The following is a 55,988-nucleotide window of genomic DNA, read 5'->3' on the forward strand; positions in this document are numbered from 1 at the left end:
GTCCCAGAGTGTTCATGGTGGCAAACAGCCGAAAACAGGGATGCGGCTGGATCACCCGCTTCTGATCGAGCAGGGTAAAGCTGCCTTCACGCTCCAGAACCCGCTGGATGACGAACATCACATCGGGGCGTCCGGCGTCGTACTCGTCAAACACCATGGCCACGGGCCGCTGCAGCGCCCAGGGCAGAATGCCTTCCTGGAACTGGGTCACCTGCTTGCCATCCTGCAGCACGATGCTGTCCTTGCCCACCAGATCCAGGCGGCTGATATGACCGTCCAGATTCACTCGCACGCAGGGCCAGTTCAACCTGGCGGCCACCTGCTCTATATGCGTGGATTTGCCCGTGCCGTGCAGGCCCTGAATGACGACGCGCCGGTTGTGCGAGAAGCCCGCCAAAATGGCTTGCGTCACCTGCGGATTCAGGCGGTAGGCCTTGTCAATGGCGGGAACATGTTCGCCCGGCTCGGCAAAAGCCGGCACGCTCATGTCCGTGTCGATGCCAAATACATCGCGCACGCTGACGGTACGGGTGGGCTGCAGCAGGCTCAGGTCAGTCATCATCGGCTTCCGGTGGAACGTCATCGTTAATGCGGGCGATCGCCGCGACGGCCGCCTGCAGCTTGGGAAGAAAGGACAAGGCCTTCTCCTTGGAAAAGCGCATGATGGGCGCCTGCACCGCAAGCCCCATATTGGAGTTGCCATGGGGTGCGGGCACCAGCACGCCAAGGCACAGCAGCCCGGGCAGGAACTCCTCGTTGTCGAAGGCATAGCCCTGGGCGCGCACCTGATCGAGCTCCTGGTCCAGCGCCTCGAAGGTCGTCAGCGTATTGCCGGTGAACGCTTCCAGCGGCACATTGGCCAGCAGCCGGCGGCGCTGGGCTGGCGACATCTGGCTCAGGAACAGCTTGCCCGTGGCCGAACAGTGCGCGGGCACGCGCGAGCCAGGATGCAGATAAAAGCGCAGCGGCGCCGGCGTCTCCACGCGGTCCAGATACAGCACCTCGCTACCTGAAAAAGCCGTGATGTTGCAGCTCTCGCCGAGCTCGCGCACCAGTTGGGTCAGCACCGCATGCCGCGCGCCATGCGTGGTGTTGTTGAGCAACACGTTCTCCGCCAGCCGCATCAGCCGCTGGCCCGTGCCGTAGTGGCGACCGTTGCCATCTCTTTGCAGGATTCCGGCGCCCTCCAGCTGCGCAAGCATGCGGTGCATGGTCGGCTTGGGCAAGCCTGTCTCTTCCACCATGGTTTGCAAGGTGAAGGGCTGGCTCTTCTGGGCCACGGCCTCCAGCAGCGCGAACAAACGCAGATTGGGCGTGTCTCCGTCCAGGCGAGCCGAGGGGGTGTCTTCGCTGTGCTTCATATCGTTGTCGATCATATTAATTTCCATTTTTCGAGTCAATTTATTCCATAAAAAGAAATTTATTTGCACGAAAACAAAAAAATGCCATAGACTGACATCGTTATTTCTTTTTTCGGAACCATAGGTTTCAAATTTTCAAGGAGACAGAGATGGCTGCAACGGACAATCGTAAAGTGGTTGAAGGCGTTCACAAGATGACCCCTTCGGAAGCATTCGTGGAAACCTGCGTCGCCAATGGCGTCAGCGAGATGTTCGGCATCATGGGTTCCGCCTTCATGGATGCCATGGACATCTTCGCCCCCGCAGGCATTCGCCTGATCCCGGTGGTGCATGAGCAAGGTGCGGCCCATATGGCCGACGGCTATGCCCGCGTCTCGGGTCGCCACGGCGTGGTGATCGGCCAGAACGGCCCCGGCATCAGCAACTGCGTGACCGGGATTGCAGCAGCCTACTGGGCGCACAGCCCGGTGGTGATCGTGACTCCCGAGACCGGCACCATGGGCATGGGCCTGGGCGGCTTCCAGGAAGCCAATCAGCTGCCCATGTTCCAGGAGTTCACCAAATACCAGGGCCATGTCTGCAACCCCAAGCGCATGGCCGAGTTCACGGGCCGCGTCTTCGACCGCGCCATGTCCGAGATGGGCCCGACCCAGCTCAATATTCCGCGTGACTACTTCTACGGCGAGATCGAGTGCGAGATCCCCAAGCCCATGCGCGTGGACCGCGGCCATGGCGGCGAAGCCAGCCTGCAGGCCGCCGTGGAGCTGCTCAAGACTGCCAAGTTCCCGGTGATCCTGGCCGGCGGTGGCGTGGTCATGGGCGATGCCGTGGAGGAAGCGAAGCAACTGGCCGAGCGCCTGGGCGCACCCGTGGCCACAGGCTATCTGCGCAACGACGCCTTCCCTGCCAAGCACCCGCTGTGGGCCGGCCCTCTGGGCTACCAGGGCTCCAAGGCCGCCATGAAGCTGATCGCCCAGGCCGACGTGGTGATTGCGCTGGGCTCGCGCATGGGTCCCTTCGGCACCCTGCCCCAGCATGGCATGGACTACTGGCCCAAGACCGCCAAGATCATCCAGATCGAGGCCGATCACACCAATCTGGGCCTGGTCAAGAAGATCGCCGTGGGTATCAACGGCGATGCCAAGGCCGTGGCGGCCGAACTGAGCAGGCGCCTGGCCGATGTGACACTGGGCTGCGATGCCACCAAGGCAGCGCGCGCCGACACCATCGCCACGGAAAAAGCCGCCTGGGAGAAGGAGCTCGACGGCTGGACCCACGAACGCGACCCCTACAGCCTGGACATGATCGAAGAGGCCAAGGGCGAACGCACGCCGACCGGCGGCAGCTATCTGCATCCCCGCCAGGTGCTGCGCGAACTCGAAAAAGCCATGCCGGCGCGCGTCATGGTGTCCACCGACATCGGCAATATCAACTCGGTGGCCAACAGCTATCTGCGCTTCGACGAACCGCGCAGCTTCTTCGCTCCCATGAGCTTCGGCAACTGCGGCTATGCCCTGCCCACCATCATCGGCGCCAAGTGCGCAGCACCCGATCGCCCGGCCATTGCCTACGCGGGTGACGGCGCCTGGGGCATGAGCATGATGGAAATCATGACCGCCGTGCGCCACGACATTCCCGTGACCGCCGTGGTGTTCCACAACCGCCAGTGGGGTGCGGAAAAGAAGAACCAGGTGGACTTCTACAACCGCCGCTTCGTGGCCGGCGAGCTGGAGAGCGAAAGCTTCTCCGACATCGCCAAGGCCATGGGCGCCGAAGGCATCGTGGTGGATCACATCGAGGACGTGGGCCCGGCACTGCAAAAAGCCATCGACATGCAGATGAAGGAAGGCAAGACCTGCGTGATCGAGATCATGTGCACCCGCGAGCTCGGCGATCCCTTCCGCCGCGACGCCTTGTCCAAGCCCGTGCGCATGCTGGACAAGTACAAGGACTTTGTCTGACGCCGTCTGACACCCCCTGAGGCGCTGCGCGCCTTCCCCCTCGTTGCACGGCGCCTCTCTACCCGCTGCGCGGGGGAGGGGGACGACACCCTCGGTGCGGGGCGGCCCTTCCTCGGTGTCCCTTGGTCGGGCCGCGCCGGGTTCATGCGCCTGGGTAAAGCGCAAGGCCCTCGAAAACCGACTCCCAGCCCCCCCTGCGTTGCTCGCGCCGGGCCCTGTACTTCCTTCCCGCAGGAGCATTCATGACTCCCCCACTCTCTCTTGCCGTGGCCACCGACGATGCGCCCGCCACGCCTCGCCCTCATCTGCAACATCTGCAGGAGCTCGCCCGCGCCAAAGGTCCGGTCGCCGTGGCCGTGGCCTACCCCTGCGATAGCGGCTCTGTGCAGGCGGCCCTGCAAGCGGCGGAGGCAGGCCTAATCAGGCCACTGCTGGTAGGTCCACAGCAGCGCATCGAAGCCGCAGCCCGCTCTGCGGGTCTCGATCTGTCTGCCGCCGAGATCCACTCCACGGCGGACGACCCCCGCATCGCCGCGGCCCAGGCCGCAGCCCTGTGCCGCGATGGCCAGGCCCGGTCCCTGATGAAGGGCAGCCTGCACAGCGACGATCTGCTGGGCGCGGCCGTGGCGCGCGAAGCCGGTCTGCGCGGCAGCCGCCGGGCAAGCCACGTCTTCATCATGGACATCCCGGGCTACGACCGCCCTCTGTTGATGACCGACTGCGTGGTCAACATCTTCCCCAGCCTGATGGAAAAGCGCGACATCGCCCAGAACGCGGTCGATCTGGCCCATGCCATCGGCATAGTCCAGCCGCGCGTGGCCCTGCTGTCGGCGGTGGAGACCGTCAACCCGGCCATTCCCGGCACCATCGATGCGGCAGCCCTGTGCAAGATGGCCGACCGCGGCCAGATTACGGGCGGCATCTTTGATGGTCCGCTGGCCTACGACAACGCCATCTCCCTGCATTCGGCACACAACAAGGGCATAGTCTCCGATGTCGCCGGTCGCCCCGATATCTTGCTGGCCCCCAATCTGGAAGCCGGCAACATGATCTACAAGCAGCTGGTCTATATGGCCGACGCCGAATGCGCGGGCCTGGTTCTGGGCATGCGCGTGCCCATCGTGCTGACCAGCCGCTCAGACTCCGTGGCCAGCCGCATCGCTTCCTGCGCGCTGGCCGTGCTGGCCAGCGCAGGAATGCAGGCATAGAGCAAGACCTGATCAAGGCCCGGCCGGACACTGCGCTCGCCGGGCCTTTCTTCAATCGCCTATATCGAGCAGACGCCAGAAACGAAAAAGCCTCAGAGTATTTCTACTCTGAGGCTTAACGTTTGGTGCGGCTGGCAGGAATCGAACCCACGACCCCTTGGTTCGTAGCCAAGTACTCTATCCAGCTGAGCTACAGCCGCATTGGCGGAGAGGGTGGGATTCGAACCCACGGTACGTTTGCACGTACGCCTGATTTCGAGTCAGGTACATTCGACCACTCTGCCACCTCTCCTGTGTCGAAGCATCTATTGTAGCCTAAAAAATCAGGCCTTCAGCAAAGTTTTGCCACCCATGTACGAAACCAGTGCTTCGGGCACGGTGATCGAGCCGTCGGCGTTCTGATAGTTCTCCAGCACGGCGACCAGCGTACGGCCCACGGCCAGGCCGGAACCGTTGAGCGTGTGCACCAGTTCGTTCTTGCCCTGGGCATTCTTGAAACGGGCCTGCATGCGGCGCGCCTGGAAGGCTTCGCAGTTGGAGACCGAGCTGATTTCGCGGTAGGTGCCCTGTGCCGGCACCCAGACTTCGAGGTCATAGGTCTTGGCGGAGCCAAAGCCCATGTCGCCCGTGCACAGGCTCATCACACGGTAGGGCAGACCCAGCTTCTGCAGCACGGCTTCGGCGTGACCGGTCATCTCTTCCAGCGCTTCATAGCTCTTTTCGGGATGCACGATCTGCACCATCTCGACCTTGTCGAACTGGTGCTGGCGGATCAGACCGCGCGTGTCGCGACCGCCGGAGCCAGCTTCGGAACGGAAGCAGGGGCTGTGTGCGGTCAGCTTGATGGGCAGGCGGTCTTCGGCCAGCACTTCGTCGCGCACCAGATTCGTCAGCGGCACCTCGGCCGTGGGAATCAGGTACAGAGCCGCGGTGTCGGGCAGGGGTTCGGCATCCTGGCCGCCCTTCTGGGCCGCAAACAGATCGCCTTCGAACTTGGGCAGTTGGCCCGTGCCCTTGAGCGAATCGCTGTTGACGATGTAAGGCACATAGCATTCGGTGTAGCCATGCTGCTCGGTCTGCAGGTCCAGCATGAACTGGGCCAGCGCACGGTGCAGGCGCGCGATCTGGCCCTGCATCACGGTAAAGCGGGCACCGGAGAGCTTGACGCCGGCTTCGAAGTCCAGGCCGATGGGCGCGCCCAGATCGACGTGATCCTTGATCTCGAAGTCGAAATTCCTCGGCGTGCCGAAGCGGCGCACTTCCACATTGCCTTCTTCGTCGGCGCCCACGGGCACGGACTCATGAGGCAGATTGGGCACAGCCGCCAGCATGGCCTGCAGCTCGGTCTGGATCTGGTCCAGGCGCGTGGCCGATTGTTCCAGCTCGGTCTTCATGGCGGCCACTTCGGCCTTGGCGGCTTCGGCGGCGTCCTTTTCGCCCTTGCCCATCAGCATGCCGATCTGCTTGGACAGCTGGTTGCGCTTGGACTGCAGCTCCTCCGTGCGCGTCTGGATGGACTTGCGTTCGGATTCCAGCGCCTTGAAGGCTTCCACGTTGAGGAAGGCTTGGGGGTTCTTGCGGGTTTGCAGTCGGGCGACGACTGAATCCAGGTCTTTGCGGAGAAGTTGAATGTCGAGCATAGAGGGGGATTTTAGAGCGACTGGCCGCACCCGGCCGATACACGGGGGATGGCAGCAGTCAGCTATCAAAAGCAAAGCGCCTTGCGCATGCTATTCATAGATTTTCAGATAAAAACCCTCTGAAATCTTTGAATACCATGCGCAAGGCGCTATGAAGTTGCAAGCAGTCAGCTTGCCATGACTCAATGTCCGGTCTCGGGCGCCTTGCGCACTTCGATCTCCAGGCCCGTGGCCGCGTCGATCTTCAGACCCTTGGGCAGCGGGAACTTGATGGTTTCCTCGATGCCGTCCATCTTGCGCACGGCGACGGCCCCCAGTTGCCGGATGCGGGCGATGACCTCGTCGACCAGCACTTCGGGCGCCGAGGCACCGGCGGTCAGGCCCACGCGGGCCGCATCGGCAAACCACTCCTGCTTGAGCTCGAGCGCGTTGTCCACCATATAGGCGGGCGTGCCCAGACGATCGGCCAGCTCGCGCAGACGATTGCTGTTGGAGCTGGTCGGGCTGCCGACGACGATGACCAGATCCACCTGGGGTGCCAGCACCTTCACGGCGTCCTGGCGGTTCTGCGTGGCATAGCAGATGTCCTGCTGCTTGGGCTCGCGCACCAGCGGAAAGCGTGCCTTGATGGCGGCCTTGATGCCTGCGGCATCATCGACCGACAGAGTGGTCTGCGTCACCACGGCCAGCTTTTCGGTCTGGCGCGGCGCCACCTTGGCCACATCGCCCTCGTCCTCGACCAGGTGAATGCCTTCGGAGAGCTGGCCCATGGTGCCTTCGACCTCCGGATGGCCCTTGTGGCCGATCATGAGGAATTCGTAGCCTTCCTTGGCCAGCTTGGCGACTTCCACATGCACCTTGGTGACCAGCGGGCAGGTCGCATCGAAGATGGCAAAGCCGCGGCGCTCGGCCTCCTGCTGCACGGCCTTGGAGACGCCGTGGGCCGAGAAGATCAGCGTGGCGCCGGGCGGCACCTCGTCCAGCTCCTCGATGAAGATGGCGCCCTTGGCCTTGAGATCGTTGACCACAAAGGTGTTGTGCACGATCTCGTGGCGCACGTAGATGGGCGCGCCGAACTTGGCCAGCGCCCGCTCCACGATCTCGATGGCGCGATCCACCCCGGCGCAAAAGCCGCGCGGCTCGGCCAGCAGGACTTCCTTGGCTCCTACCACCTCAAAGTACCCCGATCAGCTTCACTTCAAACGTCACGGGCTGGCCGGCCAGCGGGTGGTTGAAGTCGAACAGCACGGCGCCGTCCTCGCGCACCTGCACCACGGCGCCGGCGTAGCTGCCGCTGCCGTCGGGCGTGGGGAACTGCACCACATCGCCAGCGGTGTATTGCTCATGCGGGTCGCCGAGCTCGTTCATGAGCTTGCGGGCCACCCATTGCATCATGTCGGGGTTGCGCTCGCCAAAAGCCTCGCCTGCAGGCAGCTCGAAAGTCGTGTGCGTGCCCTCGGCCAGGCCGATCAGCTTGTCTTCCATGGCTGGCGACAGCTCGCCCGCACCCAGCGACAGCGTCGCGGGCTTTTCGTTGAAGGTATTGATCACATCGCCCGCAGGGCCCGCCAGGCGGTAATGCAGCGTGAGAAAAGAGCCTGCCTGCACGACGGGCAGATCCGAAGGGGTTGCGCTTGTGGTCATGAAAGTCCCGATAAACTGGGCTGCATTGTAAGAGCGAGCCTATAACCTCTTCGCGGCTGCGTTGAGTTGGACGGCCCGCCCCTCCCCCCTTGTGCAAGCGAGCACTGACGCCCATGCCCATCAAAGACCTGCCCCTGGATGCCCAGCCGCGCGAAAAGCTCGCGCAGCGGGGCGCGGCTGCGCTCTCGGATGCCGAGCTGCTGGCCGTCATTCTGCGCACCGGCATGGCCGGCAAGACGGTGCTGCAGATGGCGCAGGAGCTGCTGGAGCTACCCGGTGATCACCAGGGAACAGGCGGTCTGGCCGGGCTGCTGGCCGCCGACTACCAGGCTTTGACAGCCGTCAAAGGCCTGGGCCCGGCCAAGCGCGCCGAGCTGATGGCCGTGCTGGAGCTGGCCCGCCGTGCCACGGCGCAGCAACTGCGCGAGCGGGAAGTGCTCTCCTCCCCCGAAGCCGTCAAGCACTATCTGCAGCTGCATCTGGCGGCCAGGCCGCACGAGGTGTTTGCCGTGCTGTTTTTGGACAGTCAGAACCGCTTGCTGGCTCTTGAAGAAATGTTTCGCGGTACCTTGACGCAAACCTCCGTCTACCCTCGTGAAGTCGTGCTGCGCGCCCTGCACCATCAGGCCGGCGCGGTGATCCTCGCGCACAACCACCCCAGCGGCAGCGTGCAGCCCAGCAGTGCCGACAGGTCTCTGACCAACACACTGAAGGCCGCCCTGGCATTGATCGATGTTCTCGTGCTCGACCACATCATCGTCGGGCCGGGCGCTGCCTGCTCCATGGCCGAGGAGGGTCTGCTATGAGCCACGCACACCGCTCGCTGCAGGATCTGGCCGGCATCTCCCGCCATCTCAAGCAGATGCGCGAACAGGCCGAAACCCTGGCCCTCGCCCAGGCCGAGGCTCGTGCAGCGCGCGAGCGTGAACGCAATCTGTTTGCGCTCAGCGTCGGCAAGGTCACGCCACTGCGCTCGCGCAACGAAGTCAGCTTTCTGGAGCCGGCACCCTCCCCGCTGCCGCTGCAGATGGTGCTGGACGAACAGAATGTGCTGCGCGAAGCCATGAGCGACGAGTTCGACGTCAGCACCCTGCTGGACGTGGACGATCAGCTGAGCTTTCGCCGCCCCGGCATCGGTCTCGACGTGACCCGCAAGCTGCGTGGCGGCCACTGGAGCATTCAGCGCCAGCTGGACCTGCACGGCCTGCGCTCGGACGAAGCCCGCGAGGCGCTGGGCCAGTTCATCCGGCTGTCGCACCGCACGGGCGTGCGCTGCGTGCGCATCGTCCACGGCAAGGGCCTGGGATCGCCGGGCCGCACCCCCGTGCTCAAGGGCAAGGTGCAGCGCTGGCTGGTTCAGAAAAAAGAGGTTCTGGCCTTTGTCCAGGCCCGCCCGGCCGAAGGTGGCGCGGGCGCGCTGGTGGTGCTGCTGCAGCCGGGCAAGCGCAAGCTGTTCTAACTGTTTTAGGATTCAATCTGATAGCCACCTGCACCTATGTGCATTGGGTTTCAGGCCTGAAATAGCTTATCTCCCCTGCGGCACGGTATTGAGCGGCAAGGGCAGCGGTCGCATATCGCGGCCGTAGATGCGGCGTATGCGCTCGGGCACCGTGGGATGGGATTCCAGCCAGTCTTCGAGGCGGCTGGCATGGGGTGTTTCGGCCAGCAGCATATGCTGCACGATGCGCTTGTCCAGCCCCTGGTGGCTGCGCGCATCCTGCTGCCAGCTGCCGTACTGCTGCTCGGCCAGTTCGCGCTGCGTGAGCACCTTGCGCAGCACGCCGCCCAGTCCGTCCTTGCTGCGCGTCCACTGCACGGCGCGGGCATCGGCCAGGTATTCGCGCTGGCGCGATACGGCGGCCTTGAGCAACTGGCCGCCGAGCCAGCCGACAAAGCCCGCAGCCTGTATGAAGAGGCCGAACCATTGCGTAAGAATGCTGTCGCGCTCGCGCAGGTTCTGGCCGAAGTTGTGGATCAGCTCCAGGCCGTAGACCATGCCGGCCAGCTGCATGTTCAGCCGCGTGTCGCCCTCGCGCAGATGGGACAGCTCGTGCGCCACCAGGCCCTGCATTTCCTCGCGGCTGAGCTGGTCCAGCGCACCCTGGGTCACGGCGATGACGGCATCTTCCGCATCCCAGCCCGCCGCAAAGGCATTGATGGCCTCGGTCCGCGCCAGCACCGCGACCTGGGGCACAGGCCAGTGCGCCGCAATGCACATTTCATCGACGATATTGCACAGTTGCTGCTCGGCCAGCGAGCTGCCGGGCCTGGCCTCGCGCGCACCCACGCGCTGAGCCAGCTTGCGCCCACCGTGACGCAGCTGATCCAGCTCTATCCAGCAGCCGCCCAGCACCAGCAGCAAGGTCACGCCGATATTCACAGCCGCAAAGCCCGTGGGATAGTCCCAGCCGCCGAATGCCAGAGTGCCCAGCCACCAGGCCAGCATCAGGCCCAGGTGCACCGATGCCACCACGGCCAGCACGCACAGGCCGAACACCAGCAGCAACCAGCGCGTGCTGCGCCTGGCCTGGCGCTGTCGCTCCCAGAAACGCATGCGCTCAGAACCTGACCTGAGGAACGGCGCGCTCCTGCTCGCTCTGGGTCGAAGCCAGCATGTCCATATGCACAAAACCCACCAGCCGCGCCACGATCAGATCCGGGAACTGTCCGGCCTGGTTGTTGAATTCCAGCACCTCGTCGTTATAGGACTGACGCGCAAAACCGATGCGGTTCTCGGTGCTGGTGATCTCTTCGCTGAGCTGCTGCATGCGGGCATCGGCCTTGAGCGTGGGATAGGCCTCGGCCAGCGCCATCAGACGGCCTACCTGACCGCCCAGCACCTGCTCCGCAGCCATCAGAGCCCCCATGGCCTGCGCCTTGCCCGGCGACTGACGGGCCTTGTCGGCAGCGCTGACGGCCTCGCCTCGTGCGCGAATCACAGCCTCCAGCGTCTGGGCTTCGTGCTGCATATAGCCGCGTGCAACCTCCACAAGATTGGGAATCAGGTCATGACGGCGCTTGAGCTGCACGTCGATCTGCGAAAACGCGTTCTCCACCTGGTTCTTGTGCGTGCGCAAGCGGTTGTAGAGGGCAACTGCCCAGATCACGATCACCACAACCACTGCCAGCGCGATATATGCCGTCATACCCTCTCCCTGAAAATTTTCTCGCATCATAGCCAGTCCCAGAAAAAAGCCGCCGTGGCCTTTGGAGCCACGGCGGCAGTCATTGCGGCAACGCCGCCTACTTGGACAGATCGAGCTGGTATTTGCTCATGCCCTTGCCCGAGCCGTCATCGGCTGCCAGCACAGACACTCCCGTCAGGCCTGCCGCCTGGGCCACGCTCAAGGCATTGGTGCCGGAGCTGAACACCACCGGGCCGGCCGTCGTCACCTTGGCAAAGCGCCAGCTCTTGGCTGCGCCATTGGCCGCTCTGGTGATCTGCGGATTCTTGCGCACATACTCGATCACCACATCACGGTTCGCATCGGGCGATGCCCAGATGGCCGACGAGCCGTCGAGCTTGGGGATGAAGCTGGCACCGCTGGTGGCCCGGTAGTTGTTGGTGGCGATCACAAACTCCTGCGCCGTATCGATGGGCTTGCCCAGATAGCTGAGGTTCTTGATGCGGCTGCCCAGCGGCTGGGTCACATCGATCTCATACTGCACATCGGCGGTAGTGAACATATCGAAGTTGTAGCCCGGGAAGCTGCTGATCAAGGGCTGCTCTGCCGTCTTGTTCACATCGATCTGGTTGAAGCGCTTGGCTGCAGCTTCCAGCCAGCTCTTGATGTCGGCGCCGTTGACCTTCACCGCGTATACGGTGTTGGGGTAGAGATACAGGTCGGCCGCGTTGTAGATGGCGAGCGAGCCGGCAGCCACATCGGTGAAGTCCTTGCCGCCCTGGAAGCCGGATTTGAACGGCGCGCTCACCGAGAGCACGGGCAGGCTGGCGTACTGCGGCAGATTGGCCTTGATGTAGCTGGCCACATAGGCCTGCTGGGCCTGGTTGACGATCTGGATGGCACCGGGGTCGCCCACATCGGCAAACAGCGTGCTCATGCGGAAGTCCGTGCTGCCTATGGGCGTCTTCACATAGCTGATGGCCGCCTGATGCTGTGCCTCGATCAGCGGCGCGACGGCCGGGTCGGCATCCACAAACACCGTGGCACCCGCGGCATCCTTGTTCTGGATGTTGCGCAGCTCGCTCTTGCTGCCGGTCTTGGCCACGCTCCACTTCTTGCCGTCCCATTGCAGCGGCAGCTGGATCACGCCCAGAGCCTTGCCCCAGGAGCTGGCCATGACCGCAGGCACGCCGTTGATGGTGCCAGCCTGGTTGTCCACACCGTTCTGGCTGTAGGCAGGCTTGGCCGAAAAGTCGGGGAACACGCTGTGCTGATGGCCCATGACCATGGCGTCGATGCCCGCCACCTTGGACAGATACAGGCCGGGGTTCTCCATGGTGGCCGAATAGGCCGAGCCGTCCAGACCACCATGCAGCAGCGCCACCACCACATCGGCCCCCTTGGCGCGCAACTCTGGCACGTATTTGCCGGCAGCCTCCACCGCACCTTCGGTGTAGACCTTGCCTTCGAGATAGCGCTTGTCCCAGTTCATGATGCCCGGCGTGGTGAAGCCGATCACGCCGATCTTGATGGGCAGCTTGACTTCCTTGCCGTCACTGCCCTTGGCCACCATGGTGCGCTCCAGCACGGCATAGGGCTGAACCAGTGGCTTCCTGGTCTTGCTGCTGTAGACATTGGCCAGTACGGCTGGATAGCCGTTGCCCGCGCATTTCTGGCTGGCATCCACGCCATCCACATCCAGACCGCCGCCCAGCACCTGGTTGAGAAAGGGCAGGCCGTAGTTGAATTCGTGATTGCCCAGCGTGCCCGCGTCAAAGCTCAACGCGCCCATGGCCTTGTACATGGACAGCTGCTGCGTGCAGGGGATGGGCTTGACCTCGGCCTCGTAGTCGGCCAGGGCCGTGCCCTGAATGGTGTCGCCGTTGTCCACCAGCAGCGTGTTGGCAAATTCCTTGCGAGCCGCACGGATCAGCGTGGCCGTGCGCTCGAAGCCATAGGTCTTGTCCTCGGCCAGCTTGAAATAGTCATAGCTGCGCACATTGAAGTGCAGGTCCGTGGTCTCCAGAACGGCCAGCGTCGCCGTGGCAGGCTGCGCGCTGACAGGCGTTGTGCTGCTGTCGTCGCTGCCGCCGCAGGCAGCCAGCAATGCGGCACAGCCCACGGCCGTCAGCACATGGCGGCGTTGTTGCAATGCCGAGAAGAAACCGCCCGAGCGCAGCTTTGCGCCAGGCAAATCGAAATCCTGCATGGTTGACCCTGCTTGTTGAAAAACAGGCAGTGTCGGCAGGGCTTCTTACAGCATCGTGAAGGAAATTTGACGCTTTGAAACTGGGCTCAGGAACTCAGGCGCCGCGATTGCGCATCCAGTCCGCCGTGTTCATGAAGCTGGCCTTGAGACGCGTGCGCAAGGCCTCGGGCACCTCGGTCTCGCCCATGGCCTGATCCATGCACGCCACCCACTGGTCGCGCTCCTGGATGCCGATGGAAAACGGCATATGGCGCATGCGCAGACGCGGATGGCCGAAACGATCCTGATAATAGTCGGGGCCGCCCAGCCAGCCGCAGAGAAACCAGAACAGCTTCTGGCGCGCGTCGGCCAGCGTGCTGCCATGGGCGGCGCGCAGCTCCTTGTAGCCGGGCTCCAGATCCATGAGGTCATAGAAGCGGGTCACCAGTTGCTGGACTTTCTCTTCCCCGCCTATCCATTCGTAGGGGGTGTCAAACGGGGGCTTTTCTTCAATCTGCATGTGTAGCGGCTTTGCGAGTCAGTCCCGATTGTCGGACATGCTGCATGTCCGTACCCAAGCGCAGGAATGCGAAAACCCCAATGGCCGTCAGTACCGTCACGCAGGCCAGCACATCGAGCAAGCTGGCAAAAGCCAGGCCATAGGCCTTGAGCAGCTCTGCGGCTGATGCGTCTTGCATCAGCGCCAGCGCTCCCTGCATATTTCCGGTGACCAGCATCTGGGCCACGGCCGAGCCATGCGGCATGGACGGCCAGATGACCGCCAGCTCCCGCGCCAGCAGCGCTGCCAGCGCCGCCCCGACCACGGCCAGGGCAATGCCTTCGCCTGCCACACGCACGGTGCTGAAGATGCCCGTGGCCATGCCGGCACGCTCGCGCGGCACCACCGTCACGGCCAGCCCGTCCATCAGTCCCCAGGGCAGTCCTATGCCCAGACCGATCAGCAGCAGCGGCGCGGCCATCTGCGTCAGGTCCGAGTCTGGCGCACAGCGCCCCAGCCACAGCAGCCCCGCGGCGCAGACCAGCAGCCCCGCGCCGCACAACAGGGCCGCCGACAGCCAGCGCGAGAGCCAGCCCGCCAGCAGCGGTACGAACAGCATGGGCAGCGACAGCACGAACATGCGCTGCCCGGCCGCGAGCGGTGCCAGACCTTCCACTCCGATAAAACGCAGAGGCAGCAGCACCAGCAGCACGACAAATCCATACGCGGGCGCAGCGGCCAGCAGTTGCACACCGACAAAGCGCGGATAGCGGAACAGCGACAGATCCAGCATGGGATGGGGGCTGCGTCGCTCGATCTGTACAAAGGCCGCTGCCGCCAGCAGGGCGGCCGCCAGCGGCCGCCATGTGCGGCCATGCGACCAGCCCGTTTCCGGGACTTGCAGCATGCCCCAGGTCAGCAGGGCCAGCGCCAGCGTGAACGACAGCGCGCCCGGCAGGTCCAGCCGCTGTGCCTGCGGATTGCGCGACTCCGGCATATGGTGCAGACCCAGCAGCAGCGCAGCGAATGCCGCGGCGGCTGCGCTGAGCACCACGCTGCGCCAGCCCCAGCTTTGCAGCAACCAGCCCGACAGCAATGGCCCGAAGGCCAGCCCAACACCAAAGGAGGTACCCACGAAACTGAAAGCCCGGGTACGCCTGGCACCATCGTAGGCCTGGGCCAGGCCTGCCGTGCCTGCCGCCAGTGCAGCAGCCGCCCCCAGTCCCTGCAGCGCCCGCAGCAGATCGAAGCCGATGATGGCCCCCTTGCCCTGCAGGCAGACCTGCAGCAGCACGCTGCCAACCACGGCTGCCAGCCCCGCAAGAAACACACGCCGCCGCCCGTAGATGTCGGCCAGTGCTCCTGCAGCCATCAGAGTGGAGCCGAAACTCAGCATAAAGGCATTGGTGACCCAGTTCAGCGCCAGAGGGCCACCGCCCAGAGCCTCACGCAGCGCCGGCAGCGCCACGGCCGGCCCGGTAAAGCTCAGCGGCATGGCCAGCGCGGCCAGGCAGACCGACAGCAGCACCCAGACAGGCGATGCGCGGCGGGTGCAAAAAGAAAGGTCCGCGTGCGGGCGGGATGGGGAAGTGGGGCAAGACATGGAGGGCTGGCGTCGTGAATCAATCTGACATGAAAGATAAAAGCTCTCCAATGAAACGAAAATAGCGTTAGAACTCCCCACAATCCCAACCAAAGGTTGCCAATTACCATGGACAGCTTCAGCGGACTTGAGTCCTTTGTACGTGCCGCCGATCTTCTGAGCTTTGCCGAGGCCGGTCGCGCACTCGGCATCTCGGCCTCGGCCGTGGGCAAGAACGTGGCGCGCCTGGAGCAGCAGCTAGGCCTGCGCCTGTTCCATCGCACCACGCGCCAGGTTCGCCTCACTCAGGAAGGCAGCCTGTTCCACGAGCGCTGCCGGCGCATCCTCGACGAGCTGCACGATGCACGCGCCGCCATGCAGGCCGCTGCCGAGGCGCCACGCGGCCGGCTGCGCGTGAGCCTGCCCACCATCGGCTACCGTTTTCTGCTGCCCGTGCTGCCCGAATTTCAGGCCCGCTATCCCGAGGTGGAGCTGGATCTGGACTTCAACGACCATCTGGTCGATGTCGTCGAAGCCGGCCTCGATGTGGTCATCCGCAGCGGCGAGCTGGCCGACTCGCGGCTGGTGGCCCGCCGACTCGGGCCGTTTCGCTTCATTCTGGCAGCCTCGCCGACCTATCTGTCCGAGCGCGGCGTGCCGCTCACACCGGCCGACCTTGCCGGACACAGCAGCCTGCGCTATCGCTTTCTGAACAGCGGCAAGCTCGAAGAGTGGATGCTGCCCGGGCTGCCGGCCATGCCCATCGCCCTGGTCTGCAACAATATGGAAGCCATGCTGGGCGCGGCCGTCTCAGGCCTGGGCCTGGCCTATATGCCCGACTTCCTGGCCCGCGACGCACTGGCGCGTGGCGAGCTCCAGCAGGTGCTGGCCGAGCAGCTCACGCATAGCGGGCAGTTCTCGGCACTCTGGCCCTCCAGCCGCCAGCTCTCGCCCAAGGTCCGGGCTTTTGTGGACTTTGCGAGCGAGCGGCTGTTCAAGGGCTAGCCTTAGAACATTCTTATTCCGCCGCCTGGCGCAGCGTGATCATCACGGGGCGGCTGACCACCTCGCGCAAGGCCCACCAGCCGGCCAGCCAGGCCAGCAATGCGCCCGCCAGCGCGCCCACCAGGGGCACCCACCAGAGCACATTCCACTCGAAATCGAACACCCAGCGCGCCAGCGCCCAGCCCACTGCAAGGGCCACGCAGCTGGCCAGAAAGCCGGCCATCAGGCCCACTCCGGCCAGCTCGGCGCTCTGCACCTGCTGCAGCAGGCCCGACCTGGCGCCCACGGCGCGCATGATGGCGTATTCGCGCGCTCTTTCCTCACGCGTGCCGGTAACGGAAGCAAACAGCACGACCAGCCCCGCCACCAGCGTGAAGCCGAACAGGAACTCCACGGCGCGTATGACCTGGTCCATCACCTGCTGCACCTGGGCCAGCGTGCTGCTCAGGTCGACATTGGTGATGTTGGGAAATTCATTGACCAGCGCATTGTCAAAGCCCTTGATATCGGGCGCGCGATAGGCCGCCAGATAGGTCACGGCCACGTTCTCCAGGTGCTGCACGGGGTAGATCACAAAGAAGTTGGCGCGCATGGAACTCCAGTCCACCTTGCGCAGACTGGTGATGCGGACTTCGCTTTCCTCGCCGCCGATATCGAAGCGCAGCGTATCGCCCAGCTTCAAGCCCAGGGTCTTGGCAATGCCTTCCTCCATGCTGATCGCGCCCTGCTCGCCCGCCTGCCAGCGGCCGCCCACGATCTGGTTGTGATCCGGCATGGTTTCGGCAGTGGAGATATTGAACTCCCGGTCCACCAGTCGCTTGGCGCGATCCTCCTCATAATCATCGGGGCTGACGGCCTTGTCGTTAACGGCGATCAGCCGGCCGCGAATCATGGGATACCAGTCATAGCTGTGCACGCCAGCCTTTTTCAGCGCGGCCTGAAAGTCCTGCGCCTGATCGGGCTGGACATTGATCACAAAGCGGTCGGGCGCATTGGCAGGGGTGGCCTTGCGCCAGCTGGCAATCAGATCGGTGCGCAGCAGTACCAGCAGCACCAGGGCCAGCAGCCCCACGGCCAGCGAGCTGACCTGCACCACGGCATACACGGGCTTGGCCGAGACCTGGCGCGTGGCCATTACCAGCCATCGCGGCGCCGTGGCCTCATTGACCACCTGGCGCAGCAGCTTGACGGCCAGCCAGGCCAGGCCCGCGAACAGCAACACGGCGACGGCGAAGCCGCCCACGGCAATCAGGCCCAGCTTGATGTCGCGGCTAGCCACCATCAGCAAGGCCGCAAACCCCGTCACGCCCACGCCCAGCACCAGCCATGAGGCGGGTTTGAGCGCCCCCAGATCGCGCCGCATCACGCGCAGCGGTGGCACCTGGGCCAGCTGCAGCACGGGCGGCAGGCCAAACGCCAGCAACAGGGTCAGCCCCATGCCCATGCCGAACAATGCGGGCCACAGGCTCGCGCCAGGCAGGGCGGACTCGACCAGTCCGGCCAGCAGCCAGACAAACACATGGTGCACGGCCCAGCCCAGCAACACGCCGGCCGCGCTGGCGGCCAGGGCAATGCTCACGAATTCCACGACATAGGCCAGGGCAATACGGCGCTGACTCTGGCCGAGCACGCGCAGCATGGCCGACGCATCGAGATGGCTGTTGGCAAAAGCACGCGCCGCCAGTGCCACGGCCACAGCCGACAGCAGCGCCGATAGCAGCGCCACCAGACTCAGGAACTTCTCGGCCCTGTCCAGGGTCTGGCGCATCTCGGGGCGGCCGCTTTCCAGCGATTCCACACGCACGCCATGCAGGCTCTTGGCCAGCTCCTGCGCCCAGCCCAGATAGTCTTGCGCAGCCCGTTCTGCGCCGCGCCCGGCGTCTGCCTGCGCAGCCACGGCCAGTCGATAGGTGATGCGGCTGGCGGGCTGCACCAGGCGCGTGGCGGGCAGGTCGGCGCTGTTGATCATCACGCGCGGGGCAAAGCTCATGAAACCCGCACCACGATCGGGCTCGATGGCAATGATGTGCGAGATATGAAAGCTCGCATCGCCCAGCAGCAGTCGGTCGCCGAGCTTCAGGCCCAGCGCCTCCAACAGCGGCGCATCGACCCAGGCATGGCCGCTTTCAGGAATCGCGCGCACCTCCAGATCCGGTTGCCCCGGCCCCTGATTCAGATGCAGCACGCCGCGCAAAGGATAGCCGGGCTCCACGCTTTTGAGCGCCACCAGACGGCTGGCACCACCCTGCTCCTGAGCGGCCCGCGCCATGGTCGGAAAGCTGGCCGTGGCCACGGTCTGCAGCCCCTGCTGCCTGGCCTGCTGCACAAAAACCGCGGGAGCGGGGTTGTCGCTGACCACCACCACATCGCCGCCCAGCAACTGGCGGGCGTCACGCTGCAGGCCGGCCTGCAGGCGGTCGGCAAAAAAACCCACCGAGCTCAGTGCCGCCACGGCCAGCAGCACGGCCACGATGATCAGGCGCAGCTCGCCAGCGCGCAGATCGCGCCAGAGATTGCGCAGCCCCAGAATCCAGACAGATGATGCTTGCATGGTCTGCACGATAGCGCAGCGGCCTGCCGCCATGCCAGAACTGCATGGCAATGCCCTGCTTGAGCGGGACGATAATCGATGCCTTCAGACGGAGGCCAGAACGTGGAAGTGATCTTGGTGGTGGCCCTGGGGGCTGCGGTGGCAGGCTTTGTGCAAGGGCTGTCGGGCTTTGCCTTCGGCATGGTGGCCATGTCGTTCTGGGCCTGGGTGCTGGAGCCGCAGCTGGCCGCCGTGCTCTCGGTGTTCGGCTCGCTGACGGGGCAGATCATTGCGGCCTTCACCGTGCGGCGCGAATTTCACTGGAAGTCGCTGCTGCCGTTTATCGCCGGCGGTCTGGCCGGCATTCCCATAGGCGTGGCCGTGATGCCGCATCTCAATATGGACTGGTTCAAGTTCGGCCTGGGCTGCCTGCTGGTGCTGTGGTGCCCCACCATGCTGCTCAGCGCCCACCTGCCCCGGCTGACGCTGGGCGGCGGCCTGCTGGCCCGCTGCAGCGATGCGATTGCGGGGCTCATCGGCGGCGCCATGGGCGGGCTGGGCGGCTTCAGCGGCACCGTGCCCACGCTGTGGTGCACGCTGCGCGGCTTTGAGCGCCATGTGCAACGCACGGTGATCCAGAACTTCAACCTCTCGGTGCTGGCCGTCACCATGGCCAGCTATCTGGCCACCGGCCTGGTCAAGCCCGCCATGTGGCCCTCGTTCGCCATCGTGCTGCCGGCCGTGCTGGTGCCCGTGATCTTCGGCACCCGCGTCTACAAAGGCGTGAGCGATGCCCGCTTTCGCCAGATCGTGCTGAGCCTGCTGACCTGCTCGGGCATCGCCATGCTGGCGGCGTCCGTGCCGCGGCTGTTCCTGGCACCGTAACGTAAAACTGCCTACGGCAAGGCTGATCGCAAGCCACTACCATCGGCGGCATGAATGCCGCGCCTACTGCCCCCACACCTGAACTGACCGCCTTTGCCCACGCCATCCCCAAGATGGAGTTGCACTGCCATCTGCTGGGCACGGTCAGAAAAAACACCTTCATCGAACTGGTGCAGCGCGCCAAGGCGCCGCTGACTGCTGAAGAGATCGAGGCTTTCTACACGCGCGGCGAAAAGCCCGTGGGCGTGCTGCGCGTGCTGCGCGCACTCGACGAGTGGCTGCTGCAGACGCCGGCCGATCTGGAGCGCATTACCTATGAATATCTGCAGGATGCCGCTGCCCACCATGTGCGCTATGCCGAATTCTTCTGGAACCCCACGGGCACGGTGCAATGCTCGGGCATGAGCTATGCCGCCGCCCAGCAAGCCATCCTGGCCGGCGCCGCAGCCGCGCAAAAGGATTGCGGCATACGTGGCCGCCTGGTGCCATCCATCGACCGCGAAGCCCCGGCCGAGGCCGCCGTGCAGATGGTGCAATGGATGCTGGACAACCGCCATGACGATGTGCCCGGCATCGGCATCGACTACCGTGAAAACGAGCGCCCGCCCGAGCTGTTTGTCGAGGCCTATGCGCTGGCGCGCCAGAACGGCCTCAAGACCACGGCCCATGCCAGCGAGTTCGGCCTGCCCTGGAACAATCTGCAAACGGCCATAGAGACTCTCAAGGTGGACCGCGTCGACCACGGCTACACCGTCATCGACAACCCCGAGCTGGCCCGGCACTGCGCCGATCTGGGCATTGTGTTCACCGTGGTGCCGACCAATTCCTACTACCTGCGCACGCTGGCACCCGAGCGCTGGGCGCTGGACCACCCGATTCGCCAGATGCCCGGCCTGGGCCTTCGCGTGCATCCCAACACCGACGACCCCACGCTGCACCATGTGGACCCCACAGGGGCCTGGACCAAGATGGTCAGCGACTTTGGTTTTTCGATTGCCGACCTCAGGGACTTCATGCTCAACGGCATCGATGCGGCCTGGATAGACGAGAGCGAAAAGCGCAGCCTGCGCCAGCAGTGGAGCGCAGAGTTCGATGCATTGAGCAGCACACACCACTTCTAATCAAATATCGCTGCAGCGCTTTCCCATAAAGTGCCTTCAGCTATCAAAATCAATTCAAGCAGGCAGAACACCCGCCTCTTCTCTTAACGACCATCTGCCCTATGCCGTCAGACAAGCCCTCCAGCCTTGAAGAGATTCAGGCGTCCATTGCCAAACTCAGAGTCACCGAACAGCAGCTCGAAGCCACCGCGCAGAAGTACGAAAGCAAGATGCAGAGTTCGAGGAAATGGAACTATCTTGCCGTGGCCATGGCCGTGGTGGTCTGCGCCGTCGCCTGGATCAACCAGGCTTCGCCCTGGCTGCGCTGGGGTGTCCTGCCCGTGGTGCTTTTCATGGTGCTGTTCTTCGAAGGCATGCGTCGCCTGCTGGGCGTGACCATGCAAAGCAGCATGCGCCAGCTCAAGACCCAGATCCGCACACTGGAAACCAGGATGGCCGAGGTACAAGCCACAGCGAAAGATCAGCCATGACTGCCGCCAAACCCGTTCGCGTTCTCATGGTCTGCACCGGAAACATCTGCCGCAGTCCCACTGCCCACGGCGTGCTGGAAAAAATGGTGGCGGATGCGGGTCTTCAGCATCTGGTGCAAGTGGACTCCGCCGGCACGCACGGCTATCACGTAGGGGAGGCTCCCGATGCCCGTAGCCAGCAACATGCGCGCCGCCGGGGCTATGACCTCAGCCGACAGCGTGCGCGGCAGCTGACGAAGCAGGATTTCGACGCTTTCGACCTGGTACTGGTGATGGACAGCGCCAACGAAGTCGCTGCGCGCCGCGTCGCCACACCCGCCCAGCAGCAGCGCATGAAGCGGCTGACCGACTACTGCCAGCGCTTTGACGAGCGCGAAGTGCCCGATCCCTACTATGGCGGCGACAGCGGCTTCGAGCATGTGCTCGATCTGGTGGAAGATGCCTGCCGAAATCTGCTGCAAAACATCGTCCAGAATCGCCAGACCTGAATGGAGCTCTCCATGGATTTGCCGAAATTCCGACTCAGCCCCAATGCCTATGCACTGGATCTGTTTGTGGCTGAAAGCGGTACCTGCTCCTGCTGTGGCCAGGCGCGTGAGCTCAAGTACAACAGCTCGTTTTACAGCCGCGAAGAGCCGGACTATCTCTGCCCCTGGTGTATTTCCGACGGCAGCGCGGCCAAGCACTATGAGGGCGAATTCAACGACTACCTGGGCATTGAAGGCGTGAGCGCCGATCCCGACGAACCTGACAGCATCGTCATGGATCGCGTGCTGCTGCTGGAAGTCTGCGAACGCACGCCCAGCTATCACAGCTGGCAGCAGGAGCAGTGGCTGGTGCATTGCAACCAGCCCTGTGCCTTTCTTGGCTATACCGATTACGCCGAAATCCAGCCCCTGCAGGCCGAGTTGCAAGCCGATATAGCCAACATGCCGGAGCGCTATCTGCAAGCCATCAGCAAGACCGGTGATCCGGTGGGCGGCTACCTGTTTCGCTGCGTGAAGTGCGGCATGCACCGGCTGCACACCGATTGCACCTGAGGCATGAACACGGACATCATGCAGGTGGAGTTCAGCCACCATATCGACGCCAGCGAAGCTGATGCCGAAGGCTTTTACGAGTACTACTACGAGTACGACATCTACCGCTTTACGCTGGGCGGCCTGAGTCTTGTGGTGCGCAGCTATAGCGATACCTGGGAGCAAGTCAGCGTGCTGCGACTGGAAGAAGCTGGCAAGTCACGCCCGCTGCAGCCCAAGGATCTGAAAATGCCTCTTGTCCAACAGGCGCGGGAGCATCTGCAAAGCCTGGGCAAGCAGGAACTGCGCTGGTTCAACCCCAGGCACGCGCGCTACGACCCGCTTTGAGCAAGCCGCTGAAGCGCTCAGGCTACGACGCACCCACCGCCAGTTCATGACGGCCGCAGACACCCGGCACCGTAGTGCCCGGAAAATGCAAGCCTTCGGAAAGCGCCTGGCGCTCTTGCCGCGTGGCCCGCATCAGTCGATACATGTCCGCATGGTCGATGAGGCCGGCGGTGCGCAGTCCAGCCCCTAGTTGCCGATCGAGCCGCTGTCGTCCACCGTACGGAAGCGGTCGATCTTCATGGTGCTCACTCCTTGGCGGTTTCGAGCACGCCGCGGTTGATCTGGTCGCGTTCCATGGACTCGAACAGCGCCTTGAAATTGCCCTCGCCGAAGCCTTCGCGGTAGTTGCCCTTGCGCTCGATGAACTCGAAGAACACGGGGCCCAACAGCGGCTCGGAGAAGATCTGCAACAGCAGGCGTGGCTGGCCGCCTTCGGTGGTGCCATCCAGCAAGATGCCACGCGACTGCAACTCGCCCACGGGCTGGCCGTGGCCGGGAAGGCGCTTGGCAAGGTTCTCGTAATAGATGTCGTTGGGGGCAGTCAGCAGCGGAATGCCAGCCATCTGCAAGCTGTCGATGGCCGTGGGCAGGTCTTCGCACAGCAGCGCGATGTGCTGTATGCCCTCGCCATTGAACTTCATCAGGAATTCCTCGATCTGACCACCGCCCTGCTTGGCTTCCTCGTTCAGAGGAATGCGGATCAGGCCGTCAGGAGCAGTCATGGCCTTGGAGGTCAGGCCCGTGTACTCGCCCTGGATGTCGAAGTAACGGATTTCCTGGAAGTTGAACAGCTTGTTGTAGAAGTCGGCCCAGTAGGCCATGCGTCCGCGGTAGACGTTGTGCGTGAGGTGATCGACGACCTGGAAACCGTGGCCCTTGGGATTGCGGTCCACACCGGGCAGAAACTCGAAGTCGATGTCGTAGATGGACTTGCCGTCTTCGTAGCGGTCGATCAGGTACAGCGGCGCACCACCGATGCCCTTGATGGCGGGCAGGCGCAGTTCCATGGGGCCGGTGGGAATGTCCACGGGCTGGGCGCCCAGCTCCAGCGCGCGCTTGTAGGCCTTGTGCGCATCCTTGACACGGAAAGCCAGGCCGCAGGCACTGGGACCGTGCTCGGCCGTGAAATAGGCTGCCTGACTCCTGGGCTCGCGGTTGATGATGAAATTGATGCCGCCCTGGCGATACAGCACCACGTCCTTGGAGCGATGCTTGGCCACCAGCGTGAAGCCCAGCTTCTCGAACAGCGGCTCCAGCACGCCGTCTGCAGGCGAGGCGAACTCGACGAACTCAAAGCCGCACAGGCCCATGGGGTTTTCAAACAAATCGGTCATGAGAAGGTTTCCTGAAAAAAATGAAGTTGATGATGGCGCGATCAGGCAGTTTTATCCAGCGCCTGGACTTCGATCTCAACGCCAACGCCAAAAACCAGCTGGGCCTGCACCAGGCTGCGCACCGGGTAACGGCCTTCCTTGAAATAGCTTGCATAGACCTTGTTGAAGGCATCGAAATGAGCCAGGTCGCTGAGCCAGATATTGGCCTTCACCACATCGTCCAGCGAGCTGCCCACCGCCTCCAGCCGCGCCGCGATGGCCTTGAGCACGGCATGTGTCTGCTCTTCGATGGGGCCGGTGAGCGGGCGCTTGTCCTCGCCGAAGGGGATCTGCCCCGACAGCATCAGAAGGCCGCCTGCGCGGACTGCGGAAGAGAAGGGCATGCCGCCGGGCGCGGGATAAAAGGTTGCAGTGGAGTTCATCGAAGTGCTCTCAAGGTTCAGGTGGTTACAACAGGCTGGCGCCAAGGTCTGCGCAAGCCCTCATTCAATCAAACCGCAGTCTGCACCAGCCGGACGGGCTGGCGAAACACCATGCGGTACATGGCATAGACCGCCAGCACCCACACCGGAATGGCATAGGCAGAGGCACGTACTCCGGGGGTGAGCAGCATCACGACCACCACCAGCGCCATGGCCGCCAGACAGATGTAGTTGGTCAGCGGGAACAGCGGCGCCTTGAAGCTGCGCTGCGTGCCCTTGGCATCATGCAGCTTGCGGTAGTTCAGGTGCGAAATGATGATGATGGTCCAGATGATCACCAACGCCGCCGTGATCAACGAGATCAGCAACTCGATCACGCCGGCAGGCGCCACATAGTTCAGCACCACGCAGAAGGCAGTGACGATGCCGGGGTAGACGATGGCCTTCACGGGTACACCGCGTTTGTTGACTTCAGCCAGCGACTTCGGTGCGTTGCCTTCCTGGGCCATGCCATACAGCAGACGGCTGGAGCTGTAGACCATGCTGTTGTAGACCGACAGCGTAGCGGTGAGGATCACGAAATTCAGCATATGCGCGGCCAGGTGCTCACCCATGCCCGAGAACACCAGCACAAAGGGACTGCTGCTGTAGGTGCCGCCACCGGCCTTGAGCTGGGCCACCAGATCAGTCCAGGGCGTCAGCGACAGCAGCACGGCCATCGAGCCCACATAGAACAGCAGCACGCGCACCATGAGCTGGTTGATCGCCTTGGGGATGACCTTGCGCGGCTCTTCGGTTTCTGCAGCGGCAAAGCCCAGCATTTCCACGCCGCCGAAGGCGAACATGATGAAGGCAAAGGCCATGAACAGACCCTTGAAGCCGTTCGGCAGGAAACCACCTTGCGTCCACAGGTTGCTGATCGTCTGCGTGGGGTTGTGCGTGGTGGACAGCAGGTAGATGCCCGTGGCGATCATCGCCACCACGGCCACGATCTTGATCAGCGCGAACCAGAACTCAAACTCGCCATAGGCCTTGACGTTGATGAAGTTCACGCCGTTGATAAGCACAAAGCAAACGGCGGCCGTCACCCAGACCGGGATATCGGGCCACCAGAACTGGATGAACTTGCCCACGGCAGTCAACTCCAGCATGCCCACCAGCACATAGAGGGCCACGCAGTTCCAGCCCGACAGGAAACCGGCAAAGCGCCCCACGTAGCGGTTGGCGAAATAGCTGAACGAACCGGCAGAAGGCTCCTCGACCAGCATTTCGCCCAAGAAACGCATGATGAAGAAGATCAGCAGGCCGCCGATGGTATAGCCCAGCAGCACGCCAGGGCCGGCCAGCTCGATGATGCCGGCCGAGCCCAGAAACAGCCCGGTGCCTATGGTGCCGCCCAGCGCAATCAGCTGGATATGGCGGTTCTTGAGCTTGCGCTCCAGATGCCCGTTGGAGGAAGGGGTATGCATGGTTTGTCTCCTGTTATCTATATCTACCTATGCGAATCCGAAAAGCGCTTACTGCTCGGCCCTGCCGCGCCACATATCCCATGCCAGCGTGAGTCCCACGCCGATGTCGCGCAGCGGGCGCGGCGGGATGTAGTTGGCAGTGCCCTCGACGAGGAAGTCGTCGATCAGCGGGTTCTTGCGGCCCAGCGCCAGGTCGGCTATCAGCATGCCGGCAGCGGTGTGGCGCACGATGCCCGAGCCGTTGCAGCAGGACGCAGCCCAGGCGTTGTCACCAATCCGGCCAAAGGCGGGCGCATGGTTGTGCGAGACCGCCAGCCAGCCCATCCAGAAATGCTCGAGTTCGATGGCCCCGAGTTGTGGAAAGCGGCGGCGCAGCAGCGCCTGGTTCATGGCCCTGGCCTTGGCGCGGCGCCCGTCAGTGGTGCGCAGGCTGGGTGAATACTCGAACCCCTGGCGGATCATCAGCCGCCGGTCGTGCGTCAGCCGTACCGTGGAACCCGCCACGCCATGCGCGGGCGTCACACCCCAGGCGACATCCGTTCCCAACTGGGCGATCTGGGCATCGCTGAGCGGGTGAGTGAGGCTGGCGAACAGCAGAATCGGTACCTGGCGCTCCTGGTAGACGCCGAATGACTGCGAGAACGCATTGACGGCCAGAATGGCCTTGCGCGCACGGATGCTGCCCTGGGCCGTGCGGACAAAGGGAGTCGCGCCTTCGAGCTTCGCCTCGATGACCGGCGAGTTCTCGAACAGCTGCACCTGGGACGGCAGGCTGTCGGCCAGACCACGCACCAGCGCCGCGGGATTCATGAGGCGCGTGCCCGGCGTGTAGACCGCTGCCGCGTAGTAATCGGTGCCTATGCGCTGGCGCAGCGCATCACGATCCAGATATTCATGGGACTCCTGCCAGGCATCCAGATTGCGTGCATAGGGCTTGAGCGACTTCTGCGCCACCTCCTCCGTCACTGCCACGTGGTAGCGGCCGCGCTTTTGCCAGCCACAGGAGATGCTGTGCTCAGTCACTGCCCGCTCCAGTGCATCCACGGCAAAGCGGTTGACGCGGATCACGCGGCGGCCCGCCTCGACCGCGGCATCGGAAGGCGCCGAGCTGTGCGGCAGATCGATCGCAAAGCCCGAGTTGCGGCCCGAGGCGTTCTCCCCCACCACGCCCGCATCCACCACGGCGATGGAAGCATCAGGTTGCTGTTGTGCCAGCTGGCGTGCTGCCGCCAGCCCCGCATAGCCGGCGCCCACGATGACCCAGTCCACCGCCACATCGCCCTGCAGTGGCGCCTTCGGCTGGCGAGTTCCCAGCAGCGCGCTCCATCCATTGGTGCGGTCGTCGGCGGGAAGGCGGTAAACAGAGCGTGACATGGCGGTTTCCAATAAGAGCCCTCGGAAGCTGACTCGCTCTCCAAGGTCGCTGATGAACAACAATGGAGGCGGAGTCTAAAACATAAAACATTAAACGTTTAATCTTTATTTATCATGGATTACCCGAGGGTGAAATTACCCAAGCAGGCCCATCCAGCCGTCAGTGCCGGAGCGTGTAGCATCTGGTGTGGTGCGTCATCGACGCCTTATGAATCACACACGCAGCCCATGAATCAAACAGGAAGCAAAACCGCCCCCCGCCGTACCCAGGCAGAACGCAGTCAGACCACTCAGCGCAAGATCATCAAATCCGCCATACGGCTGCTACAGAAGGTTGGGTTTCAGCAGACCAATCTGCAGGAAATTGCGCGTGGTGCCAAAGTCACGCTGGGGGCGGTGCAGCACCAGTTCGGCAGCCGCCAGGCGCTGATGGAGCAGGTGGTCGATGAAATCATGGCGCCGCTGGCGGCTGCGGGCGCCGGCTGGCCCGAAGATGCCGCGCAGTTGCCGCTGGAGCCGCGCGCTCGCGAATTCGTGCGCAGGGCCTGGCAAAGCGTCTATGCCCAACCCAGCTATGTGGCGACCTGGAGCATGTTTTTCGGCTGCAAGAGCACACCGCTATTCGAGCGCATCAACGCGCACCGCTCCCAGCATGACCCCGCCTCCTTCGAACACTTCGTGAAAGTTTTCCCGGAAATCGCCGAGCGCCATCCTCAGCCCAGCCACTTTGCATCTGTGGTGTTTGCTGCGCTGCGAGGCCTGGCCGTCATGCGTCTGTTCGAGATCGACGATGCAGCAGCCGAACATCAGTTGGAGGTAATCTCCCAGATGATCGTGAACGCAGGCACGATCAACCAGGCTTGAGCCGCAGGCAGCAGCGGCTTTCGCACCCTGAACAAGCCAGGCCCATATCAGCCAAATCGGCTTGAAATGCTTTCTCTACAAGCGCTTTATGCTATCAAACATGAGGTCCAACCTCAGGCTGTTGACCGACGCCCCCAGTTCATCACGGCTGTACCCAGCACCGCCATGGCGCCGCCGAGCACCATGGAGCCTTCAATGCTCTCGCCCAGCAGCAGGGCCGAAAGCAGCACACCGATCACCGGCACCAGCGTGATATAGCCCGAGGCCGCACCTGCGCCCAGCGATTTGACGCCCGCGAAGTACCAGGCATAAGCCAGGGCCGTGGAGCCATAGGCCATGAAGACCATGGCAGTCCAGGCAGTGCCGCTGGCCTGAAATGCCGAAACCAGCCCCTGCGGGCCTTCCAGCACCAGGCTGGCGGCCAGAAGCAGCAAGGCGCCAAAAATGGAAGTCACGGTGGTCGCAGCCAGCGCATCCACGCCTGCCAGCATGGCGCGGCCAATCAGCGTGTAGCAAACCCAGCAGGCCACGCAGCCCAGAATCAGCATCTCGCCCACCCCTACCGTTCCGTTGAGCAATTGCATGGGGTCGCCATGCGAGATGACCACCACGGCGCCGCAGGCCGCCAGCAACATGCCCAGAGCAATGGTGGCGTTGATGCGCTCCTTGAAAAGCCACACCGCAAACGCCAGCGTGACCACCGGATTGAGCGTGATGAGCAGCGCAGCCTTGCCCGCAGGCAGATGCTGCAGACCCGTGAGGAAAAAACTGGCGTAGCCGAACACCCCGGTCGCGCCTGCGGCAAACATGCCCAGCCAGGTCTTGACAGACCAGTGCCTGAGAGCACCCAGCCCGCCCGAGAAATACAGCCAGGGCAGCAACAGGGTCGCAGCCAGCAAAAAGCGCAGCGCCGATGCCGCCAGAGGCGGCATATTGAGCGCCAGAATGCGGCCTGCCGGCCAGGAAGCGCCCCACATCAGGGCCATGCCCAGAAGACGCAGATGCGCGCTCATCAAAGAGCTCTTGACGGATTCGGAAGTCATGAAGATGGCCAACAAAAAAGCCGCGGCCATTCGATCGCGGGCAGCGGCTCAGATCAGGGATCTGAAGACCCAATATACCCGCAACACATTCCGGATGGATGCATGTCGCTACCGTCTGGCGCACTGTGCTATGCCTGCACAGGCCTCAGCAGCGCGGCATGCTTGTGCAAGGCATCGCGCACCAGAGGCCGCAGCTGCGCAGCCTCCGAAGGCTCATTCAAAGCCGCCAGAATGCGAAGCCTCATGCGCGGCTCCCAGAACTTCTGGATATGCTGGGCCACACCGTCGAGCGCCTCGTCATGCTCTGGCATGGCCTCGAAGAACTCGGCTATGCGATTGGCCATGCGGATCAGGTTGTTCACATCCATCACTGACTTCCCATCTCCAGCTGGGCTGCGGCCAGATGACCGAGCTGCTGGTCGTTGAAACGCCTGTAGCCCTGCTGCCAGCTTGAAGGCTGCGCCACGGGCAATACCTGCACGGCCGTCACCTTGTACTCGGGGCAGTTGGTGGCCCAGTCCGAGCTGTCGGTGGTGATCACATTCGCGCCCGACTCGGGGAAATGGAAGGTGGTGTAGACCACGCCGGGCTGTATGCGCTCTGTCACCGTGGCGCGCAGCACCGTCTGGCCGGCGCGGCTTTCAATGCCCACCCAGTCGCCATCGCGGATGCCACGGTCCTGTGCGTCATGCGGATGAATCTCGAGCCTGTCCTCGCCATGCCACCGGTTGTTGGCCGTGCGCCGCGTCTGCGCGCCCACGTTGTACTGCGAGAGAATGCGCCCCGTGGTCAGCAGCAGCGGAAAGCGCTGCGTGACCTTTTCATCGGTGGCCACGTACTGGGTGATGATGAAGCGGCCCTTGCCACGCACAAATCTATCCTGGTGCATGATGGCCGTTCCCGCCTCTTCGGTGCCCTCGTTGCAGGGCCACTGCACGCTGCCCAAGCGCTCTATCTTCTCGTAGCTCACGCCCGCGAAAGTCGGGGTCAGTGCCGCAATCTCGGCCATGATCTCGCGCGGATGACCGTAGTTCATGGGATAGCCCAGCGCGTTGGACAAGAGCTGCGTCACCTCCCAGTCGGCATAGCCGGCCAGCGGCTGCATGAGCTGGGTCACGCGCGAGATGCGACGCTCGGCATTGGTGAAGGTGCCGTCTTTCTCCATGAAGGACGATCCGGGCAGGAACACATGGGCGTACTTGGCGGTCTCGTTGAGGAAGATGTCCTGCACCACCACGCATTCCATGGCCGACAGCGCTGCCGTCACATGCTGGGTGTTGGGGTCGGACTGCACGATGTCCTCGCCCTCGCAGTACAGGCCCATGAAGCTGCCTTCCAGCGCGGCCTCGAACATATTGGGAATGCGCAAACCCGGCTCGGGACTGAGCTTCACGCCCCAGGCGCCTTCAAATTCGGCTCTGGTGATGCTGTCCGAGATATGGCGATAGCCCGGCAGCTCATGCGGAAAGCTGCCCATGTCGCAGGAGCCCTGGACATTGTTCTGGCCGCGCAAGGGATTAACGCCCACGCCTTCGCGCCCCACATTGCCCGTGGCCATGGCCAGATTGGCAATGCCCATGACCATGGTCGAGCCCTGGGCATGCTCGGTCACGCCCAGGCCGTAGTAGATGGCGGAGTTGACCTGCCTTCCCTGCGGATGATCCGCACTGCCCAATGCATACAGCCGCGCCGCGCCGCGCACCAGCTCGGGAGCCACGCCGGTGATGTCGGCCGTGGCCTCGGGCGAGTTCTCCGGCCTGGCAACGAACTCCTTCCATTGCGCAAAGGACTTGGCATCACAGCGCTCGTCGATATAGGCATCGGCCAGCCAACCCTCGGTGACGATCACATGGGCCAGCGCCGTGATCATGGCCACATTGGTACCGGGCTTCAGCTGCAGGTGGTAGTCGGCCTTGACATGGGGCGAGCTGACGAGCTCGATCTCGCGCGGGTCGATCACGATCAGGCCGGCGCCGGCACGCCGGGCGTCGCCACGCAGCCGCTTTTTCATGCGCGAGCCGAACACCGGATGCGCCGCCGTGGGATTGGCGCCTATCACCATGATCACATCGGAGTGCTCGACCGACTTGAAGGTCTGCGTGCCTGCCGATGTGCCATAGGTCTGGCCCAGGCCATAGCCCGTGGGCGAGTGACAGACACGCGCACAGGTATCGACATTGTTGTTGCCGAAGGCCGCGCGGATCAGCTTCTGCACCAGATAGGTTTCCTCATTGGTGCAGCGCGACGAGGTGATGCCGCCAATCGAGTCCCTGCCATGCTTGGCCTGGATGCGGCGGAATTCGCTGGCCGCATGGCCTATCGCCTCCTCCCAGCTCACTTCGCGCCAGGGGTCGGTGATCTTGGCGCGGATCATGGGTTGGGTGATGCGGTCCTTGTGCGTGGCATAGCCCCAGGCAAAACGCCCCTTGACGCAGGCATGGCCTTCGTTGGCCTTGCCGTCCTTCCAGGGCACCATGCGCACCACCTGCTCGCCCTTCATCTCGGCCTTGAAGCCGCAGCCCACGCCGCAGTAGGCGCAGGTGGTGATCTCGCTGTGCTCGCTCTGCCCCAGCTCGACCACGGTCTTTTCCTGCAGCGTGGCCGTGGGACAGGCCTGCACGCAGGCGCCGCAGCTCACGCAGTCGCTGGCCATGAAGCCGTCGCCCTGACCTGCTGTGATGCGCGACTCGAAACCACGTCCGCTGATCGTCAGCGCAAACGTGCCCTGCGTTTCCTCGCAGGCGCGCACGCAGCGATTGCAGACAATGCACTTGCTGGGGTCGTAGTTGAAATACGGGTTGGAGGTATCGACCTCGGCCCTGGCCTCGCCCTTGAAGTGGTTGGCTCCATCCATGCCATAGCGCACCTCGCGCAGGCCAACCACTCCGGCCATGTCCTGCAACTCGCAGTCGCCGTTGGACGAACAGGTCAGGCAATCGAGCGGATGGTCGGAGATATAGAGCTCCATCACGCCCTTGCGCAGCTCCTGCAGCTGCGGACTCTGGGTGCGCACCTTCATGCCCGCTTCGGCAGGCGTGGTGCAGGACGCAGGAAAGCCCTTGCGCCCCTCGATCTGCACCAGACATAGCCGGCAGGAACCAAAGGGCTCCAGCGAATCCGTGGCACAGAGCTTGGGCACCTTGATGCCGCCATCGACAGCAGCGCGCATCAGCGATGTGCCCTTGGGCACGGTGACCTCGCGGCCGTCTATATGCAACGTGACCAGTTCCTCGGACAGGCTGGCAGGCGTTCCGCAATCGGTGTTCTTCAGATGTTCCAGCATGGCTCTCTCCTCAGGCGGGGTTCACGGTCTGCACGGGCCCGATACCGAAATCGGCCGGGTAGTGCTGCAGCGCAGAGCGCACCGGATAGGGGGTCATGCCGCCCATGGCACACAAGCTGCCATGCTGCATGGTGTCGCACAGGCTCTCGAGCAGCGCCACATTGGCCGCATGCTCGGCGCCGCCTTGACGCGTGATACGGTCTATCACCTCCACTCCCCGCGTGGAGCCGATGCGGCAGGGCGTGCATTTGCCGCAGGACTCGATGGCGCAGAACTCCATGGCATAGCGCGCCAACTGCGCCATATCGGCGCTGTCGTCATGCACGACCAGACCGCCATGGCCGACCACATTGCCCTTGGCGGCATAGGCTTCGTAGTCCAGCGGATCATCCCAATCCTCGGGCGCCACATAGCTGCCCAGCGGGCCGCCAACCTGAATGGCCTTGACGGGCCGACCGCTGGCCGTGCCGCCGCCAAAGTCCTGCACCAGCTCGCGCAGCGTGAGGCCGAACGCTTTTTCCACCAGTCCGCCACGCGCGATATTGCCCGCGAGCTGAAAGGGCAGCGTGCCGCGCGAGCGCCCCATGCCATAGCCCTGATAGAAGGCCGCACCCCTGGCCAGGATGATGGGTACGGTCGCCAGCGTGATCACATTGTTGATGACCGTGGGCTTGCCGAACAGGCCTTCGATCGCGGGCAGCGGCGGCTTGGCGCGCACAATGCCGCGCTTGCCTTCGATGCTCTCCAGCATGGCGGTCTCTTCGCCGCAGACATAGCTGCCAGCCCCCTTGCGCACCTGCAGATAAAACGCCTTGCCGCTGCCGGCCACATTGGCGCCCAGCCAGCCCGCCGCACTGGCGCGTGCAATCGCCTCGTTCAGCACCGCAATCGAGTGCGGATATTCGCTGCGCACATAGATATAGCCCTGAGTCGCACCCACGGCCAGACCAGCGATCGCCATACCCTCGATCAGGCAGAACGGGTCGCCCTCCATCAACAGACGGTCGGCGAACGTGCCCGAATCGCCTTCGTCGGCATTGCAGGCAATGTACTTCTGCGGCCCTGTTCCCGCACTTTCTGCAGCCGCAACGGTCTTCCATTTGATCCCCGCCGGAAATGCCGCCCCGCCGCGACCGCGCAGGCCGGAGTCCAGCACCTGCTGGACGATGGCTTCGGGCGCCATGGCCGCAGCGGCCCTGAGGCCTTGCCAGCCGCCATGGGCCTCGTAGTCCCGCAGGCTCAGCGGATCGATGATGCCCACGCGTGCAAAAGTCAGACGTTCCTGCCGTGCCAGATAAGGCATCTGCTCGGTCAGCCCATGGCATAGCGCATGGGACTGGCCCTGCAGCATGCCGGCGTCCAGCAGACCCGGCACGTCAGCCGCCTGAACCGGGCCGTAGGCCACGCGGCCCTGTGCAGTCTCAATCTCGACCAGGGTCTCCAGCCACAGCAAGCCGCGCGAGCCGTTGCGTACCAGCTCCACCGCCAGGCCTCGCGCCTCGCACTCGCGCTGCAGCGCCTGGGCCACCGCATCCGCGCCCACGGCCAGGGCCGCGGCATCGCGCGGTACATAGATGCGCGTGGCAGCAACCGCTTCATTTTCGATAGCTTCTTGCGCTTCATCTGCCTTGGTTTCAAGTCGTTTTTGCTGTATTTCTTCCAGCAGGGCATCGAGCCGGTCCGCAGTCATCCGCGCATGGACTTCGCTCTCGTCGACCATCACGGCCGGCGACTGGGCGCACAACCCCAGGCAGTAAACAGGCTCCAGCGTCACGCTGCCATCGGCGCTCGTGCCATGGGCCTGGCAGCCCAGTGTCTCTTGCGCATGAGCGAATAGTGCATCGCCACCACGCGACTTGCAGGCTTCGGCCCGGCAGATCTGGATCAGCGTCCTGCCATGCGGCTGCTCGCGCAAATGCGGGTAATAGCTGACAACACCATGGACCTCGGCACGCGAAAGATTCAGGGCCTCGGCAATGGCGGGCACGGCAGCGCGCGGGATAAAACCCAGCGCATTTTGCAGAGAGTGCAGCAGCTCCAGCAGGCCACCGGGTTCCTGGCCAAAGCGGGCCAGACAGTGCGTCAGGGCGTCCTGCTGTTCGGGGCTGAGCAGCGGCGCAGACTCCTGCGGCTGCGCGATAGGGTGATGGGGCATGGGGCGACCTTGTTATGAGGGCGCACCAGCGCCCTTTGTCTCATGCCGTATTTCAGCCCCGGCCGTATCTCAGGTCAAATTCTTTGAATTGATGACGCGATTCAAATTGCAAATCAGCGCACGGCCCCGGCAAAGCTCGCACATTGCTGGCGCCAAGCCTGGGACTGCATGAGCGCCAGCGCGGCCTGCTGCGCGCGGGTCGCCTGCTCCTGCGAAGGGGTCAGGAAAGCGATGGCCGTCTGCACCTTGGGCGCAATCAGAGGACGCACCGAGATCCGGGCCGACTCGGGCAGCGTCGCCACCAGCGCGCCGGGCAGCACGCTGTGTAGACCGCCTTCGGTCACGGCCAGCATCAGGCTCAGCACGGAATTGGTTTCCATGGCCGCTCTGACTTCGCAGCCGGCTGCCACAAAGCTCTGGTCCACAATCAGCCGGTTATGCATGTCCGGCGTCAAAAGACATAACGGCAGCCGGGCCGCCTGAGCCCATTTCACAGGTTTCTGGCTCTGCTCCTCAGCCGCAGGACTGAGCAGGAAATAATGCTCCTGATACTGCGGCCACATGGTGATGCGGGCGCTGCGTGCCGTGCGGCTGCCCGACTCCAGCCTTTCGCTGTAGCCCATGGCCAGATCCAGCGTGAGGTCTTCGAGTCCGGTTTCGATCTCAAGCGAGCTCATGGAGAGCACCATGGGCGTGATGCCCGGGTGCTGGACCCGCAGCAGCGCGGCAAAGCGCGTCAGCATGGGGATGGCCGTAGGCACGGCAGCCATGCGCAGCAGACCCTTGAGCTGGCCGGCTGCGGCGCTCAGATCCTGTCTCAACGCCTCCTCGGCCCTGAGCATGGACAGTGCCGTGGCCAGCACCTGCTCCCCCTCGGGAGTCAGCCCGCCAAACACGCGGCCGCGCCTCACGATGACGGCACCGAACTCGTCCTCCAGCGCCTTGAGCGCATTGGACAGTGCAGGCTGCGTGATATGGCAGGCCTGCGCCGCCCTTGCGAAATGGCGGTGCTCGTTGAGCGCCACCAGATAACGCATGGAGGTCAGAAGGTTCATCAGGTATTGCTGCTAACCGTGATCGTGGGGAACTTGCTGGAGAAGTCCTTGGCCTTGAGAGCCACCTTCACGGCCAGATCGCGCGCCACCTTTTTGTAGACCTGTGCGGCTTCACTCTCGGGCTCGGCCACCACCGTGGGCTTGCCGCTGTCGGCCTGCAGACGGATCTGCAGCGACAGGGGAAGCGCCCCCAGATAGTCGATGTTCTGCTCGCCTGCCATCTTCTTGCCGCCGTCTGCGCCAAAGATATGTTCGACATGGCCGCAGTTGGTGCAGACATGGGCAGCCATGTTTTCGACCAGGCCGAGAATCGGCACACCGACCTTCTCGAACATCTGAATGCCCTTCTTGGCATCGATCAGGGCAATGTCCTGGGGCGTGGTCACCACCACGGCACCCGTCATGGGCACGCGCTGGGACAGCGTCAGCTGGATGTCGCCGGTTCCGGGCGGCATGTCGACCAGCAGATAGTCCAGATCCTTCCAGTTGGTCTGGCGCAGCATCTGCTCCAGCGCCTGGGTGGCCATGGGACCGCGCCAGATCATGGCCTGGTCGTTGTTGACCAGCAGACCGATGGACATGACCTGCACGCCATGGTTCTCCAGCGGCTCCATGGTCTTGCCGTCATGGCTTTCGGGCTTGCCCGAAACACCCATCATCATGGGCTGGCTGGGGCCGTAGATGTCGGCATCCAGAATGCCCACGCGGGCACCTTCGGCGGCCAGCGCCAGCGCCAGATTGGCCGTGGTCGTACTCTTGCCCACGCCGCCTTTTCCGGACGAGATGGCGATGATGTTCTTCACGCCGGGCAGCAACTGCACGCCACGCTGCACGGCATGCGAGGCCACCTTGGTGGTGATGTTGACCGAGACATTGCCCACGCCAGCCACAGTCCTGGCCGCAGCGATGAACTGGCTGCGCAGGGCAGGCTGCAGGCTCTGGGCCGGATAGCCCATCTCCACATCGAACGAGACGTCGTCACCGGCAATCTGCAGATTGCGCAGGGCGCGCGTGCTCACAAAGTCCTTGCCAGTGTGCGGATCAAGCACGGTGGCCAGCGCGCTCAGAAGCGCTTGTTCTGTAACAGCCATTGGATTTAGTTTTCCAGAGGTTTCTTCAATGAGGGATAGTCTAGCGAAGCTGTCCAACCCCTGTGCACAGGAGACAATGCAGCCCTTTGCCCAAGATTTGAGAGACAGCCCGTGAAATTGAAGATGGCCGAAAATTCCCTGTTTGCAGTCCTGATGCGCTCACGCTGGTGGATCAGCTTTGCGATCTGCGCTGCGGTGGTGCTGGTGTCGCTGGCGGTGTTCCCCAAGGACATTTCGCCTTTTGCCGCTTTGGGAGCCTTCCCGTTCTTCATCGTCGGCTGCATTGCCTGCTACAAGCAGCTGCGGGCCCCCAGCCCGGCCAGGCTGGAGCAGATTCAGCAGGTGATCGCCGAGCAGTCCTGGGCCGACTTCAGTGCACAGTTGCAGACAGCCTGGCAAGCCGAAGGCTATGAGGTTCAGCGCCTGAACCAGGCCGGCGCCGACCTGCTGCTGACGCGCAACGGCCAGACCAGCGTGGTCGGCGCGCGCCGCTGGAAAGCCGCCGCCCATGGCGTGGAGCCGCTGCGCGAGCTGCAGGCCGCACAACACAAGCTGAAAGCCGATCTCTGCGTTTACGTGGCTCTGCAGCCTCTGGGCGAAAATGCCGCCAGCTGGGCCGCGCAGAATCAATTGGTGGTGCTGGATGCCAAGTCCATCGCCACGCTGATTGCCAAGAACCAGAAAAAGAGCTGACGGCCGCCGCAGACTGTCACCAGGGCCGCCGCCGGCCCGTTCGATGGCCCGGCCCACCTACCGCCCGCGGCCCAATCCGGGCACACTGCAGCCATGGCGGCAGTGCAGTTCTCTCCCACCCTCCCATCCAGTCTTGCCGAAGCAGAGCGGCAGAGCTCCATAGGCCCTAGCTCCAGCATCGGGCAGACCGGCCTGTTGCTCAGCGGCGGCGGCGCCCGGGCTGCCTACCAGGTCGGCGTGCTGGCCGCCATCGCCGAGCTGCGCCGCGCTCGCGGTCTGCAGCATGGCCCCAATCCCTTTCCAGTGCTTGCAGGCACATCGGCAGGCGCCATCAATGTCGCAGCCCTGGCTTGCCATGCCGATGCCTTTGACAGCGCAGTGCGGCGCATGTTGCATGTCTGGGGCCATATGCATACCGAGCAAATCTACAAGGCCGACTCGCTCAGCGTGCTGCGCAGCGGCGCACGCTGGCTGACGCTGTTGTCGCTGGGCTGGGCGCTGGCCCGCTGGAGCCGCATGCGCCCGCGCTCGCTGCTGGACAATGCTCCGCTCAAAACCCTGATGAACAGCGGCCTCATGCCTTTCGAGCGCATCCCACAACTCATCGACAGCGGTCATCTGCACGCCCTGGCCATTACCGCATCCAGTTACAGCAGCGGTCAGCACATCACTTTCTTTCAGACTCGCGAGGCCTTGAGCCCCTGGGTGCGCGACCAGCGCAAGGCCGTGCAGACCCTGCTGACCGCCGATCACCTGCTGGCCTCGTCGGCCCTGCCCTTCATATTTCCAGCCATGCCGCTGCCCATGGACGGACATCTCGAGCATTTCGGCGACGGCTCCATGCGCCAGACTGCGCCCCTGGCACCAGCGATTCATCTGGGCGCCAGCAAACTGCTGGTCGTCGGCGCGGGCAGACGCCACGAGCCCGTGAGCAGCCAGCCGCAGGTCGATGCCAGCTATCCCACACTGGCCCAGGTGGCCGGGCACGCGCTGTCCAGCATTTTTCTGGACACGCTGGCTGTGGACATAGAGCGTGCCGAACGCATCAATCACACGCTGAGCCTGATTTCACCGGCCGAGCGCATTCACAGCCGGCTGCGCCCTATCGAGGTACTGGCCATCACCCCCAGCGAGCGCATCGATGATATTGCCACGCGCCACATCGACAAGCTGCCGCGGCCGGTGCGCACCTTGCTGGCCACGCTGGGCGTGCGCGCAGGCACAGGCAACCCCATGCGTGACGGTGCGCTGGCCAGCTACCTGCTGTTTGAGCAAGGCTATACCCGTGAACTGATAGCACTGGGCCGCAAAGACGCACTGGCTCGAAGTGAGGAACTGTGCGCCTTCCTGGGTTGGCCTCAAGAATGTAACAAATGTTAATGATGCGAAAGGAGCCAGGCAAATGATGCGTGAGACACTTTGCATGACCTTCATCATCTTTCCGGCAATCGCCTAGTGACTCCATCCCCACAGCCCATCCGCGCTTCCAAATCGCTCAAGCTCTCGCTGATCCTGCCTTTTGTTGCACTGATTGCGCTGCTGACATCGGCCCTGGGCATGCTCTGGTACTGGACGGGCAGCAACACGGTGTCCGCCTTGTCCGAGCAGGTGATGGAAGAGAAGGCCGAGCGTATCGCGCTGATCGTGGATCGTCACCTGCACCCGTCCAGCGCCGTGCTGGAGGCTGCGTTTCCCAGCGGCCAGCCCGTAGCTGCCGATATCCGCGAACATATTCCCGACCTGATCTCCCGGCTGTGGGTGGCGACCTCGCTGCATACCCGGCCCAATGACTATGTGTACTATGCCAATATCGCGGGCCAGGGCATTGCTCTCAAGCGAGTGGCTCCAGAACTGGGCCAATTGCGCCTCAAGACTCAGTCCGGCGAGCACCGCAGCTACTTCAAGGTCGCCAGCATGCATGCCGAGCCGATCTATGAATCCACCGAAACCAATCTGTTCGAACCGCGCCAGCGCCCCTGGTTCAAGCTGGCGGCGGAGTCGGCCGATGTGATCTGGACTCCTGCCTATATCGACTTCAGCGCCAAGGACCTGGTGCTCACTCGCGCACGCCGCATTCTCTCCAGCAAGGGCAGCCTAGAGGGTGTGATTGCCACTGATATTTCGCTGCGCGCACTCAATGAATTCGTCAACCAGTTGCATCTGAGCGAACATGGCCGCGCCTTCATCATCGAGGCCGACGGCTCCCTGATCGCCGCCACTGGCATGCCCAACATCCACCGGCGCGAAGACGGCAAGCTGGAGCGCATGAGCGCCGCCAACAGCCAGGACCCGCTGATTCAGGCGGTGTACGACAAAATCCAGGGCGCCTTCCAGTCCTCGCTGTCCAGCGACGGCCCCGGCACGGCCCTGCTCGAAGATGACAGGCACAACCATATTCGCATTGCCTACCGTCGCCTGAGCAATGGAGCCGGTCAGGACTGGATGGCCGTGGTGGCCGTGCCGCACAAGGACATGCTGGCCGGCGTCTACCGCCATATGGCCCTGGTGGGCAGCCTGGGCTTGCTGGCCCTGGTCGTGGCCGTCGTCATCGGCACCCGCATCTTCGGCGCCGTGGCCAACGATATGCGCTCGCTGACCCGCGCCGTGCGCCGCGTGGGCCTGGGCGAAATCGACACGCCGATCGAAGTGCAGCGCCGCGATGAAATTGGCGAGCTGGCCCACAATTTCCACCGCATGCGCCACAGCCTGTTCACCGATCCACTGACCGGGGCCAGCAACCGCAGCGCACTGCAGCATATTCTGACCACACTCACCCGCCCCCTGCCCGGCCAGAGCATGGCCGCCCCGTTTGCCCTGCTGTTTGTGGACCTGGATCGCTTCAAGCCGCTCAATGACCGCTGGGGCCATGACAACGGCGATCTGGCACTGGCCGAGATCAGCCTGCGCCTGCGCAATCTGCTGCGCCCCGATGACGTCGTGGCGCGTCTGGGCGGTGACGAGTTCATCCTCATCCTGCGCGGCGTCAGCGACGAGGAGCAGGTACAGGCCGTGCGCCTGAAGATAGAGCATGCGCTGCAGCAGCCGCTGGGCACGCTGCAAGGCATTCCCGAGGGCGAAGCCGTGGCCGTGGGCGCATCCGTGGGACAAGCCCTGTATCCCAGGGATGCCCAGGATGCGCAAAGCCTGCTCAAGGTGGCCGACCAGGACATGTATCGCAACAAAAGGCCTTCGGTGGGCTGAGCGCAGCCTCGGCTATCGCTTCCAATTTTGAAGCTGCTTACGCTTTATATTCATAGAATTACTATTCTTTTCAGATTGAAAACAATATGTGCACTATGTAATTAGCTATAAAAAGCAAAGCGAATGCCGTTCCCGAACGAACTCGGCGGGCGCCGCCGCAAAACCCGCGCCCGCAGCCTGGTGCCAAGCCCTTCTAGAATGACGGGTTCTCTGTGAAAGCTGTTTCCTCATGACCGCACGCAAACTATTCGTCACCACCGCCCTGCCGTACGCCAACGGCAACTTCCACATCGGCCACATCATGGAATACATCCAGGCCGACACCTGGGTGCGTGCGCAGCGAATGCAGGGCAATGCGGTCAACTTCGTGGGTGCCGACGACGCCCACGGCGCGCCCATCATGATTGCCGCCGAAAAGGCCGGCAAGACGCCCCAGCAGTTCGTGGCCGACATCGCCGCCGGCCGCAAGCAGTACCTCGACGGCTTCCACATCGCCTTCGACAACTGGAGCAACACCGACAGCGCCGAAAACCACGAGCTGTCCAAGCAGATCTATCTGGACCTGAAGAAGGCCGGCTTCATCGAAACCCGCACCATCGAACAGTTCTTCGATCCCGAGAAGAACATGTTCCTGCCCGACCGCTTCATCAAGGGCGAATGCCCGCGCTGCCACGCCAAGGACCAGTACGGCGACAACTGCGAAGTCTGCAGCTCGGTCTACGCGCCCACCGACCTCATCAACCCGTTCTCGGCCCTGTCTGGTGCCACGCCGGTGATGAAGTCGTCCGAGCATTTCTTCTTCAAGCTCTCCGACCCGCGCGCCGTGGAGTTCCTGACCGAGTGGACCCAGAACGGCAAGCATGTGCAGCCCGAAGTCGCGGCCAAGATCAAGGAATGGTTCGGCGTGCGCACCAACCCCGACGGATCGACCAGCGAAGGCCTGGACGACTGGGACATCAGCCGCGACGCGCCCTATTTCGGCATCGAGATTCCCGATGCGCCGGGCAAGTATTTCTATGTCTGGCTGGATGCGCCCGTGGGCTATCTGGCATCGCTCAAGGAACTGCTCAACCGACGCGGCGAAGACTACGACGCCTATATGGCCGACCCCGACCTGGAGCAGTACCACTTCATCGGCAAGGACATCATCACCTTCCACACCCTGTTCTGGCCTGCGATGCTCAAGTTCAGCGGCCGCAAGACGCCGACCAGGATCTGCGTGCACGGCTTCATGACCGTGAACAACGGCGAGAAGATGAGCAAGAGCCGCGGCACCGGCCTCGACCCGCTCAAATACCTGTCGCTCAAGATGAACCCCGAGTGGCTGCGCTACTACCTGGGCGCCAAGCTCAACGGCAAGAACGAAGACATCGACTTCAATCCCGAAGACTTCATGCTGCGCGTCAACTCCGACCTGATCGGCAAGTACGTGAACATCGCTTCGCGCGCCGCAGGCTTCATCAGCAAGCGCTTTGACGGCAGGCTGGGTCAGGTAAGCGAAGACGGCCAGGCCCTGCTGGACGCGCTGCGCGAGCAGCAAGCCACCATCGTCGCCGCCTACGAGGCCCGCGACAGCGCCCGCGCCGCGCGCGAGATCATGCTTCTGTGCGACAAGGTCAACAGCTATGTGGACGCCAACAAGCCCTGGGAACTGGCCAAGAAGGAAGGCATGGATGCGCGCCTGCACGATGTGTGCACGACCTGCATCGAAGCCTTCCGCATCCTGACCATCTACCTGAGCCCCATCCTGCCCGGCGTGGCCGCCGAAGTGGCCCGATTCCTCATCGTTCCGCCCGAGAGCTTTGCCGACGTGGTCAAGCCCCTGGGCGCAGGCCACCAGATCGGCATCTACCAGCATCTGATGCAGCGCGTCGATCCCAAGCAGCTCGAAGCCCTGTTCGAAGCGCCATCTTCTGCAGGTTCGGGCCAGGCCGCCCCCGCCACCGAACCCGCCAAGGCCGAGAAGAAGGCCGCCAAGAAGGCCGAGCCCGTGATCGACCCCAATGCCCCCGGCGGCGAGCCGCTGGCCGAGACCATCAGCATCGACGACTTTGCCAAGGTCGATCTGCGCATCGCCAGGATTCTGGAATGCAAGACGGTGGAAGGCTCGACCAAGCTGCTGCAGCTGACGCTGGACGTGGGCGAGAAGGACGAAAACGGCCAGCCCAGGACCCGCAATGTGTTCAGCGGCATCAGCAGCATGTACCAACCTGAGCAGCTGCAGGGCAAGCTGACGGTGATGGTGGCCAATCTGGCTCCGCGCAAGATGAAGTTCGGCCTGTCCGAAGGCATGGTGCTGGCAGCCAGCCATGCCGACGAGAAGGCCCACCCCGGCATCTATGTGCTGGAACCTTTCCCCGGCGCCCAGCCCGGCATGCGGATTCATTGATCCTATGCCCCCTCCTGAGTCGCCTTCGGCGCCTTCCCCCTGGGGGGACGACAGCCTCGCTGCGGGGCGGCGGGGCCGCCTTAGGCTCTTGCCCGGTGTCTCCTCGCAGGGACTTGCTTCCCCAAGCTCCTGCGGCTTCTGGCTGGCTGGAGTTTTTTTATCCCTGACGCTCTCGGGCTGTACCGTGATCGCCGTCACCGGCACTGCCATCAGCGTGACGGCCGGGGCCGTGGGTCTGGCCGCCGATGCCGCCATCGGCACGGCCAAGATCGTGGGCAAGGGCGTGGGCAAGGCCGCCGATGCCTTGATGGATGAGGACCAGCCCGATGCCAGCGGCGTGAATATTCGCTACCGCGATCCGTCGGCTACAGCTCCCGCAGCGGCAGAAATGCCGGCAACGTCCGCCAATACCACGCCTTCCGCGCCCTCTGACGGAATGCCGCCGCAGAACTGACGAATCACCCGTACCCTTTCACAGGAAACCGCATCGCGCTACACATCAGATAGCGCAATGCGGTTTTTTCATGCCCTGGCGCGCACCCGCAAGCACAAGCGCAGCGCATAACTAAATAACCAATAACTTCCTGTTACACCACCGGGATATTGAGCTTGTCAGAGCCGGTCCGCTTCCTAGAATCCGACTCCATCAGCTCTGCCTGCTCCGCCCCTGCCCAGAAGAATGCTCGACATTCGCCACACATAACAAAGGCCGCGCACATTCAGGCATCGAGGTCATAAATCCCCCACGCGGCCTTGCGTGGGGACAACGGGAGGCCCCATGCGATCGAAACCCTTGCTCACTTCAGCGCGCCCTGCGCTATGGCTGGCTTTTGCCCTGGCAGCGCCGCTGCCCGGCCTGGCCAACCCTGCTGCCACCTCCTTGCGTGTGCAGGATGTGGCCGTGCTGGCTGCCAGCTGCGCCAACTGCCACGGCCCGGACGGCCGCTCCACGGGCGTCATTCCCCAGCTGCGCGGCCTGCCTGAGGCCCATCTGCTGCAGCGCCTGCAGGCCTTCAAGGCTGGCACTGCCAAGGACGCCACCGTCATGACCCGTCTGGCCAAGGGCTACGACGATGAGCAACTCAAAGCGCTGGCCCAATGGTTCAGCAAGAAGGGCCAGTAAATGCAGATCAATCGTCGTCAAATTCTCGGCGGTGCCGCCGCCAGCGCAGCCAGCTTCGCCATGCCAACCATCGTGCAGGCCAAGACAGCTTCGGCCCATGTGGTCGTGATCGGAGGCGGCTTTGGCGGAGCCACGGCCGCGCGCTATCTGCGCCAGTTCGCGCCGCATATCCAGGTCACACTGGTGGAGCCGGCCGAGCGCTTCTATACCTGCCCCTTCTCCAATCTGTACCTGGCCGGCCTGCGCAGCTGGGACAGCATAGGCCACGGCTACGGCGGCCTGCGCAAGGCCGGCGTGAACGTGGTCCACGCACGGGCCGACCAGGTCCTGACCGACTCCAGGCGCGTGCTGCTGTCCAACGGTCAGGCGCTGAGCTATGACAAGCTGGTGCTCTCGCCCGGCATCGACATGCGCTGGAATGCACTGGAAGGCTATGACGAGGCGGCCGCCCAACTCGCTCCCCATGCCTGGAAGGCCGGAGCGCAGACCCAGTTGCTCAAGAAGCAGCTCGAAGCCATGCCCGACGGCGGCAAGTTCGTGATGGTCATCCCTGCCAACCCTTTCCGCTGCCCGCCCGGCCCCTACGAGCGCGCGGCCATGGTGGCGCACTACTTCAAGAAGCACAAACCCCGGTCCAAGATTTTGCTGCTGGACGACAAGGATGCCTTCTCCAAGCAAGGCCTGTTCATTCAGGGCTGGAAGGCGCTTTATGGCGACATGATCGAATGGGTCAAGCAGGCCGATGACGGCAAGGTCACGCGCGTGGATGCCAGGAACCTGGAAGTGGAAACTGCGTTCGGCACCAGGCACAAGGCCGATGTGCTCAACGTCATCCCGCCCCAGAAGGCCGGCTTTATCGCCGACCGCGCCGGCGTAACCAATGCCAGTGGCTGGGTGCCCGTCAAGCCCGAGTCCTTTGAGTCCACTCAGGTCCAGCATGTCTATGTGCTGGGCGACGCCACGATTGCCGCGCCCATGCCCAAGTCCGGCTTTGCCGCCAATACACAAGGCAAGGTGGCCGCTGCTGCGATTGCCGCCGAGCTGAGCGGCCAGCCCCTGCCTGCGGCGGCCTTTGCCAACACCTGCTACAGCCTGATCGGCACCGACTACGGCATCTCCGTGGCCGGCGTCTACCGCACGGCAGCGGGCAAGCTGATCGAGGTGCCAGACTCCGGCGGCGTGAGCCCCTTGAACGGCGATGCCGCCTTCCGCAAGGCCGAGGCCGACTACGGCGCAGCCTGGTACAAGGCGATCAGCGCGGATATCTGGGGTGGTTGACTAGAGGCATCCCCCTGAGGCGCTGACGCGCCTTCCCCCTTCTCTCGTTGCGCTTCGCTTGCGGGAAGGGGGACGCTGGCTTTGCTGCGGGGCGGCCCTTGCTCGCCAGCCCGAGCGAAAGTTCACGCTTCATGCGCTGGATGCGAATCTCTGCCACCCGCCCTCCTCTGCTTTATTGAACGACTGATATGTTGTTGTGGTCTGTTTTTTTGCTGGGCATGGCCTTCGGCGTCGCCGCGCGGCTCGGACGTTTCTGTCTGCTGCGCGGGCTGCGCCAGCAGGTGGGACTGGACGAGGAGGCCGCGCCCGGCCAGGCACCTGCATTGCAGGCCTTTGCCCTGGCCTTGGCCGTGGCCTTGCTGGCCTCGCAGGGGCTGCAGGCTCTGGGAATGCTCGATCTGAGCCAGGCCGCCATTGCGCGGCCCAGCTTTTCCATCGCTGGCGTGCTGATTGGTGGTTTGCTGTTTGGCATCGGCATGGTGCTGGCACGCGCCTGCGGAGCACGCTCTCTGGTGCTGCTGGCGGGAGGCAATCTGCGCTCTCTGGTCACCCTGGTGTTTCTGGCGCTGGGCGCACAACTGGCCATGACGGGTGTGCTGACGCCTCTGCGCCTGTGGCTGCAGGCCCTCGCCCCCCTCACTCTGGCCCAGGCCACCTTGCCCGCCTATCTGTCTTCCCTGAATACATGGCTGCTGACGCTTGGGCTGGCCTTGCTGCTGCTGGCCTACGCCCTGCTGCGTCCCGGCCTGCGTCAAAGCCGCTTGCAGTGGGGCAGTGCGTTGCTCATAGGCCTGCTGGTGACTGCCGGCTGGTGGCTGACTGCGCATATCGGGGTCGATGAGTTCGAGCCGGCCCGCCTCACCTCGCTGAGCTTCATCGGCCCGATCGCCGAGACCCTGCTCTATCTGCAACTGTCCGTGGGCCGCGAGCCCGGCATAGGCCTGGCGCTGACGGCTGGCGTGCTCGCCGGCGCATTTCTCGCAGCCCTTGGCAGTCGCACGGCACGCTGGGAAGGCTTTGACTCCACCAGCCGCCTGGCTGCCAGCGCCGGTGGCGGCCTGCTGATGGGTATTGGCGGCGTGCTGGCCGCAGGCTGCTCCATCGGCCAGGGACTGAGCGGGCTGTCCACGCTGTCGCTGGCCAGCTTTGCGGCCGTTGCCGGCATCCTGCTCGGAGCGCTTCTCAGCCTGCGCCTGCTGCGCCAGCAATAGCGCTGGCTTCGCTTGGGTATTCACCTCCGGATCAGGACCTGCTCCTAGAATCTCCAGCCACCAGCTCTGCTTGTGCCGCGTGTCGGCTGAGAGGCAATCCCATCGCGCTGCGCCCAAGCTTGCTTCCCTCCCCCGAATCCAAGGCCTGAATCAGGCCCCATTCCCATTACAGGAGCAATGCTCATGCAACGTCGCCATTTCCTCTGGACTCCGCCCGCACTCGCCCTGGGCGCCGCTGCCGGCCCGGCAATGGCTGCACCCGCCATCATCAGCAGCCAGTCGCCCATCCTGCCTCGCAAGGGCAAGGGGCCGCGTATCGTGATCTGCGGTGGCGGCTGGGGCGGCCTCACGGCGGCACGCTATCTGCGCGAGCTGATTCCCGCTTCCGACGTCGTGCTGCTGGAGCGCAATCCGACCTTCTGGTCCGGCCCCATGAGCAACAAGTGGCTGGTGGACATAGTTGGCACGGACTTCGTGAACCGCGACATGCTGCACCCGGCCAACAAATACGGCTACACACTGCTGCAGACCGAAGTCACGGGTTTCGAGCGCGACAAAAAGCTGGTGCGCACGGCCCATGGCCTGATTGAGTACGACTTCCTGATTCTCTCGGGCGGCATTCGCAACGATTACGAGGCCTGGTTCGGCAACGACCAGCGCGCCATCGAATACACGCGCACCCACTTCCCCAACGCCTACATCCCCAACCAGGAGATGCTCTCGCTCAAGAGCAAGGTCAAGAACTTCAAGGGCGGCACGCTGGTGATGACGCTGCCTCCTCCACCGCATCGCTGCCCGCCCTCGCCCTATGAGCGCGCCTGCCTGATCGCCTGGCATATCAAGAAGAACAAGATTCCCGGCAAGATCCTGATCCTCGACCCCAAGCCCAAGATCGCCCCCATAGGCGTGGGCTACAAGCAGGCTTTCGAAGAGCTGTACGCAGACATCATCACCCATGTGCCCAATGCCGGCGTCAAGGAAGTGGACCCCTTCAACAAGCAGATCAAGACCGCTGCGGGCGACTTCAAGTTTGACGATGCCATCCTCATGCCGCCCCACCAGGCCGCCGACATGGTCTGGAAGGCAGACCTGATAGGCAAGGATGCCGCCACCGGCAAGCCCACGGGCTGGGCCGATATGCATAACCGCCTGTTCCATGCCAGGAGCGACGACCGCGTCTACTTTGTGGGCGATCTGATGGGCGCGATCTCGCCCCAGTTCGGCCACTACCCCAAGAGTGGCCATGTGGCCAACTACATCGGCAAGATCGTCGCCCGGAACATTGCCGAGCGCGTGGCCGGCAAGGAGGTCGTGGCCCGGCTGCCCGACAACCTCTGCTACATGATGGTCAACGGCGACCCTCAGGAGGAAATTTCGGTGAAGTTCGAATACGAGGTGGACGCCAGCGGCCAGGTCAACCAGACCCAGATCGACATGGATGTGCGCACCTCCGATCTGGTCAAGGAAGACTTTGCCTGGATCAACGGCAAATTCGGTGATTTCTTGGGCACTTAAATCTCCCCCTGAGCGGCTTTGCCGCTTCCCCCTCTCTCTTCGGGAGGGGGACGACGCCCTCTGCTAGGCGCCCCCGCCGCGAGGCGGCTCTTGCTTGGAGCCGGTGCGAGTTTTGAAGTTTTGTTAATTGGATTGAAGAGAAGCAATGTTCAAGAACACCACCCGTAGAAGCATGGTGCTGAACGCGGCGGCAGCCGGGGCCAGTCTGGCTCTGCCCGCATCGGCTCTGGCGCAAGCCAGCAGCGCAGCCAAGACTCCCCTGGTCGGGCCGCTGGCGCCGAACCCAGCCGAGTTCAAAAAGCTCATGGAGCAATTCACCGGCGGCAAGGCCACTCAGGCCGATGGTCTGCAGCTCGATGTGCCCGTGCTGGCCGACAACCCCAGTGCCGTGCCCGTCAAGGTCAAGGTGACGCTGCCCATCACCGAGCAGGACTGGTGCGAGGAGATCATCGTGCTGGCCGAATTCAACCCCTCGCCGCTGGCCTGCCGCATGCAGTTCACCGCAGCGGCCGGAACGGCCGAAGCGGCGGCCCGCATACGCCTGTCCCAGTCGCAGACCGTGCACGCCCTGGCACGCATGAAAAGCGGCAAGGTGCTGGTAGCAAAGCAAGCAACGACGGTAGCCGCCAGCGGCTGCGGCATGTGAGAGGAACATAACTATGAACAAACCAGCTCGCGTATGGGTCAGCAATGCCAACCCCAAGAAAGGCGAAGTGCTGCGCGTGCGCGCGCAGATGGAACATGTCATGGAAAGCGGTCTGCGCACCGACCCGGCCACGGGCAAGGTGCGTCCGCGCAATATCGTGAGCCGTTTCGAAGCCCGGCTGGGCAACACCTTGCTGTTCAGCTGGGAGCCCGGCATCTCGATTGCCCAGAACCCCTATATCGAGTTCACCTTTGTCGCCCGGGAAAGTGGCGAGCTCAACATGCAGTGGAAGGACGAGCAGGGCCAGACGCTGAGTGCGCAGAAGGCGATCAGCGTCGCCTGATGGCGAGCCCCATGAAAAAGCCCCGCCCCGGTGCAGACCGGGCGGGGTTTTTTCCATGGATGACAGACCTCAGTTGCCCTGATAGCGGCCGGGGCGATGGCTGATCCACAGGAACATGCTCATGATCACCGCAGCGAGCACCGAATACGCCACACGCTCCAGCGGCACGATGGCCAGCGCCAGCAGCACAACAGTGCAGTCGATCATCATCTGCACCTTGCCGGCGCGAATGCCGTAGCGGTCCTGCAGGTAGAGAGAGACGATGGTGGCTCCGCCCAGACTGGAATGATGCCGTGCGAGGAACAGGCAACCCGATCCCATGAGCAAGCCCCCAGCCACGGCCGCATAGAGCGGATTCAGATAGTCGATATGGATGAAGCGTGGGCCCACATCGGCCATCAGCGCCAGCATGGCAACCGAGACAAAGGTCTTGATCGTGAACTCCGCGCCCATGCGCTTCCAGGCAAACCAGTAGAACGGCAGATTGATGACGAAGAAAATGGCGCCGAAAGGCAGTCCCGTAACATAGTGCAGCAAAAAGGCCACGCCCGCCGTGCTGCCCGTGAGCAGTCCCGCCTGCGCAAACAGCATCATGGTGATGGAGACAAACAGCGAGCCCGTGAACAGGGCCTGCGCGTCCTCGAAGCGGCCATGGCGCAGGCCCGAAGTAGCCGGTGCAGCAGCAGCGGGGGCATCCATGCGGCCGGCCAGAGCAGAGCTGGCCGAAGAAGATAGCGGTGTCGACATGTCGGGTAAGACAGCAAGATTGATGCCCATGATCTCGATAAAGACCGGGGCGAGCCGGTGCGGATAACACCGGGAAACCCCTTAATTTTACGGATGGACTCATGCTGTATGCACATGATTTGCTGCAACGCAACAAATCCCGAAGGGGAATTTCAGAGGCAACCCCGTCGTATATTTAAAGCTTTTCGGTTTCCGTCGCTTACCGGTAAAGCGCTAACAGCTATCAATTCAGAAGCATCTCGACTCCCCCGCGACCACAGCATTCAGGCACTCTCCAGACCAGAGGCAAAAAGCCCTGTCTGCACCATCGCAAACAGGGCTTTGAAGAGATCCGGTGGCGTTGCAGGCGATCAGCCGCGCGGCTCGTCGGGCAGGCGTTCGCGGTTGAGCGTGCGCAGCACCCGGCCATCGGCGCCAAAGGTCACCGTGAACTGCATCTCGCGCGTGGGCGGATCGATGTAGTTCCAGTCCCAGTCGGTTTCCTGCTTGAGCTTGTAAGTCATCATCTTGGCAGGCTTGCCCAGCATGCGGCGCACCTCGTTTTCCTCCATGCCGGGCACGATCTTGGCAAACACATGCGGGGCCAGCACCTGGCGCAGCGCGCTCATCTTGCCGTCAGTGTCTATGGTGATCATGTAGTTCCTGGCACCGGCCGGCTGACGGTTGTACTCGAAGGTTCGCGAGCCGTCTTCCTCGTTCCAGATGCGCTCGGGCTCGCCGAACCGGGCGCGCACATCGGCCTCAGTGGACAGACCTTCCTCCAGCTCCTTGATCTTCTGCTCGTCGCAGCCCAGCAGCGCCAGGGTGCTGATAGCAGCCACCGCCAGGGCCGCTGTCACACGGGAAAAAATATTCATGGGCTTGGATCACAATGCTTGCCAGACAGAATGCGAATTCTGACATCAAGCCACCCGCGCACGCGCGCCACTTTTGCAAACGCTTGTCAAAACGGAGCTATCCCCAGTGAGCACAACCATAGAGCAGCTGTTTTCCCAATTCACCAGCGCCGCACAGGCGGCTCAGGATCAGCAGGACAAATGGCTGATCATCGATCCCGTCTACGAGCACCTCGAAACACTGCAAGATGCCGCACTGGAGCAGGTTCTGCCGCATATTCTTACGCTGATCGAAACCTATCCCGAACTGGACTATGGCGGCCCCGGTCCGTTCGGCAGCCTGATCGAGGAGCACCCCATGGCCGCCTACACCCCGGCCTTGCTGGCGTCGCTGGAACGTCAACCCAGCGTGCAGGTGATAGGCTGGCTGGACCGTACCATGCGCGTGGACGAGGATTTCCAGCGCAATGACCCGAACCCGGTCGGAGCCACCGAATTTGCCGCTGTGCTGCGCAAGATCGTCGATTCGCCACTGGCCTCGGACGACTGCAAGGAGTTCGCGCAGATCTGTCTCAAGGATATGAAATAGCCCGGAGCGGGCCTGGCGTCCGCGACGGGCTAAAATCCGCTGTTCTGAGAGGTTTTACACATATGTCTTTCTTCCGCCGCCCCGACTACCGTTCCGACACCACCAACTTCATCAACGACCTGAAGCAGCAAAAGCCCGAGCTGGACAAGCAACAGCAAGCCGGTCGCGCCCTGCTGTGGGACAAGGACGTGAACTATGAAGTCTGGGAAGATCTGCGCGCCGGTCGCGTGGAACAACAGCCCTACGTGTACCAAACCAACCATTCCTGATCTTTTCGATGAAATCAGCCTCAAGCGCTTATTCATCAAGCGCGCTCAGCTCTGCAATTCATAGCAGACCATGAGCGAGGCTGAAGAACAGACCCTGTTGCCGGGTCAGAACCCGGACGCTTCTGATCCGTCGCCTTCGGTCGTCGATCAGGTGGCCCTGGCACGCCTGTACGGCGAGCCCCTGTTTGCGCTGCCCCAGGATCTCTATATCCCGCCCGATGCGCTGGAAGTCTTTCTCGAAGCCTTTGAAGGCCCGCTGGACTTGCTGCTCTACCTGATCCGCAAGCAGAACTTCAATATCCTCGACATCCCCATGCTGGACGTGACGCGCCAGTACATGACCTATGTGGACGAGGTACGCAGCCGCAATCTGGAGCTGGCAGCCGAATATCTGCTGATGGCGGCCATGCTCATCGAGATCAAGTCGCGCATGCTGCTGCCGCCCAAGAAGCAGGAGGATGGCGAAGAAGCCGAGGATCCGCGCGCCGAGCTGGTGCGCCGCCTGCTCGAATACGAGCAGATGAAGCTGGCCGCCCAGCAACTGGGACAGCTGCCCACCTACGGGCGCGACTTTCTCAAGGCCACGGTCTATATCGAGCAAAGCCTGCAACCGCGCTTTCCAGATGTGGAAATCGGCGAGCTGCAAGCCGCCTGGCGCGACATCCTCAAGCGCGCCAAGCTGGTGCAAAGCCACAAGATCACACGCGAAGAGCTGTCGGTACGCGAGTACATGAGTCAGATCCTCAAGCAGCTGCAGGGTCAGCGTTTTGTGGAATTCGAGCGCATCTTCAATCCAGAAAAAGGCTCGACCGTGCTGGTCGTCACCTTTATCGCCATGCTGGAGCTGGCCAAGGAAACGCTGATCGAAATCACCCAGGCCGAAGCCTACGCGCCCATTTATGTGCGCCTGGCCTATACCCCGGTGTGAGGCCGGAGAACAGTTGCAGGGCCTCGGCCTTGTAACCCTATGGCCCACCAGAAGTTCAGCAAGGGCTTACATTCGCATCCTGGGCTGCAGCACGCCAGCCTCCTGTTCCACCGCGCCTTGACGCGACACACACGACATGACATACAGCGTCAAAGAAATTTTCTACACCTTGCAAGGCGAAGGCGGCCAGGCCGGCATGCCAGCCGTGTTCTGCCGCTTTGCGGGCTGCAATCTGTGGACTGGCCGTGAGCAGGACAGACCCAAGGCCATCTGCCAGTTCTGCGACACCGATTTTGTCGGAACCGACGGCACGCTGGGCGGCAAGTTCGCCACGGCCGATGAACTGGCCGAGCGCATTCTGGGCCAGTGGCCCGCCGACGACAGCCGGCACCGCATGGTGGTGTTGACGGGCGGCGAGCCTTTGCTGCAGGTCGACCAGGCCCTGATCGCAGCCCTGCATGTGCGCGGTTTTCGTATCTCGGTGGAAAGCAATGGCACGGTGGCCGCACCCGAAGGCATAGACTGGCTGTGCATCAGCCCCAAGGCCGGTGCGGACTGGATTCAGCGCAGCGGGCAGGAGCTCAAGCTGGTCTGGCCTCAGCCCACGTTCGATCTGGCGGCCATTGAAGCCAGCACCGAGTTCCAGCACTATTTTCTGCAGCCCATGGACAACGCCCAGCAGAGCAGCAATATTGCCGCCTGTATCGCGCAATGCATGCAGCGCCCCGGCTGGCGCCTGAGCCTGCAAACCCACAAGCTCACTGGAATTAGATGACCCCCTGAGTCGCTTCGCGCCTTCCCCCCAAGGAGACGACGGCCTTTGCTGCGGGGCGGCCCTTGCCGGCCGTCCGCCATGGGATCCGCTCCCAACTCAAAGGCCGAAGACAATGCTCAGCGTCACCGATCACTGATATGCAGTTCACCGTTCACCAGCGTTTTTTCTTCGATGCCGCCCATACCCTGGAGCGGGCTATCGAGACCGAGAGCAGCCGCCGCATTCACGGCCATACTTACTGGGCCGAGGTCAGCGTGAGAGGCCCGCGCAATCCGGACAACGGCATGGTCATCGACCTCGGCCACCTGCGCGCGCGCCTGGAGTTGCTGCGCGATCAGCTAGACCATCACTTTCTCGATGAAGTGCCGGGCCTGGGCAAGCCCACGCTGGAAAACCTCTGTCTCTTCATCGCCAATGCCCTGGCCGACCTTGAGCCTGCGCCCAGCCGCATCCGCGTCTGGCGCGACAGCATCGGCGACGGCTGCGTGCTCGATCTGTCCTGAAGACAGCCACCGCATAGGCCCCGAAACAAACCCAAAAAAAGGCCCCGCTATTGCGGGGCCAGCTTGCTGAGAGTCAGACGGCTTCCCCACCAGGAGGCCTAACTCGGCAAGATCATCAGACAGCAGAGTGCGGCAGCCGCCGCAGCTCTTTGCTGCCCATGCTCTTAGAAATTGTGGCGCAGGCCGATTTCGTAGCCCGTCAGGCTCTTGCCCACAGCAGGTGTAGGGCTCAGCGACGAACCCAGCTTGCGGGAAGCCTTGTCGTCGTTGCTCATGCGTGCCACGGCCGCATAGATTTCGGTGCGCTTGGACAGCTTGTAGCCATAGCCCAGAGCCAGACGCTGGGAGTCCGCATCGCTTTGCTTCTTGTCTTTGTACCAGGTGTAGGCAGCGCGCAGTTCGCCGGCGCCCAGAGGCATTTTCACGCCCAGGCTGTACAGATCGACACGCTTGCCGTTGCCGCGGTCGGACGCGATCAGCAGCATGGGAGTGACAACGCCGAAGTTATAGGAAGCGCCCAGATTCATGGTCTTGTAGTCCACGCCAGCGGCAGCCGTGCCGCCGCGGGCGATGCCGTAGGCTGCGGCAACGTTCAGGGGACCGTTGGCATAGCCCAGACGCAGGCCGGTGGAGCTGGCCAGGCTGTGGTCGTCGGCCTGCTCGCCAAAGCTGTGGGTCAGCTGACCGTAGACGCCACCCAGCTTGGGCAGCAGATAGCTGATGGCATTGGAGTTGCGCTTGGGGTTGGAGCCTTCGGAGGTGCCTGCAGCCGAGCCGCTGATCAGGTTGTGGCCGTTGATGGCGCCCATGCCGGTGTCACCGAAGGCATGAAAGGTCTCCAGGTTCTGGTAGGCGGGGGTCTTGTCGCGACCCAGGCGGACTTCACCGAAGTTGCCCAGCAGGCTGACGGTGGAGCGGCGATCGAATTTGAAGCCGGAAGCCGTGCCGTCGTCCACGCTCAGGCTGCCTTCCAGCCAGAAATCGGCCTTCAGGCCGCTGCCCAGATCTTCCACGCCGCGAAAGCCCAGACGGCTGCTGGAGTTGCCGCCGTTGGCCAGGCCGGAAACGCTTTTGCCGGTCGTGGAGATGTGGGCCACCGACACGTCGGCCACGCCAAAGACAGTCACGCTGGATTGAGCCAGGGCACCGGCGGAAACGGTCAGGGCGGCAAGGGCGAGAAGAGTTCGTTTCATGCTGTTCACTTGTTTGTAGAAATGAGAAAGCCCATGCAGTACGGAGATGGCCTGCCTTGGACGGGCCCCGTCTGGGACTGAAGTCATTAAACAAAGTGAAAATGAAACATTAGTTACAACCCTTAAATTCTCAACAAAACAACAATCTCAACCACAATCGTCACATCGTCCTACATCAGCGGTTGGCAGAACTATCGACATCGAGAATGCGCAGGCGCCGCATTTCCCTGTCAATGCCCTCAATGAACTACATGGGTTTTACCGATCGCATTTAGACTTGCGTGATTTTTCGCAAGCACAGGCCTGCCCCATTCCAGCAACGCGCAAAGCGCCCCAGAGAGACAACCATGTTCCGCACCCTGCTCAAATCCAAGATCCACCGCGTCAAGACCACGCAATGCGAGCTGCACTACGAAGGCTCCTGCGCCATCGACGAGGATCTGCTGGATGCCGCCAACATTGCTGAAAACGAACAGGTCCATATCTGGAATATCGACAACGGAGAGCGCTTCGTGACCTACGCCATCAAGGGCGAGCGCGGCTCGGGCATGATTTCCGTCAACGGCTCGGCTGCCCGCCGCGCCAGCGTGGGCGATCTGCTCATCATTGCCGCCTTTGCCCAGGTTCATGAAAGCGATGTGGCCGAGCACCAGCCCCAGCTGGTCTTTGTGGACGACAGCAACAAACAGGTCGAGCTGCGCCACAAAGTGCCCACCCAGATGCTGTAAAAACGGCTTTTGCCTCCAACACCGAGCGAGAGAACTCCATGCCTCATCTGCATATTGAATACACCGACAACCTGACCGGCCTGAACGAGCGCGAGCTGATGCGCGACATCAACGCAGTGGTCTGCTCCCATCCCACCGTTCTCGATGAAGCCGATGTGAAGGCCCGTATTGCCCGCCTGAACATGGACCATGTCTATATCGGCACCCAGCCCGAAAAGCGCGGCTTTGTCCATGTACACCTGCAGCTGATGGCAGGCCGCAGCACCGAAGCCAAGAAGCAGATGTCGGACGGCATTGCCGAAGTCCTGCGCCGCCTCGTGCCCCAGCCTGCCGATGTGATGGTGC

At 63.2% G+C, this 55,988-nt stretch carries 54 protein-coding genes and 2 tRNA genes (2 of these 56 only partly in view); 30 read left to right on the plus strand and 26 right to left on the minus strand.

Annotated elements, in window-relative coordinates; all coding sequences use genetic code 11:
- On the minus strand, window positions 1–559 hold the 5' portion of the coding sequence (locus JAO85_RS15755; RefSeq protein ID WP_202788489.1) for an AAA family ATPase. 425 nt of this gene lie to the left of the window's left edge; 559 of the gene's 984 nt are visible here — the first part of the coding sequence; its start codon is at window positions 557–559; the stop codon falls past the left edge of the window.
- Complete coding sequence (locus JAO85_RS15760; RefSeq protein WP_012839593.1) at window positions 552–1,376, minus strand: IclR family transcriptional regulator; 825 nt, start codon at window positions 1,374–1,376, stop codon at window positions 552–554. The genes JAO85_RS15755 and JAO85_RS15760 overlap by 8 nt, the downstream gene beginning before the upstream one ends.
- Before the next feature lie 134 nt (window positions 1,377–1,510).
- On the opposite strand from JAO85_RS15760, the gene xsc reads away from it, so the two are divergent.
- Entirely contained in the window at window positions 1,511–3,322 is a 1,812-nt protein-coding gene (xsc, locus tag JAO85_RS15765; RefSeq protein WP_003062707.1) for a sulfoacetaldehyde acetyltransferase, read from the plus strand.
- 242 nt (window positions 3,323–3,564) lie between these two features.
- Complete coding sequence (locus JAO85_RS15770) at window positions 3,565–4,530, plus strand: bifunctional enoyl-CoA hydratase/phosphate acetyltransferase (protein ID WP_012839594.1); 966 nt, start codon at window positions 3,565–3,567, stop codon at window positions 4,528–4,530.
- Between the two features lie 123 nt (window positions 4,531–4,653).
- Here the strand turns inward: JAO85_RS15770 and JAO85_RS15775 are convergent.
- The 5 genes from JAO85_RS15775 to JAO85_RS15795 form a co-directional block, all read right to left on the minus strand.
- Window positions 4,654–4,730: transfer RNA gene (locus JAO85_RS15775), tRNA-Arg, on the minus strand.
- Between the two features lie 2 nt (window positions 4,731–4,732).
- Window positions 4,733–4,822 (minus strand) — tRNA-Ser (locus tag JAO85_RS15780).
- A gap of 31 nt (window positions 4,823–4,853) precedes the next feature.
- Window positions 4,854–6,170 carry a serine--tRNA ligase gene (gene serS / locus JAO85_RS15785; protein WP_003065910.1) on the minus strand — a complete coding sequence of 439 codons (1,317 nt, stop codon included), beginning with the start codon at window positions 6,168–6,170 and terminating at the stop codon, window positions 4,854–4,856.
- A 182-nt stretch (window positions 6,171–6,352) separates the two neighbouring features.
- Window positions 6,353–7,342: a 4-hydroxy-3-methylbut-2-enyl diphosphate reductase gene (gene ispH, locus JAO85_RS15790; protein ID WP_003065908.1), complete on the minus strand. Its 990-nt coding sequence runs from the start codon at window positions 7,340–7,342 to the stop codon at window positions 6,353–6,355.
- A 1-nt stretch (window position 7,343) separates the two neighbouring features.
- On the minus strand, window positions 7,344–7,814 hold the full coding sequence (locus tag JAO85_RS15795) for a peptidylprolyl isomerase (protein ID WP_003052041.1): 471 nt from the start codon (window positions 7,812–7,814) through the stop codon (window positions 7,344–7,346).
- Window positions 7,815–7,927: 113 nt separating this feature from the next.
- On the opposite strand from JAO85_RS15795, the gene radC reads away from it, so the two are divergent.
- On the plus strand, window positions 7,928–8,620 hold the full coding sequence (gene radC, locus JAO85_RS15800; RefSeq protein ID WP_039049747.1) for a DNA repair protein RadC: 693 nt from the start codon (window positions 7,928–7,930) through the stop codon (window positions 8,618–8,620).
- Window positions 8,617–9,273, plus strand: coding sequence for a Smr/MutS family protein (locus JAO85_RS15805; RefSeq protein WP_202788490.1), 657 nt, complete (start codon window positions 8,617–8,619; stop codon window positions 9,271–9,273). The genes radC and JAO85_RS15805 overlap by 4 nt, the downstream gene beginning before the upstream one ends.
- Window positions 9,274–9,339: 66 nt before the next feature.
- On the opposite strand, the gene JAO85_RS15810 is transcribed toward JAO85_RS15805, so the two are convergent.
- From JAO85_RS15810 to JAO85_RS15830, 5 genes are all read right to left on the minus strand, one after another.
- On the minus strand, window positions 9,340–10,368 hold the full coding sequence (locus tag JAO85_RS15810) for a M48 family metalloprotease (protein ID WP_202788491.1): 1,029 nt from the start codon (window positions 10,366–10,368) through the stop codon (window positions 9,340–9,342).
- A gap of 4 nt (window positions 10,369–10,372) precedes the next feature.
- Window positions 10,373–10,960, minus strand: a complete 588-nt coding sequence (locus JAO85_RS15815) for a LemA family protein (protein WP_202788492.1) — start codon at window positions 10,958–10,960, stop codon at window positions 10,373–10,375.
- A 97-nt stretch (window positions 10,961–11,057) separates the two neighbouring features.
- Window positions 11,058–13,148 (minus strand): bifunctional 2',3'-cyclic-nucleotide 2'-phosphodiesterase/3'-nucleotidase, encoded by a 2,091-nt coding sequence (locus tag JAO85_RS15820; RefSeq protein WP_202788493.1) that lies wholly within the window; start codon window positions 13,146–13,148, stop codon window positions 11,058–11,060.
- Between the two features lie 94 nt (window positions 13,149–13,242).
- Window positions 13,243–13,647 (minus strand): group II truncated hemoglobin, encoded by a 405-nt coding sequence (locus tag JAO85_RS15825; RefSeq protein ID WP_003065899.1) that lies wholly within the window; start codon window positions 13,645–13,647, stop codon window positions 13,243–13,245.
- Window positions 13,637–15,121 carry an MFS transporter gene (locus tag JAO85_RS15830; RefSeq protein ID WP_237734880.1) on the minus strand — a complete coding sequence of 495 codons (1,485 nt, stop codon included), beginning with the start codon at window positions 15,119–15,121 and terminating at the stop codon, window positions 13,637–13,639. The genes JAO85_RS15825 and JAO85_RS15830 overlap by 11 nt, the downstream gene beginning before the upstream one ends.
- A gap of 216 nt (window positions 15,122–15,337) precedes the next feature.
- Between JAO85_RS15830 and JAO85_RS15835 the strand changes: the two genes are divergently transcribed.
- The gene (locus tag JAO85_RS15835; protein ID WP_202788494.1) at window positions 15,338–16,213 is read left to right on the plus strand and encodes a LysR family transcriptional regulator; all 876 of its coding nucleotides are present in this window, start codon (window positions 15,338–15,340) and stop codon (window positions 16,211–16,213) included.
- Between the two features lie 13 nt (window positions 16,214–16,226).
- Here JAO85_RS15835 and JAO85_RS15840 read toward each other — a convergent pair whose 3' ends face one another.
- Window positions 16,227–18,797 (minus strand): ABC transporter permease, encoded by a 2,571-nt coding sequence (locus JAO85_RS15840; protein WP_202788495.1) that lies wholly within the window; start codon window positions 18,795–18,797, stop codon window positions 16,227–16,229.
- Window positions 18,798–18,842: 45 nt separating this feature from the next.
- Between JAO85_RS15840 and JAO85_RS15845 the strand changes: the two genes are divergently transcribed.
- From JAO85_RS15845 to JAO85_RS15870, 6 genes are all read left to right on the plus strand, one after another.
- Window positions 18,843–19,628, plus strand: coding sequence for a sulfite exporter TauE/SafE family protein (locus JAO85_RS15845; protein WP_034355658.1), 786 nt, complete (start codon window positions 18,843–18,845; stop codon window positions 19,626–19,628).
- A gap of 50 nt (window positions 19,629–19,678) precedes the next feature.
- Window positions 19,679–20,749, plus strand: a complete 1,071-nt coding sequence (locus JAO85_RS15850) for an adenosine deaminase (RefSeq protein WP_202788496.1) — start codon at window positions 19,679–19,681, stop codon at window positions 20,747–20,749.
- A 101-nt stretch (window positions 20,750–20,850) separates the two neighbouring features.
- Window positions 20,851–21,219 carry a hypothetical protein gene (locus JAO85_RS15855; RefSeq protein ID WP_202788497.1) on the plus strand — a complete coding sequence of 123 codons (369 nt, stop codon included), beginning with the start codon at window positions 20,851–20,853 and terminating at the stop codon, window positions 21,217–21,219.
- The gene (locus JAO85_RS15860) at window positions 21,216–21,707 is read left to right on the plus strand and encodes a low molecular weight protein-tyrosine-phosphatase (protein WP_202788498.1); all 492 of its coding nucleotides are present in this window, start codon (window positions 21,216–21,218) and stop codon (window positions 21,705–21,707) included. The genes JAO85_RS15855 and JAO85_RS15860 overlap by 4 nt, the downstream gene beginning before the upstream one ends.
- Before the next feature lie 12 nt (window positions 21,708–21,719).
- Window positions 21,720–22,259, plus strand: a complete 540-nt coding sequence (locus JAO85_RS15865) for a CbrC family protein (protein WP_202788499.1) — start codon at window positions 21,720–21,722, stop codon at window positions 22,257–22,259.
- Between the two features lie 3 nt (window positions 22,260–22,262).
- On the plus strand, window positions 22,263–22,586 hold the full coding sequence (locus tag JAO85_RS15870) for a hypothetical protein (RefSeq protein WP_202788500.1): 324 nt from the start codon (window positions 22,263–22,265) through the stop codon (window positions 22,584–22,586).
- A gap of 245 nt (window positions 22,587–22,831) precedes the next feature.
- On the opposite strand, the gene hppD is transcribed toward JAO85_RS15870, so the two are convergent.
- The 4 genes from hppD to JAO85_RS15890 all read right to left on the minus strand — a co-directional run bounded on the left by hppD (window position 22,832) and on the right by JAO85_RS15890 (window position 27,185).
- Entirely contained in the window at window positions 22,832–23,920 is a 1,089-nt protein-coding gene (gene hppD / locus JAO85_RS15875) for a 4-hydroxyphenylpyruvate dioxygenase (RefSeq protein ID WP_003065874.1), read from the minus strand.
- A gap of 41 nt (window positions 23,921–23,961) precedes the next feature.
- A complete protein-coding gene (locus JAO85_RS15880) occupies window positions 23,962–24,342 on the minus strand; it encodes a RidA family protein (RefSeq protein ID WP_003065871.1) in 381 nt (126 codons plus the stop codon).
- 68 nt (window positions 24,343–24,410) lie between these two features.
- Entirely contained in the window at window positions 24,411–25,811 is a 1,401-nt protein-coding gene (locus JAO85_RS15885) for an amino acid permease (protein ID WP_003065869.1), read from the minus strand.
- Window positions 25,812–25,859: 48 nt separating this feature from the next.
- Window positions 25,860–27,185: an FAD-binding oxidoreductase gene (locus tag JAO85_RS15890; RefSeq protein ID WP_003065867.1), complete on the minus strand. Its 1,326-nt coding sequence runs from the start codon at window positions 27,183–27,185 to the stop codon at window positions 25,860–25,862.
- A 228-nt stretch (window positions 27,186–27,413) separates the two neighbouring features.
- Between JAO85_RS15890 and JAO85_RS15895 the strand changes: the two genes are divergently transcribed.
- Window positions 27,414–28,049: a TetR/AcrR family transcriptional regulator gene (locus JAO85_RS15895; RefSeq protein ID WP_034355669.1), complete on the plus strand. Its 636-nt coding sequence runs from the start codon at window positions 27,414–27,416 to the stop codon at window positions 28,047–28,049.
- Between the two features lie 113 nt (window positions 28,050–28,162).
- On the opposite strand, the gene JAO85_RS15900 is transcribed toward JAO85_RS15895, so the two are convergent.
- The 6 genes from JAO85_RS15900 to apbC form a co-directional block, all read right to left on the minus strand.
- Complete coding sequence (locus JAO85_RS15900) at window positions 28,163–29,092, minus strand: DMT family transporter (RefSeq protein ID WP_171832544.1); 930 nt, start codon at window positions 29,090–29,092, stop codon at window positions 28,163–28,165.
- A gap of 128 nt (window positions 29,093–29,220) precedes the next feature.
- Window positions 29,221–29,460, minus strand: a complete 240-nt coding sequence (locus JAO85_RS15905) for a formate dehydrogenase subunit delta (RefSeq protein ID WP_034377791.1) — start codon at window positions 29,458–29,460, stop codon at window positions 29,221–29,223.
- The gene (fdhF, locus tag JAO85_RS15910; RefSeq protein WP_202788502.1) at window positions 29,460–32,375 is read right to left on the minus strand and encodes a formate dehydrogenase subunit alpha; all 2,916 of its coding nucleotides are present in this window, start codon (window positions 32,373–32,375) and stop codon (window positions 29,460–29,462) included. Before fdhF ends, JAO85_RS15905 begins: the two co-directional genes overlap by 1 nt.
- 10 nt (window positions 32,376–32,385) lie before the next feature.
- Window positions 32,386–34,530 (minus strand): formate dehydrogenase subunit gamma, encoded by a 2,145-nt coding sequence (locus JAO85_RS15915; RefSeq protein ID WP_202788503.1) that lies wholly within the window; start codon window positions 34,528–34,530, stop codon window positions 32,386–32,388.
- A 113-nt stretch (window positions 34,531–34,643) separates the two neighbouring features.
- A complete protein-coding gene (locus tag JAO85_RS15920) occupies window positions 34,644–35,585 on the minus strand; it encodes a LysR family transcriptional regulator (RefSeq protein ID WP_202788504.1) in 942 nt (313 codons plus the stop codon).
- Window positions 35,585–36,676: an iron-sulfur cluster carrier protein ApbC gene (apbC, locus tag JAO85_RS15925; protein WP_003065831.1), complete on the minus strand. Its 1,092-nt coding sequence runs from the start codon at window positions 36,674–36,676 to the stop codon at window positions 35,585–35,587. Before apbC ends, JAO85_RS15920 begins: the two co-directional genes overlap by 1 nt.
- 123 nt (window positions 36,677–36,799) lie before the next feature.
- Between apbC and JAO85_RS15930 the strand changes: the two genes are divergently transcribed.
- The 11 genes from JAO85_RS15930 to soxZ all read left to right on the plus strand — a co-directional run bounded on the left by JAO85_RS15930 (window position 36,800) and on the right by soxZ (window position 49,075).
- On the plus strand, window positions 36,800–37,369 hold the full coding sequence (locus JAO85_RS15930) for a restriction endonuclease (RefSeq protein ID WP_202788505.1): 570 nt from the start codon (window positions 36,800–36,802) through the stop codon (window positions 37,367–37,369).
- Window positions 37,370–37,462: 93 nt separating this feature from the next.
- Window positions 37,463–38,749, plus strand: coding sequence for a patatin-like phospholipase family protein (locus JAO85_RS15935; RefSeq protein WP_012839626.1), 1,287 nt, complete (start codon window positions 37,463–37,465; stop codon window positions 38,747–38,749).
- Between the two features lie 75 nt (window positions 38,750–38,824).
- Window positions 38,825–40,570: a sensor domain-containing diguanylate cyclase gene (locus tag JAO85_RS15940; RefSeq protein WP_039049699.1), complete on the plus strand. Its 1,746-nt coding sequence runs from the start codon at window positions 38,825–38,827 to the stop codon at window positions 40,568–40,570.
- A gap of 229 nt (window positions 40,571–40,799) precedes the next feature.
- A complete protein-coding gene (gene metG, locus JAO85_RS15945; protein WP_202788506.1) occupies window positions 40,800–42,959 on the plus strand; it encodes a methionine--tRNA ligase in 2,160 nt (719 codons plus the stop codon).
- Window positions 42,960–43,143: 184 nt separating this feature from the next.
- Window positions 43,144–43,413, plus strand: a complete 270-nt coding sequence (locus tag JAO85_RS15950) for a hypothetical protein (protein ID WP_232096835.1) — start codon at window positions 43,144–43,146, stop codon at window positions 43,411–43,413.
- Between the two features lie 339 nt (window positions 43,414–43,752).
- A complete protein-coding gene (locus JAO85_RS15955; RefSeq protein ID WP_039049697.1) occupies window positions 43,753–44,082 on the plus strand; it encodes a c-type cytochrome in 330 nt (109 codons plus the stop codon).
- Entirely contained in the window at window positions 44,083–45,360 is a 1,278-nt protein-coding gene (locus JAO85_RS15960) for an NAD(P)/FAD-dependent oxidoreductase (RefSeq protein ID WP_202788507.1), read from the plus strand.
- Window positions 45,361–45,548: 188 nt separating this feature from the next.
- Entirely contained in the window at window positions 45,549–46,571 is a 1,023-nt protein-coding gene (locus tag JAO85_RS15965; RefSeq protein ID WP_039049695.1) for a YeeE/YedE family protein, read from the plus strand.
- A 183-nt stretch (window positions 46,572–46,754) separates the two neighbouring features.
- On the plus strand, window positions 46,755–48,086 hold the full coding sequence (locus JAO85_RS15970) for an FAD/NAD(P)-binding oxidoreductase (RefSeq protein ID WP_039049741.1): 1,332 nt from the start codon (window positions 46,755–46,757) through the stop codon (window positions 48,084–48,086).
- A gap of 145 nt (window positions 48,087–48,231) precedes the next feature.
- The gene (locus JAO85_RS15975; protein WP_039049694.1) at window positions 48,232–48,732 is read left to right on the plus strand and encodes a thiosulfate oxidation carrier protein SoxY; all 501 of its coding nucleotides are present in this window, start codon (window positions 48,232–48,234) and stop codon (window positions 48,730–48,732) included.
- Window positions 48,733–48,745: 13 nt separating this feature from the next.
- Complete coding sequence (gene soxZ / locus JAO85_RS15980) at window positions 48,746–49,075, plus strand: thiosulfate oxidation carrier complex protein SoxZ (RefSeq protein ID WP_012839634.1); 330 nt, start codon at window positions 48,746–48,748, stop codon at window positions 49,073–49,075.
- A 69-nt stretch (window positions 49,076–49,144) separates the two neighbouring features.
- On the opposite strand, the gene JAO85_RS15985 is transcribed toward soxZ, so the two are convergent.
- Both JAO85_RS15985 and JAO85_RS15990 read right to left on the minus strand, forming a co-directional pair.
- Window positions 49,145–49,852, minus strand: a complete 708-nt coding sequence (locus JAO85_RS15985) for a YitT family protein (protein ID WP_003065804.1) — start codon at window positions 49,850–49,852, stop codon at window positions 49,145–49,147.
- 320 nt (window positions 49,853–50,172) lie between these two features.
- Window positions 50,173–50,679 (minus strand): outer membrane protein assembly factor BamE, encoded by a 507-nt coding sequence (locus JAO85_RS15990; protein ID WP_202788508.1) that lies wholly within the window; start codon window positions 50,677–50,679, stop codon window positions 50,173–50,175.
- A 106-nt stretch (window positions 50,680–50,785) separates the two neighbouring features.
- Between JAO85_RS15990 and JAO85_RS15995 the strand changes: the two genes are divergently transcribed.
- The 5 genes from JAO85_RS15995 to JAO85_RS16015 all read left to right on the plus strand — a co-directional run bounded on the left by JAO85_RS15995 (window position 50,786) and on the right by JAO85_RS16015 (window position 53,722).
- Complete coding sequence (locus JAO85_RS15995; RefSeq protein ID WP_039049693.1) at window positions 50,786–51,247, plus strand: hypothetical protein; 462 nt, start codon at window positions 50,786–50,788, stop codon at window positions 51,245–51,247.
- Window positions 51,248–51,309: 62 nt separating this feature from the next.
- Window positions 51,310–51,516, plus strand: a complete 207-nt coding sequence (locus JAO85_RS16000) for a DUF3460 family protein (RefSeq protein WP_003051953.1) — start codon at window positions 51,310–51,312, stop codon at window positions 51,514–51,516.
- 70 nt (window positions 51,517–51,586) lie between these two features.
- Window positions 51,587–52,444, plus strand: a complete 858-nt coding sequence (locus tag JAO85_RS16005) for a ScpA family protein (RefSeq protein WP_003065796.1) — start codon at window positions 51,587–51,589, stop codon at window positions 52,442–52,444.
- A 136-nt stretch (window positions 52,445–52,580) separates the two neighbouring features.
- Window positions 52,581–53,219, plus strand: a complete 639-nt coding sequence (queE, locus tag JAO85_RS16010) for a 7-carboxy-7-deazaguanine synthase (RefSeq protein WP_012839636.1) — start codon at window positions 52,581–52,583, stop codon at window positions 53,217–53,219.
- A gap of 137 nt (window positions 53,220–53,356) precedes the next feature.
- Window positions 53,357–53,722: a 6-carboxytetrahydropterin synthase gene (locus tag JAO85_RS16015; RefSeq protein ID WP_003065792.1), complete on the plus strand. Its 366-nt coding sequence runs from the start codon at window positions 53,357–53,359 to the stop codon at window positions 53,720–53,722.
- Between the two features lie 164 nt (window positions 53,723–53,886).
- Here the strand turns inward: JAO85_RS16015 and JAO85_RS16020 are convergent, their stop codons facing one another.
- Window positions 53,887–54,915: a porin gene (locus JAO85_RS16020; protein WP_202788509.1), complete on the minus strand. Its 1,029-nt coding sequence runs from the start codon at window positions 54,913–54,915 to the stop codon at window positions 53,887–53,889.
- A 347-nt stretch (window positions 54,916–55,262) separates the two neighbouring features.
- Here JAO85_RS16020 and panD point away from each other — a divergent pair, with 347 nt between their 5' ends.
- Together panD and JAO85_RS16030 are read left to right on the plus strand one after the other, a co-directional pair.
- Window positions 55,263–55,643 (plus strand): aspartate 1-decarboxylase, encoded by a 381-nt coding sequence (gene panD, locus JAO85_RS16025; RefSeq protein WP_003065787.1) that lies wholly within the window; start codon window positions 55,263–55,265, stop codon window positions 55,641–55,643.
- A gap of 38 nt (window positions 55,644–55,681) precedes the next feature.
- Window positions 55,682–55,988, plus strand: partial view of a 5-carboxymethyl-2-hydroxymuconate Delta-isomerase gene (locus tag JAO85_RS16030; RefSeq protein ID WP_012839638.1) — the 5' portion only. 59 nt of this gene lie beyond the right edge of the window; 307 of the gene's 366 nt are visible here — the first part of the coding sequence; its start codon is at window positions 55,682–55,684; the stop codon falls past the right edge of the window.

Origin of the sequence: Comamonas sp. NyZ500 (assembly GCF_016772095.1) — a bacterium.
GTDB lineage: Bacteria > Pseudomonadota > Gammaproteobacteria > Burkholderiales > Burkholderiaceae_C > Comamonas > Comamonas thiooxydans.

Excerpts from the sequence above, each read along its gene's own strand:
- JAO85_RS15985 (WP_003065804.1), bottom strand. The coding sequence starts at position 49,852 with ATGGGCATCAATCTTGCTGTCTTACCCGACATGTCGACACCGCTATCT.
- metG (WP_202788506.1), top strand. The coding sequence starts at position 40,800 with ATGACCGCACGCAAACTATTCGTCACCACCGCCCTGCCGTACGCCAAC.
- JAO85_RS16000 (WP_003051953.1), top strand. The coding sequence starts at position 51,310 with ATGTCTTTCTTCCGCCGCCCCGACTACCGTTCCGACACCACCAACTTC.
- JAO85_RS15845 (WP_034355658.1), top strand. The coding sequence starts at position 18,843 with ATGCCTTCAGACGGAGGCCAGAACGTGGAAGTGATCTTGGTGGTGGCC.
- JAO85_RS15850 (WP_202788496.1), top strand. The coding sequence starts at position 19,679 with ATGAATGCCGCGCCTACTGCCCCCACACCTGAACTGACCGCCTTTGCC.
- JAO85_RS15970 (WP_039049741.1), top strand. The coding sequence starts at position 46,755 with ATGCAACGTCGCCATTTCCTCTGGACTCCGCCCGCACTCGCCCTGGGC.
- soxZ (WP_012839634.1), top strand. The coding sequence starts at position 48,746 with ATGAACAAACCAGCTCGCGTATGGGTCAGCAATGCCAACCCCAAGAAA.
- JAO85_RS16020 (WP_202788509.1), bottom strand. The coding sequence starts at position 54,915 with ATGAAACGAACTCTTCTCGCCCTTGCCGCCCTGACCGTTTCCGCCGGT.
- JAO85_RS15840 (WP_202788495.1), bottom strand. The coding sequence starts at position 18,797 with ATGGCGGCAGGCCGCTGCGCTATCGTGCAGACCATGCAAGCATCATCT.
- xsc (WP_003062707.1), top strand. The coding sequence starts at position 1,511 with ATGGCTGCAACGGACAATCGTAAAGTGGTTGAAGGCGTTCACAAGATG.
- JAO85_RS15830 (WP_237734880.1), bottom strand. The coding sequence starts at position 15,121 with ATGCCGCTGAGCTTTACCGGGCCGGCCGTGGCGCTGCCGGCGCTGCGT.
- JAO85_RS15960 (WP_202788507.1), top strand. The coding sequence starts at position 44,083 with ATGCAGATCAATCGTCGTCAAATTCTCGGCGGTGCCGCCGCCAGCGCA.
- JAO85_RS15870 (WP_202788500.1), top strand. The coding sequence starts at position 22,263 with ATGAACACGGACATCATGCAGGTGGAGTTCAGCCACCATATCGACGCC.
- JAO85_RS15895 (WP_034355669.1), top strand. The coding sequence starts at position 27,414 with ATGAATCAAACAGGAAGCAAAACCGCCCCCCGCCGTACCCAGGCAGAA.
- JAO85_RS15935 (WP_012839626.1), top strand. The coding sequence starts at position 37,463 with ATGGCGGCAGTGCAGTTCTCTCCCACCCTCCCATCCAGTCTTGCCGAA.
- JAO85_RS15900 (WP_171832544.1), bottom strand. The coding sequence starts at position 29,092 with ATGACTTCCGAATCCGTCAAGAGCTCTTTGATGAGCGCGCATCTGCGT.
- serS (WP_003065910.1), bottom strand. The coding sequence starts at position 6,170 with ATGCTCGACATTCAACTTCTCCGCAAAGACCTGGATTCAGTCGTCGCC.
- queE (WP_012839636.1), top strand. The coding sequence starts at position 52,581 with ATGACATACAGCGTCAAAGAAATTTTCTACACCTTGCAAGGCGAAGGC.
- JAO85_RS15835 (WP_202788494.1), top strand. The coding sequence starts at position 15,338 with ATGGACAGCTTCAGCGGACTTGAGTCCTTTGTACGTGCCGCCGATCTT.
- JAO85_RS15965 (WP_039049695.1), top strand. The coding sequence starts at position 45,549 with ATGTTGTTGTGGTCTGTTTTTTTGCTGGGCATGGCCTTCGGCGTCGCC.
- JAO85_RS15825 (WP_003065899.1), bottom strand. The coding sequence starts at position 13,647 with ATGCAGATTGAAGAAAAGCCCCCGTTTGACACCCCCTACGAATGGATA.
- radC (WP_039049747.1), top strand. The coding sequence starts at position 7,928 with ATGCCCATCAAAGACCTGCCCCTGGATGCCCAGCCGCGCGAAAAGCTC.
- JAO85_RS15805 (WP_202788490.1), top strand. The coding sequence starts at position 8,617 with ATGAGCCACGCACACCGCTCGCTGCAGGATCTGGCCGGCATCTCCCGC.
- JAO85_RS15760 (WP_012839593.1), bottom strand. The coding sequence starts at position 1,376 with ATGATCGACAACGATATGAAGCACAGCGAAGACACCCCCTCGGCTCGC.
- JAO85_RS15795 (WP_003052041.1), bottom strand. The coding sequence starts at position 7,814 with ATGACCACAAGCGCAACCCCTTCGGATCTGCCCGTCGTGCAGGCAGGC.
- JAO85_RS16015 (WP_003065792.1), top strand. The coding sequence starts at position 53,357 with ATGCAGTTCACCGTTCACCAGCGTTTTTTCTTCGATGCCGCCCATACC.
- JAO85_RS15905 (WP_034377791.1), bottom strand. The coding sequence starts at position 29,460 with ATGGATGTGAACAACCTGATCCGCATGGCCAATCGCATAGCCGAGTTC.
- JAO85_RS15890 (WP_003065867.1), bottom strand. The coding sequence starts at position 27,185 with ATGTCACGCTCTGTTTACCGCCTTCCCGCCGACGACCGCACCAATGGA.
- panD (WP_003065787.1), top strand. The coding sequence starts at position 55,263 with ATGTTCCGCACCCTGCTCAAATCCAAGATCCACCGCGTCAAGACCACG.
- JAO85_RS15930 (WP_202788505.1), top strand. The coding sequence starts at position 36,800 with ATGGCCGAAAATTCCCTGTTTGCAGTCCTGATGCGCTCACGCTGGTGG.
- JAO85_RS16005 (WP_003065796.1), top strand. The coding sequence starts at position 51,587 with ATGAGCGAGGCTGAAGAACAGACCCTGTTGCCGGGTCAGAACCCGGAC.
- JAO85_RS15975 (WP_039049694.1), top strand. The coding sequence starts at position 48,232 with ATGTTCAAGAACACCACCCGTAGAAGCATGGTGCTGAACGCGGCGGCA.
- JAO85_RS15920 (WP_202788504.1), bottom strand. The coding sequence starts at position 35,585 with ATGAACCTTCTGACCTCCATGCGTTATCTGGTGGCGCTCAACGAGCAC.
- JAO85_RS15770 (WP_012839594.1), top strand. The coding sequence starts at position 3,565 with ATGACTCCCCCACTCTCTCTTGCCGTGGCCACCGACGATGCGCCCGCC.
- fdhF (WP_202788502.1), bottom strand. The coding sequence starts at position 32,375 with ATGCTGGAACATCTGAAGAACACCGATTGCGGAACGCCTGCCAGCCTG.
- JAO85_RS15865 (WP_202788499.1), top strand. The coding sequence starts at position 21,720 with ATGGATTTGCCGAAATTCCGACTCAGCCCCAATGCCTATGCACTGGAT.
- hppD (WP_003065874.1), bottom strand. The coding sequence starts at position 23,920 with ATGACCGATTTGTTTGAAAACCCCATGGGCCTGTGCGGCTTTGAGTTC.
- JAO85_RS15990 (WP_202788508.1), bottom strand. The coding sequence starts at position 50,679 with ATGAATATTTTTTCCCGTGTGACAGCGGCCCTGGCGGTGGCTGCTATC.
- apbC (WP_003065831.1), bottom strand. The coding sequence starts at position 36,676 with ATGGCTGTTACAGAACAAGCGCTTCTGAGCGCGCTGGCCACCGTGCTT.
- JAO85_RS15880 (WP_003065871.1), bottom strand. The coding sequence starts at position 24,342 with ATGAACTCCACTGCAACCTTTTATCCCGCGCCCGGCGGCATGCCCTTC.
- JAO85_RS15815 (WP_202788492.1), bottom strand. The coding sequence starts at position 10,960 with ATGACGGCATATATCGCGCTGGCAGTGGTTGTGGTGATCGTGATCTGG.
- JAO85_RS15885 (WP_003065869.1), bottom strand. The coding sequence starts at position 25,811 with ATGCATACCCCTTCCTCCAACGGGCATCTGGAGCGCAAGCTCAAGAAC.
- JAO85_RS15915 (WP_202788503.1), bottom strand. The coding sequence starts at position 34,530 with ATGCCCCATCACCCTATCGCGCAGCCGCAGGAGTCTGCGCCGCTGCTC.
- JAO85_RS15810 (WP_202788491.1), bottom strand. The coding sequence starts at position 10,368 with ATGCGTTTCTGGGAGCGACAGCGCCAGGCCAGGCGCAGCACGCGCTGG.
- JAO85_RS15820 (WP_202788493.1), bottom strand. The coding sequence starts at position 13,148 with ATGCAGGATTTCGATTTGCCTGGCGCAAAGCTGCGCTCGGGCGGTTTC.
- JAO85_RS15855 (WP_202788497.1), top strand. The coding sequence starts at position 20,851 with ATGCCGTCAGACAAGCCCTCCAGCCTTGAAGAGATTCAGGCGTCCATT.
- JAO85_RS15860 (WP_202788498.1), top strand. The coding sequence starts at position 21,216 with ATGACTGCCGCCAAACCCGTTCGCGTTCTCATGGTCTGCACCGGAAAC.